The sequence below is a fragment of the Synechococcus sp. MU1643 genome, assembly GCF_020514095.1.
Taxonomy (GTDB): domain Bacteria; phylum Cyanobacteriota; class Cyanobacteriia; order PCC-6307; family Cyanobiaceae; genus Parasynechococcus.
Genome location: NZ_VTKY01000005.1, coordinates 54,167 through 107,226 on the forward strand (window position 1 = coordinate 54,167; position 53,060 = coordinate 107,226).

67 protein-coding genes and 3 tRNA genes (2 of these 70 running past the window's edge) are annotated in these 53,060 nt (G+C 60.8%); 50 read left to right on the forward strand and 20 right to left on the reverse strand.

Annotated elements, in window-relative coordinates; translation table 11 throughout:
* Positions 1-420: the 5' portion of a class 1 C-phycoerythrin subunit alpha gene (gene cpeA / locus FZX09_RS08790; protein WP_006851808.1), read on the reverse strand. 75 nt of this gene lie to the left of the window's left edge; the window shows 420 of its 495 coding nt (coding positions 1-420); its start codon is at positions 418-420; the stop codon falls past the left edge of the window.
* A 61-nt stretch (positions 421-481) separates the two neighbouring features.
* On the reverse strand, positions 482-1,036 hold the full coding sequence (gene cpeB / locus FZX09_RS08795) for a class 1 C-phycoerythrin subunit beta (protein ID WP_006850931.1): 555 nt from the start codon (positions 1,034-1,036) through the stop codon (positions 482-484).
* A 310-nt stretch (positions 1,037-1,346) separates the two neighbouring features.
* On the opposite strand from cpeB, the gene FZX09_RS08800 reads away from it, so the two are divergent.
* The 10 genes from FZX09_RS08800 to FZX09_RS08845 all read left to right on the forward strand — a co-directional run bounded on the left by FZX09_RS08800 (position 1,347) and on the right by FZX09_RS08845 (position 7,510).
* The gene (locus tag FZX09_RS08800) at positions 1,347-1,580 is read left to right on the forward strand and encodes a hypothetical protein (RefSeq protein WP_226402071.1); all 234 of its coding nucleotides are present in this window, start codon (positions 1,347-1,349) and stop codon (positions 1,578-1,580) included.
* A 63-nt stretch (positions 1,581-1,643) separates the two neighbouring features.
* Positions 1,644-2,255 carry a phycobiliprotein lyase gene (locus tag FZX09_RS08805; protein ID WP_226402073.1) on the forward strand — a complete coding sequence of 204 codons (612 nt, stop codon included), beginning with the start codon at positions 1,644-1,646 and terminating at the stop codon, positions 2,253-2,255.
* A 5-nt stretch (positions 2,256-2,260) separates the two neighbouring features.
* Positions 2,261-2,968 carry a 15,16-dihydrobiliverdin:ferredoxin oxidoreductase gene (locus FZX09_RS08810; protein WP_226402075.1) on the forward strand — a complete coding sequence of 236 codons (708 nt, stop codon included), beginning with the start codon at positions 2,261-2,263 and terminating at the stop codon, positions 2,966-2,968.
* Positions 2,965-3,780 (forward strand): phycoerythrobilin:ferredoxin oxidoreductase, encoded by an 816-nt coding sequence (locus FZX09_RS08815; protein ID WP_226402077.1) that lies wholly within the window; start codon positions 2,965-2,967, stop codon positions 3,778-3,780. The genes FZX09_RS08810 and FZX09_RS08815 overlap by 4 nt, the downstream gene beginning before the upstream one ends.
* Positions 3,781-3,916: 136 nt before the next feature.
* On the forward strand, positions 3,917-4,435 hold the full coding sequence (locus FZX09_RS08820) for a phycocyanin subunit beta (RefSeq protein ID WP_226402079.1): 519 nt from the start codon (positions 3,917-3,919) through the stop codon (positions 4,433-4,435).
* Between the two features lie 37 nt (positions 4,436-4,472).
* Positions 4,473-4,961 carry a phycocyanin subunit alpha gene (gene cpcA / locus FZX09_RS08825; RefSeq protein ID WP_115080337.1) on the forward strand — a complete coding sequence of 163 codons (489 nt, stop codon included), beginning with the start codon at positions 4,473-4,475 and terminating at the stop codon, positions 4,959-4,961.
* A 74-nt stretch (positions 4,962-5,035) separates the two neighbouring features.
* Positions 5,036-5,629, forward strand: a complete 594-nt coding sequence (locus FZX09_RS08830; protein WP_226402081.1) for a chromophore lyase CpcT/CpeT — start codon at positions 5,036-5,038, stop codon at positions 5,627-5,629.
* Positions 5,629-6,402: a HEAT repeat domain-containing protein gene (locus FZX09_RS08835; protein ID WP_226402083.1), complete on the forward strand. Its 774-nt coding sequence runs from the start codon at positions 5,629-5,631 to the stop codon at positions 6,400-6,402. Before FZX09_RS08830 ends, FZX09_RS08835 begins: the two co-directional genes overlap by 1 nt.
* The gene (locus tag FZX09_RS08840) at positions 6,402-7,034 is read left to right on the forward strand and encodes a HEAT repeat domain-containing protein (protein ID WP_226402085.1); all 633 of its coding nucleotides are present in this window, start codon (positions 6,402-6,404) and stop codon (positions 7,032-7,034) included. The genes FZX09_RS08835 and FZX09_RS08840 overlap by 1 nt, the downstream gene beginning before the upstream one ends.
* Positions 7,031-7,510: a low molecular weight protein-tyrosine-phosphatase gene (locus tag FZX09_RS08845; RefSeq protein ID WP_226402087.1), complete on the forward strand. Its 480-nt coding sequence runs from the start codon at positions 7,031-7,033 to the stop codon at positions 7,508-7,510. Before FZX09_RS08840 ends, FZX09_RS08845 begins: the two co-directional genes overlap by 4 nt.
* On the opposite strand, the gene FZX09_RS08850 is transcribed toward FZX09_RS08845, so the two are convergent.
* Complete coding sequence (locus FZX09_RS08850; RefSeq protein ID WP_226402209.1) at positions 7,494-8,996, reverse strand: bifunctional pantoate--beta-alanine ligase/(d)CMP kinase; 1,503 nt, start codon at positions 8,994-8,996, stop codon at positions 7,494-7,496. The two genes, FZX09_RS08845 and FZX09_RS08850, sit on opposite strands and share 17 nt — an antisense overlap.
* 11 nt (positions 8,997-9,007) lie before the next feature.
* The gene (locus tag FZX09_RS08855; RefSeq protein ID WP_226402089.1) at positions 9,008-9,547 is read right to left on the reverse strand and encodes a septal ring lytic transglycosylase RlpA family protein; all 540 of its coding nucleotides are present in this window, start codon (positions 9,545-9,547) and stop codon (positions 9,008-9,010) included.
* 317 nt (positions 9,548-9,864) lie between these two features.
* Between FZX09_RS08855 and purM the strand changes: the two genes are divergently transcribed.
* Entirely contained in the window at positions 9,865-10,902 is a 1,038-nt protein-coding gene (purM, locus tag FZX09_RS08860; protein WP_226402091.1) for a phosphoribosylformylglycinamidine cyclo-ligase, read from the forward strand.
* A gap of 118 nt (positions 10,903-11,020) precedes the next feature.
* On the forward strand, positions 11,021-11,653 hold the full coding sequence (locus FZX09_RS08865; protein WP_226402093.1) for a histidine phosphotransferase: 633 nt from the start codon (positions 11,021-11,023) through the stop codon (positions 11,651-11,653).
* Positions 11,654-11,662: 9 nt separating this feature from the next.
* On the opposite strand, the gene FZX09_RS08870 is transcribed toward FZX09_RS08865, so the two are convergent.
* Positions 11,663-12,625 (reverse strand): aldo/keto reductase, encoded by a 963-nt coding sequence (locus FZX09_RS08870; protein ID WP_226402095.1) that lies wholly within the window; start codon positions 12,623-12,625, stop codon positions 11,663-11,665.
* A 52-nt stretch (positions 12,626-12,677) separates the two neighbouring features.
* Here FZX09_RS08870 and FZX09_RS08875 point away from each other — a divergent pair, with 52 nt between their 5' ends.
* Together FZX09_RS08875 and FZX09_RS08880 are read left to right on the forward strand one after the other, a co-directional pair.
* Positions 12,678-12,836 (forward strand): hypothetical protein, encoded by a 159-nt coding sequence (locus FZX09_RS08875; protein WP_226402097.1) that lies wholly within the window; start codon positions 12,678-12,680, stop codon positions 12,834-12,836.
* Positions 12,836-13,309, forward strand: a complete 474-nt coding sequence (locus tag FZX09_RS08880) for a hypothetical protein (protein ID WP_226402099.1) — start codon at positions 12,836-12,838, stop codon at positions 13,307-13,309. Before FZX09_RS08875 ends, FZX09_RS08880 begins: the two co-directional genes overlap by 1 nt.
* A gap of 11 nt (positions 13,310-13,320) precedes the next feature.
* Here FZX09_RS08880 and FZX09_RS08885 read toward each other — a convergent pair.
* A tRNA-Cys gene (locus FZX09_RS08885) sits at positions 13,321-13,391 on the reverse strand.
* A 54-nt stretch (positions 13,392-13,445) separates the two neighbouring features.
* On the opposite strand from FZX09_RS08885, the gene FZX09_RS08890 reads away from it, so the two are divergent.
* Both FZX09_RS08890 and FZX09_RS08895 read left to right on the forward strand, forming a co-directional pair.
* Positions 13,446-14,666 (forward strand): lipid-A-disaccharide synthase-related protein, encoded by a 1,221-nt coding sequence (locus FZX09_RS08890; RefSeq protein WP_226402211.1) that lies wholly within the window; start codon positions 13,446-13,448, stop codon positions 14,664-14,666.
* Positions 14,667-14,685: 19 nt separating this feature from the next.
* The gene (locus tag FZX09_RS08895) at positions 14,686-14,943 is read left to right on the forward strand and encodes a hypothetical protein (protein ID WP_226402101.1); all 258 of its coding nucleotides are present in this window, start codon (positions 14,686-14,688) and stop codon (positions 14,941-14,943) included.
* Between the two features lie 9 nt (positions 14,944-14,952).
* Here FZX09_RS08895 and FZX09_RS08900 read toward each other — a convergent pair whose 3' ends face one another.
* Entirely contained in the window at positions 14,953-15,597 is a 645-nt protein-coding gene (locus FZX09_RS08900; protein ID WP_226402213.1) for a ribonuclease D, read from the reverse strand.
* 115 nt (positions 15,598-15,712) lie between these two features.
* On the opposite strand from FZX09_RS08900, the gene FZX09_RS08905 reads away from it, so the two are divergent.
* The 3 genes from FZX09_RS08905 to FZX09_RS08915 are packed head-to-tail and all read left to right on the forward strand — an operon-like array spanning position 15,713 to position 17,550.
* Positions 15,713-16,096, forward strand: coding sequence for a helix-turn-helix transcriptional regulator (locus FZX09_RS08905; protein ID WP_226402103.1), 384 nt, complete (start codon positions 15,713-15,715; stop codon positions 16,094-16,096).
* A 50-nt stretch (positions 16,097-16,146) separates the two neighbouring features.
* On the forward strand, positions 16,147-16,701 hold the full coding sequence (locus FZX09_RS08910) for a cofactor assembly of complex C subunit B (protein WP_226402105.1): 555 nt from the start codon (positions 16,147-16,149) through the stop codon (positions 16,699-16,701).
* Positions 16,702-16,704: 3 nt separating this feature from the next.
* The gene (locus FZX09_RS08915; RefSeq protein WP_226402107.1) at positions 16,705-17,550 is read left to right on the forward strand and encodes an N-acetylmuramoyl-L-alanine amidase; all 846 of its coding nucleotides are present in this window, start codon (positions 16,705-16,707) and stop codon (positions 17,548-17,550) included.
* Here FZX09_RS08915 and hemF read toward each other — a convergent pair.
* Entirely contained in the window at positions 17,547-18,635 is a 1,089-nt protein-coding gene (gene hemF / locus FZX09_RS08920) for an oxygen-dependent coproporphyrinogen oxidase (RefSeq protein ID WP_226402109.1), read from the reverse strand. The two genes, FZX09_RS08915 and hemF, sit on opposite strands and share 4 nt — an antisense overlap.
* Positions 18,636-18,750: 115 nt before the next feature.
* Here hemF and FZX09_RS08925 point away from each other — a divergent pair, with 115 nt between their 5' ends.
* The 8 genes from FZX09_RS08925 to FZX09_RS08960 all read left to right on the forward strand — a co-directional run bounded on the left by FZX09_RS08925 (position 18,751) and on the right by FZX09_RS08960 (position 29,158).
* Positions 18,751-19,827: an Mrp/NBP35 family ATP-binding protein gene (locus FZX09_RS08925; protein ID WP_226402111.1), complete on the forward strand. Its 1,077-nt coding sequence runs from the start codon at positions 18,751-18,753 to the stop codon at positions 19,825-19,827.
* Between the two features lie 2 nt (positions 19,828-19,829).
* Complete coding sequence (rodA, locus tag FZX09_RS08930; protein ID WP_226402112.1) at positions 19,830-21,068, forward strand: rod shape-determining protein RodA; 1,239 nt, start codon at positions 19,830-19,832, stop codon at positions 21,066-21,068.
* Positions 21,065-22,414: a sensor histidine kinase KdpD gene (locus FZX09_RS08935; RefSeq protein WP_226402113.1), complete on the forward strand. Its 1,350-nt coding sequence runs from the start codon at positions 21,065-21,067 to the stop codon at positions 22,412-22,414. Before rodA ends, FZX09_RS08935 begins: the two co-directional genes overlap by 4 nt.
* 102 nt (positions 22,415-22,516) lie before the next feature.
* Positions 22,517-22,948, forward strand: coding sequence for a photosystem I reaction center subunit II PsaD (locus tag FZX09_RS08940; RefSeq protein ID WP_226402114.1), 432 nt, complete (start codon positions 22,517-22,519; stop codon positions 22,946-22,948).
* A gap of 65 nt (positions 22,949-23,013) precedes the next feature.
* The gene (locus FZX09_RS08945) at positions 23,014-24,531 is read left to right on the forward strand and encodes an anthranilate synthase component I family protein (RefSeq protein WP_226402115.1); all 1,518 of its coding nucleotides are present in this window, start codon (positions 23,014-23,016) and stop codon (positions 24,529-24,531) included.
* Entirely contained in the window at positions 24,528-25,670 is a 1,143-nt protein-coding gene (gene gshA / locus FZX09_RS08950) for a glutamate--cysteine ligase (RefSeq protein WP_226402215.1), read from the forward strand. The genes FZX09_RS08945 and gshA overlap by 4 nt, the downstream gene beginning before the upstream one ends.
* 32 nt (positions 25,671-25,702) lie before the next feature.
* Positions 25,703-28,696: a phosphoenolpyruvate carboxylase gene (gene ppc, locus FZX09_RS08955; RefSeq protein WP_226402116.1), complete on the forward strand. Its 2,994-nt coding sequence runs from the start codon at positions 25,703-25,705 to the stop codon at positions 28,694-28,696.
* A 6-nt stretch (positions 28,697-28,702) separates the two neighbouring features.
* Positions 28,703-29,158, forward strand: coding sequence for an N-acetyltransferase (locus FZX09_RS08960; RefSeq protein WP_226402117.1), 456 nt, complete (start codon positions 28,703-28,705; stop codon positions 29,156-29,158).
* A 17-nt stretch (positions 29,159-29,175) separates the two neighbouring features.
* On the opposite strand, the gene FZX09_RS08965 is transcribed toward FZX09_RS08960, so the two are convergent.
* Positions 29,176-29,249 (reverse strand) — tRNA-Arg (locus FZX09_RS08965).
* A gap of 103 nt (positions 29,250-29,352) precedes the next feature.
* Between FZX09_RS08965 and recF the strand changes: the two genes are divergently transcribed.
* Both recF and speD read left to right on the forward strand, forming a co-directional pair.
* Positions 29,353-30,447, forward strand: a complete 1,095-nt coding sequence (gene recF, locus FZX09_RS08970) for a DNA replication/repair protein RecF (RefSeq protein ID WP_255599805.1) — start codon at positions 29,353-29,355, stop codon at positions 30,445-30,447.
* Positions 30,448-30,478: 31 nt separating this feature from the next.
* Positions 30,479-30,946, forward strand: coding sequence for an adenosylmethionine decarboxylase (gene speD, locus FZX09_RS08975; protein WP_226402118.1), 468 nt, complete (start codon positions 30,479-30,481; stop codon positions 30,944-30,946).
* A gap of 16 nt (positions 30,947-30,962) precedes the next feature.
* Here the strand turns inward: speD and larE are convergent, their stop codons facing one another.
* Positions 30,963-31,790 (reverse strand): ATP-dependent sacrificial sulfur transferase LarE, encoded by an 828-nt coding sequence (gene larE, locus FZX09_RS08980; protein WP_226402119.1) that lies wholly within the window; start codon positions 31,788-31,790, stop codon positions 30,963-30,965.
* Between the two features lie 53 nt (positions 31,791-31,843).
* On the opposite strand from larE, the gene FZX09_RS08985 reads away from it, so the two are divergent.
* Positions 31,844-32,992, forward strand: coding sequence for a cob(I)yrinic acid a,c-diamide adenosyltransferase (locus tag FZX09_RS08985; protein WP_226402120.1), 1,149 nt, complete (start codon positions 31,844-31,846; stop codon positions 32,990-32,992).
* 9 nt (positions 32,993-33,001) lie between these two features.
* Here FZX09_RS08985 and moeB read toward each other — a convergent pair whose 3' ends face one another.
* Positions 33,002-34,138 (reverse strand): molybdopterin-synthase adenylyltransferase MoeB, encoded by a 1,137-nt coding sequence (moeB, locus tag FZX09_RS08990; protein WP_226402122.1) that lies wholly within the window; start codon positions 34,136-34,138, stop codon positions 33,002-33,004.
* On the reverse strand, positions 34,131-34,649 hold the full coding sequence (locus FZX09_RS08995; protein WP_226402124.1) for a M67 family metallopeptidase: 519 nt from the start codon (positions 34,647-34,649) through the stop codon (positions 34,131-34,133). Before FZX09_RS08995 ends, moeB begins: the two co-directional genes overlap by 8 nt.
* Between FZX09_RS08995 and FZX09_RS09000 the strand changes: the two genes are divergently transcribed.
* On the forward strand, positions 34,648-35,034 hold the full coding sequence (locus tag FZX09_RS09000; protein WP_226402126.1) for a CAAD domain-containing protein: 387 nt from the start codon (positions 34,648-34,650) through the stop codon (positions 35,032-35,034). The genes FZX09_RS08995 and FZX09_RS09000 overlap by 2 nt on opposite strands.
* A 3-nt stretch (positions 35,035-35,037) precedes the next feature.
* On the opposite strand, the gene FZX09_RS09005 is transcribed toward FZX09_RS09000, so the two are convergent.
* Positions 35,038-35,925: a fructosamine kinase family protein gene (locus tag FZX09_RS09005; RefSeq protein ID WP_226402128.1), complete on the reverse strand. Its 888-nt coding sequence runs from the start codon at positions 35,923-35,925 to the stop codon at positions 35,038-35,040.
* A gap of 50 nt (positions 35,926-35,975) precedes the next feature.
* Here FZX09_RS09005 and crtD point away from each other — a divergent pair, with 50 nt between their 5' ends.
* Positions 35,976-37,478: a C-3',4' desaturase CrtD gene (crtD, locus tag FZX09_RS09010; protein WP_226402130.1), complete on the forward strand. Its 1,503-nt coding sequence runs from the start codon at positions 35,976-35,978 to the stop codon at positions 37,476-37,478.
* Here the strand turns inward: crtD and FZX09_RS09015 are convergent.
* Positions 37,462-38,343 carry a prephenate/arogenate dehydrogenase gene (locus FZX09_RS09015; protein WP_226402219.1) on the reverse strand — a complete coding sequence of 294 codons (882 nt, stop codon included), beginning with the start codon at positions 38,341-38,343 and terminating at the stop codon, positions 37,462-37,464. The genes crtD and FZX09_RS09015 overlap by 17 nt on opposite strands.
* An 83-nt stretch (positions 38,344-38,426) precedes the next feature.
* On the opposite strand from FZX09_RS09015, the gene FZX09_RS09020 reads away from it, so the two are divergent.
* The 3 genes from FZX09_RS09020 to FZX09_RS09030 all read left to right on the forward strand — a co-directional run bounded on the left by FZX09_RS09020 (position 38,427) and on the right by FZX09_RS09030 (position 40,571).
* The gene (locus FZX09_RS09020; protein ID WP_226402132.1) at positions 38,427-39,872 is read left to right on the forward strand and encodes a helicase; all 1,446 of its coding nucleotides are present in this window, start codon (positions 38,427-38,429) and stop codon (positions 39,870-39,872) included.
* 35 nt (positions 39,873-39,907) lie between these two features.
* A complete protein-coding gene (locus FZX09_RS09025; RefSeq protein WP_226402134.1) occupies positions 39,908-40,156 on the forward strand; it encodes a DUF2839 domain-containing protein in 249 nt (82 codons plus the stop codon).
* 70 nt (positions 40,157-40,226) lie between these two features.
* Positions 40,227-40,571 (forward strand): DUF1815 family protein, encoded by a 345-nt coding sequence (locus FZX09_RS09030; RefSeq protein ID WP_226402135.1) that lies wholly within the window; start codon positions 40,227-40,229, stop codon positions 40,569-40,571.
* Positions 40,572-40,573: 2 nt separating this feature from the next.
* Here FZX09_RS09030 and recA read toward each other — a convergent pair whose 3' ends face one another.
* From recA to FZX09_RS09060, 6 genes are all read right to left on the reverse strand, one after another.
* Positions 40,574-41,695: a recombinase RecA gene (recA, locus tag FZX09_RS09035; protein WP_226402136.1), complete on the reverse strand. Its 1,122-nt coding sequence runs from the start codon at positions 41,693-41,695 to the stop codon at positions 40,574-40,576.
* A gap of 86 nt (positions 41,696-41,781) precedes the next feature.
* Positions 41,782-42,531, reverse strand: coding sequence for an HAD family hydrolase (locus FZX09_RS09040; RefSeq protein ID WP_226402137.1), 750 nt, complete (start codon positions 42,529-42,531; stop codon positions 41,782-41,784).
* A 9-nt stretch (positions 42,532-42,540) separates the two neighbouring features.
* A tRNA-Gln gene (locus tag FZX09_RS09045) sits at positions 42,541-42,612 on the reverse strand.
* A gap of 90 nt (positions 42,613-42,702) precedes the next feature.
* Positions 42,703-44,343: an AAA family ATPase gene (locus FZX09_RS09050; protein WP_226402138.1), complete on the reverse strand. Its 1,641-nt coding sequence runs from the start codon at positions 44,341-44,343 to the stop codon at positions 42,703-42,705.
* A 22-nt stretch (positions 44,344-44,365) separates the two neighbouring features.
* Positions 44,366-45,397: an LdpA C-terminal domain-containing domain gene (locus FZX09_RS09055; RefSeq protein WP_226402139.1), complete on the reverse strand. Its 1,032-nt coding sequence runs from the start codon at positions 45,395-45,397 to the stop codon at positions 44,366-44,368.
* Positions 45,364-45,825, reverse strand: coding sequence for an NAD(P)H-quinone oxidoreductase subunit N (locus FZX09_RS09060; protein ID WP_226402140.1), 462 nt, complete (start codon positions 45,823-45,825; stop codon positions 45,364-45,366). Before FZX09_RS09060 ends, FZX09_RS09055 begins: the two co-directional genes overlap by 34 nt.
* 380 nt (positions 45,826-46,205) lie before the next feature.
* Between FZX09_RS09060 and rplC the strand changes: the two genes are divergently transcribed.
* The 15 genes in view from rplC to rplF are tightly spaced (at most 40 nt apart) and all read left to right on the forward strand, a layout consistent with a single transcriptional unit that may run on beyond the window.
* Positions 46,206-46,862: a 50S ribosomal protein L3 gene (gene rplC, locus FZX09_RS09065; RefSeq protein ID WP_226402221.1), complete on the forward strand. Its 657-nt coding sequence runs from the start codon at positions 46,206-46,208 to the stop codon at positions 46,860-46,862.
* On the forward strand, positions 46,862-47,497 hold the full coding sequence (rplD, locus tag FZX09_RS09070) for a 50S ribosomal protein L4 (protein ID WP_226402141.1): 636 nt from the start codon (positions 46,862-46,864) through the stop codon (positions 47,495-47,497). Before rplC ends, rplD begins: the two co-directional genes overlap by 1 nt.
* The gene (locus tag FZX09_RS09075) at positions 47,490-47,792 is read left to right on the forward strand and encodes a 50S ribosomal protein L23 (protein WP_006850625.1); all 303 of its coding nucleotides are present in this window, start codon (positions 47,490-47,492) and stop codon (positions 47,790-47,792) included. Before rplD ends, FZX09_RS09075 begins: the two co-directional genes overlap by 8 nt.
* Before the next feature lie 15 nt (positions 47,793-47,807).
* On the forward strand, positions 47,808-48,671 hold the full coding sequence (gene rplB / locus FZX09_RS09080) for a 50S ribosomal protein L2 (RefSeq protein WP_006851794.1): 864 nt from the start codon (positions 47,808-47,810) through the stop codon (positions 48,669-48,671).
* A 35-nt stretch (positions 48,672-48,706) separates the two neighbouring features.
* The gene (gene rpsS, locus FZX09_RS09085) at positions 48,707-48,982 is read left to right on the forward strand and encodes a 30S ribosomal protein S19 (RefSeq protein ID WP_006849645.1); all 276 of its coding nucleotides are present in this window, start codon (positions 48,707-48,709) and stop codon (positions 48,980-48,982) included.
* Positions 48,983-48,985: 3 nt separating this feature from the next.
* The gene (gene rplV / locus FZX09_RS09090; RefSeq protein ID WP_226402142.1) at positions 48,986-49,351 is read left to right on the forward strand and encodes a 50S ribosomal protein L22; all 366 of its coding nucleotides are present in this window, start codon (positions 48,986-48,988) and stop codon (positions 49,349-49,351) included.
* A 20-nt stretch (positions 49,352-49,371) separates the two neighbouring features.
* Positions 49,372-50,100 (forward strand): 30S ribosomal protein S3, encoded by a 729-nt coding sequence (rpsC, locus tag FZX09_RS09095; protein ID WP_226402143.1) that lies wholly within the window; start codon positions 49,372-49,374, stop codon positions 50,098-50,100.
* Between the two features lie 16 nt (positions 50,101-50,116).
* Positions 50,117-50,593, forward strand: coding sequence for a 50S ribosomal protein L16 (gene rplP / locus FZX09_RS09100; RefSeq protein ID WP_006851743.1), 477 nt, complete (start codon positions 50,117-50,119; stop codon positions 50,591-50,593).
* A 2-nt stretch (positions 50,594-50,595) separates the two neighbouring features.
* Positions 50,596-50,805 (forward strand): 50S ribosomal protein L29, encoded by a 210-nt coding sequence (gene rpmC / locus FZX09_RS09105; protein WP_006850073.1) that lies wholly within the window; start codon positions 50,596-50,598, stop codon positions 50,803-50,805.
* A gap of 17 nt (positions 50,806-50,822) precedes the next feature.
* A complete protein-coding gene (gene rpsQ / locus FZX09_RS09110; protein WP_006850241.1) occupies positions 50,823-51,119 on the forward strand; it encodes a 30S ribosomal protein S17 in 297 nt (98 codons plus the stop codon).
* Positions 51,116-51,481 (forward strand): 50S ribosomal protein L14, encoded by a 366-nt coding sequence (gene rplN / locus FZX09_RS09115; RefSeq protein WP_006851211.1) that lies wholly within the window; start codon positions 51,116-51,118, stop codon positions 51,479-51,481. Before rpsQ ends, rplN begins: the two co-directional genes overlap by 4 nt.
* Positions 51,482-51,483: 2 nt before the next feature.
* A complete protein-coding gene (gene rplX, locus FZX09_RS09120) occupies positions 51,484-51,840 on the forward strand; it encodes a 50S ribosomal protein L24 (RefSeq protein ID WP_226402145.1) in 357 nt (118 codons plus the stop codon).
* Between the two features lie 40 nt (positions 51,841-51,880).
* Positions 51,881-52,420 (forward strand): 50S ribosomal protein L5, encoded by a 540-nt coding sequence (gene rplE, locus FZX09_RS09125; RefSeq protein ID WP_011363383.1) that lies wholly within the window; start codon positions 51,881-51,883, stop codon positions 52,418-52,420.
* A 19-nt stretch (positions 52,421-52,439) separates the two neighbouring features.
* A complete protein-coding gene (gene rpsH, locus FZX09_RS09130; RefSeq protein ID WP_006850769.1) occupies positions 52,440-52,841 on the forward strand; it encodes a 30S ribosomal protein S8 in 402 nt (133 codons plus the stop codon).
* A 14-nt stretch (positions 52,842-52,855) separates the two neighbouring features.
* Positions 52,856-53,060, forward strand: partial view of a 50S ribosomal protein L6 gene (gene rplF / locus FZX09_RS09135; protein WP_226402146.1) — the 5' end (the start) only. The gene runs 335 nt beyond the window's last position; only the first 205 of its 540 coding nucleotides appear in the window; the start codon lies at positions 52,856-52,858; the stop codon falls past the right edge of the window.

Consider the following 53,060-nt stretch of genomic DNA (forward strand, 5'->3'; position numbering starts at 1 on the left):
AGCACATGCACGATCGCGAGTGTAAGTCAGAGCTTCGATGTAGGCGTTGGTGGGAAGACCCAAGGTGCGATACACCTCACGTGCTCCTGCAATACCCCACTCATCGAGAGGACCAGTACCACCAACGATGAGGCAGTAGTTGATCAAGCGCAGGTAGTGACCGAGGTCGCGGTAGCACTTGTCGACCTTCACTTGGCTATCACCGGCTTCACCGGGTTGCCGCAGATAGGCGTACTTGTTGAAGCAAGCATCACCTGCTTCGCGGGTGACATTGTCCAGACCGGCGGCCAGCTTTTCGGCAGCTTCCAGACGAGCAGCTGCACGCTGGATGTTGCCCTGAACAGCCTCAAGATCGTTCTGGGAAGGGAAGCGACCGGCTGCGTCAGCTGCGGTCACAACAGTGGTGACGACGGATTTCATTTGAGATCCTTAGGTAAGAGGTGCTGAGAAGGTAAGGAGAGAAGACTTGATCGTCCGCAGATCAGCTGATTGCGCCAATCACACGATCGAAGTAAGAACCTGCTTCAGCCACCAGTGCAGAGCAGTCGCCCTGAGTGGTTTCCATCTTGCGGTACTTAGCACCACCGCTGGCAGGAGAGTTGGTCTGACCAATCAGAGCCGTAGCAGCGGATTTCATGATCGCGACCGCACGGGCAGCAGACTGGGTAGGAACACCTAAAGCGATATAGGTTTCCTTGAGGCCATTCAAGCAACGGTCATCCAGCACGGAAGCGTCGCCAGCAAGCAGTGCATAGCTGATGTAGCGAAGCACAATCTCACCATCGCGAAGGCAAGCAGCCATCCGACGGGTGGGATAGCAGTTGCCGCCAGCCTGGATCAGACCTGTGTTTTCGCAGATCATGCCTGTGACTGCATCGGAGACGATGCAGTAGGCGTTGGAAGTAATGGCATTCACAGCGTCCAAACGCTTGTTGCCATCTTGCACGTAGGAGCGGAGGCTAGCGAGATCGCTACCACCAACAGGTGCAGTTTTGGCGTCAGCGCTGACGACTGTGCGGGAGAATGCGTCGAGCATTGGGGGCCAGACAGTTTTGGGGATGCAGTGCTTCGGGAACCGCCGGGTGAATCAGGACTTAAAAGCCCGGAGACCCAAGGGTGGTGGAAGCGCTGACACAGGCTAAACTCAGTTATCAGCAGGGTTCGTCAAACAGACCCCTTTACGCAAAAGTTTGTCACCTTGGGCCAAATACCCCGGTTAGCGCCCTAGGAGTTAGGCCGATCTGAGGGCAATTTCTACTTAATTGACGTAACCCTGAGCAAAGGTTCACAAAAGCCTTGGGTAGGCATCGAGCAGGCTTAGAATCTCTTGGCTCAATCAGAAGTTCATGGACAACGCAGCGTCCGATTTACCTACCCTCGAGGAGTTGCAAGAGTCCATCGATGAATTAGCCGCCTACAGGGAAAGACTTTTTCAAGATGTAGTTGGTTTGGGCAAAAAACTGCGCTTATCTCAGAAGAAAATTGACGCCACTGTTGCAGCACATCCAGAGCTTCAAAGACTCGACGAAGTGATGTCACAGCTTGTTGCACAGAGGAATGCACAGCAGAGTCAGTCTTGAAGAGGCAAAATAATACTTTTCCGGTTCGCCTGTATTAATTAATTTTCTTCAAAGCGCAAATCAATGTTGCAGACACTCTCCCCGCCGATGACAATGGCAGATTTCTTTGAAGCAAGCCGCGGTACTTGGCTAAACAGGCGCGCTGTTCATCACCACGACTATCAAGATGACGAAGCTGCGGATTCCAATCTAGTAATTGAACCATTTAAAGCAGATGACCCAGTCGTCACCAAAATCTGTAATTCTTTGAATATTAAGACCGAATATAGCTCAGGTGGAGCCCGATTTTGGTGGGAAAGCAACATCAAGAAAGGCGTCCGCAACGATGATTACGCTGCAGTAGTCATCGACGTTCCTGACCATAGAGACCCCCGCAAGGGATTTCTACTTAGAGATGTTGGATATGTTGAAAAGCAATCTGTTTTAAGCACTTACAACTTCGCAGACGATGGCGTCGTGACGATCACGACGCGATATGACACCAATATTGGTATTGAACGCTGCTGGTTTGTGACCGATCAAATCAGAATGAGAGTGAGTTCTGTTCAGTGCTTGGATGGTGTCGCAATGACCACATACTGCACCGAGTTTCGGTGCCCTACTGATGCTGAAATTTCAGATATCACCCAGCGGGCACAACACTTGGCCATGGCGTCTTCAACAGATAACGACTGATCACCATGTTTGATCCATTTCTTGAGGAGTTGCTTTCAGGAATCAAAGCCCGGGGCGCAGTACCCATTGAGGTTCCTCATGGACTTGAGCACAATCAATCATCCAAACGCTCCAGCACAATCAAGAGCTGGCTGTGGGACGTGCCTGGCTTTCGGAGGTGGCGCGTTACCCGGTTGGATGCTGGCGACAGCTTGCAGGTCCTGAATTCCGTTGCCTATCCCGAATACACCTACGACCATCCATTAATGGGAGTTGATCTGCTCTGGTTCGGTGCCAAGCAGAAGTTGGTTGCTGTTCTTGATTTCCAACCACTTGTCCAAGACAAAAACTACTTGGAGCGCTACTTCGATGGACTGAAGACACTCAACGCTCAATTTCCGGATCTCAACGGTGAGGAGACCATGCGTTCCTTCGATCCAAATCAATACTTTTCCTCATGGCTGCTGTTCTGCCGGGGCGGAGCAGAACAGGCGACATCATCGCTACCCCCTGCTTTCAGCGCTTTTCTAAAAACCTACTGGGATTTACACGACGAGGCTGTGAAAACCCCTTCTTCCATTAACCCAACAGAAGTGGAAAAACTTCAGAAAAATTATGATATCTACAGTGCAGAGAGAGATCCAGCACATGGTCTATTCACCAGCCATTTCGGAAGTGAATGGTCTGATCGTTTCCTGCACGAATTTCTCTTCCCCGCCAGCCAGCCGACATGACCTTCCCTCTCCGTAAGACGAGTCTTGATCCTGTCCAGATCCCCGGATGGCGCTGGCAGCCTTTTCTCGACACCGCCGTTGCGGCGCTGAGCTCTCTGCAGCCGAATCCTTATCCAATTGCGGAACGATTTCTACAGAAAGAGGGCAGCACAGGATCCAAAGCGAAACCTGTGCCGGTCAGCACTGCAACTTGGGCGTGTTCGACAGAAAAGCTTCGCCAAGTGCGTTGTGCCTGCGTTGAGGCTGGTGCGGCTGCATCGGTGCTCAACTTCGTGATCAATCCCAGCAGTCGTTTTGATATTCCTTTCTTCGGAGCCGATCTGGTAACGCTGCCCAACGGGCACCTGCTCGCTCTGGATTTGCAGCCTGTCGACAAGACAGATCCCGATCACACGGACCCGGTTTGGCAACGGCTGATGCCGTTGTTTGAGCGCTGGCGCGCCGAACTGCCCGATGGGGGGCCCATTCCTGACGAGGCACAGCCATATTTTTCACCTGCCTTTCTCTGGACCAGGATCCCGCTTGGGGCGGAAGGCGATGCGCTGATTGACCGCGTGATCCGTCCGGCTTTTGCGGACTACCTACAGCTCTACCTAGCGCTGGTGGAGGAGGCGCAGCCCGTTAACAATGAGCGTGCTGCACACCTGCTCTCGGGCCAGAAGCGATACACGGCCTACCGCGCCAAGAAAGATCCAGCCCGCGGAATGTTGACGCGGTTTTACGGCAGTGAATGGACCGAGTCTTACATCCACGGCGTGCTGTTTGACCTCGAAGAAGCCACCGCCACTTCCTTGTCGCCGCAAGGGAGTTAAGCATTATGAACAGCTTTCGGGTGGCTCCCGAGCTGTTGGCCAGAATCGCGGGCGACGGGATGAAGGCAATAGCCTTCGACCATCCCTTTCAAGTCTGAGATTCCCGCTCCAGACGTAGTTCACAGGAACAACAACCATGTTCGACGCCTTCACCAAGGTTGTCGCCCAGGCCGATGCCCGGGGACAATTCATCAGCACCAGCGAGATCGACGCCCTCGCTGCCATGGTTTCCGACAGCAACAAGCGTCTGGATGCCGTTAACCGCATCTCCAGCAACGCCTCCAGCATCGTTGCTTCGGCCGCTCGTCAGCTGTTTGCCCAACAGCCTTCTTTGATTTCCCCTGGCGGTAACGCTTACACCTCCCGTCGGATGGCTGCTTGCCTGCGCGACATGGAAATCATCCTGCGTTACGTCACCTACTCCGCTTTCACAGGTGATTCTTCCGTGATGGAAGACCGCTGCCTGAATGGCCTGCGCGAGACCTACTTGGCCCTTGGCACTCCCGGTGCTTCGGTTGCTGCTGGAGTCAACCTGATGAAGGAAACCGCTCTGGCACTCGTCAACGACAAAGCTGGCATCTCAGCTGGTGACTGCGCCTCCCTGAGCAGCGAAATCGGCACCTACTTCGACAAAGCCGCAGCTTCCGTCGCCTGATCGACGCGTTGATTCGACGTCTTACTTCTCCTAACCAATGAAAACCCCTCTCACCGAAGCTGTTGCAGCAGCTGATTCTCAGGGACGTTTCCTGAGCAACACCGAGGTTCAAGCTGCCTCCGGTCGTTTCAATCGCGCCAAGGCCAGCCTAGAAGCTGCCAAAGCTCTGACCAGCAAGGCTGATTCCCTGGTGAACGGAGCGGCTCAAGCCGTTTATACCAAGTTCCCCTACACCACCCAGATGGCTGGGCCGAACTACTCAGCCACCCCCGAAGGCAAAGCCAAGTGCTCCCGTGACGTGGGCTACTACCTGCGCATGATCACCTACTGCCTGGTCGCTGGTGGTACCGGCCCCATGGACGACTACCTGATCGCCGGTCTGGACGAGATCAACCGCACTTTCGAGCTCTCCCCCTCCTGGTATGTGGAAGCTCTGAAGCACATCAAGGCCAACCACGGCCTCAGCGGCGACGCTGCTACGGAAGCCAACAGCTACATCGACTACGCCATCAACGCCCTGATCTGATCAGTTGACGTTGCGTTCCCAGCCCCCCTCGGGGGGCTTTTTTTATTGTTCTTTTTCGGCCCCATCAGAGCGCTGTGATCACCCCCAACGTTCGGCGTTTTCTCAACCTGCTCTGCGGGGAATACAGCAACCAGCAGCAAGCCTTCGACAACCCTCCGCTTTATGCCCACATCTTTCTGAGGTATCGCCCGCTCATACAGCTACGTCCGGGGTCGATCCTGCTAGAGCAGACCTATGCCGTTGATCCGAAGCATCCTTACCGGTTGCGCATGATCCGCGCTGAAGGACAGGCCTCCGGCGCCATCAAGCTTTGGAATCACATCTTCCGAGACCCGGAACGCTTCTCCGGAGCCACGTTTGATCCGCAACTACGCCTTGCCATTCAGGACAGTGACCTGATCAGCGTGGATCAGTGCCACTACCAAGTGCTCGAACAGCCAGACGGATACCACGGTGCCATGGAACCCGGCTGCAAGTGCATCGTGCAACGGAATGGCCAAGACACCGTGCTGGTGAGCAGCTTTCACTTGGAGGGAGACTCCCTCTCGACCCTTGATCGCGGCCATGACCCGGAAACGAATGAGCGCTGCTGGGGCTCGGTGGCAGGCCCATTCCGGTTCAAGCGAACCCAAAGCTGGACGGCCGACATGGCATCAGCCTGGGTGTGATGGAACCGCTGAGTGAAACGCAGGTGATCAAGGACCTCCGCCAGACGGAGGACCCTTCGGCGCAGTACTACGCCGCCTGGTGGCTGGGGAAGATGCGCTGCCAGCACCCTGAGGCCATCCCTCTTCTGCTCAGAGCTCTCGCGGCACTGGATGCCACGCCGATTGATCCAGAGCAACGCGGTGTCGCACTCAACGCGATCCGTGCTCTAGGTCTGCTCAGGGACACGAGAGCAGAAAAACCTCTTCTTGCGCTGCTGCACTCCAACGACTACACCGTGCGGGAGGAGGTGGTCCGCACGCTTGGTGCCATGGGCAGCTGTGAGGCTGTTGAGGGCATCCGCGCTTTGCTGGCCAGTGGATTGGAGGGAGCAGGAGCTGAGCAGCCCTCATCCCCCTTGCTCAACGAACCCTGTGAAGCGCTGCTGGAAGCCCTCGGTGACATTGGTGATGGCAGCAGCAGCAACCTCGCCGTAATTCAGCCGTTCACAGAACACCCTCGGCCGTTGATCCGTTCAGCGGCCTGCCGAGCGCTGCTCCAGCTGACTGGTCTTGATCAGTGGGGTTTGGAACTGAAAAAGCTGCTGAACCATCCAGAACCGTTAGTGCGCCGGGGCGCGCTGCTCGACCTCGGCGCTACCGGCTGGATCGCCGCCGTTGCCTCGATCCGCTCGGCTGCCGTGGAACCCAGCCTCAAGCTGGTTGCACTCCGGGCATTGGCGGAACGTAACGACGAACCCAATGACGTCCTCCATGCAATGGATGGGCTGCTCTGATGACAACCACAGCCTTGGACAAGGCGCTTCAAACGCTCGAGCGGGCCACAAGTACCCCTGAGCTGGTCAAAGCAACGCAAGCCCTTTGTGAACTCAACGACCTTCAAGCCGCCAAGCCGCTTGTGAAGGTGCTGGGGTTCAACAATCCAGCAGTGGCAGCCGTGGCGACACAGGGGCTGATTCAACTGGGACGGGACATCGTTCCAACGCTGTTGGTGAGCCTGGATGCCCGCAATTACGGCGCACGGGCATGGGTGGTGAGGGTAATCGCCGCCTTGCGGGATCCACGGGGTCTTGACCTCCTCGAGCATGCCCTTCAGACCGACATCGCTCCGAGCGTGCGGCGCTCAGCAACCCGCGGCTTGGCGGACTTGGAGCTCAGTGAAGAGGCAGAGCAAGATCAGCTTGAGCGTTGTTTCAAGGGACTGCTCAAAGCAGTGCAAGACGACGAGTGGGTGGTGCGTTACGCAGCGGCCTACGGACTCGAGCAGCGCTTAAACAGCCCGGCTGTATTAGCGCACCTGGCCGAACAAGGCCGAGCCGCCCTGAACCAGCTCGCGTCCGATGCGGAGGGTGCCAGGGTGGTACAGCTGCGGGCTCTGAAAGCCCTCCAACGCCTCAGTGCCGGATGACCCAGAAACTGTTGTTCGTCTGCCTCGGCAATATCTGCCGCTCACCAGCGGCCGAAGGCGTCTTCCTGCATCTGCTTCAAGAGCGTGGCCTCAGTGATCAGTTCGTGGTGGATTCCGCCGGAACAGGCGGATGGCATGTGGGTAATCCGGCGGACCGACGCATGCAGGCTGCAGCCAACCGTCGCGGCATTGAGCTGCCTAGCCGCGCACGACAGATCAGCCTCGACGATTTCTCGAGTTTCGATCTGGTGCTGACCATGGACGACGACAATCTCACGGCCGTCCAAGGACTGGCTCGCGAAGCAGGGCCTCGAGCAACGGCCAGCATCAAGCCAATGCTCAGCTATGCACGGGGATTCTCCGAAACGGAGGTGCCTGATCCCTATTACGGGGGCGAGGCGGGCTTCGAGCATGTGCTCGATCTGCTGGAGGACGCCTGCGCCAACCTGGTCGACGAACTCAGCCCGCCGGCGTAGGCCAGGCTTCTTCGGCCACCCGAGAGCGGAACTGCCCCACCAGGGCATCGATCACAGCCTCAATGCTCATGCCATCGGTCACGAGCTCCACCGCATCCCCCGCCTGCACCAGAGGAGCCTCCTCACGCGTGCTGTCGAGGTGATCCCGTTCGGCGATCTGTGCTTCGAGCTCAGATCGCTCAGGCACCGGGAAGCCCCGCTGCTCCAGATCAAGAGCCCGGCGCCGGGCCCGCTCACCCACCGTCGCCGTAAGGAACACCTTCAGATCAGCATCCGGGAAAACAGCGGTGCCAATGTCGCGGCCCTCTGCCACCAAGCCACCCTTTGCACCCATTGCTTTCTGTTGAGCGGTCAGCGCTTGCCTGACGCAACGGTGCGCGGCCACAGCCGAAACCGAGGCTGTGACGTCCGGCGAGCGAATCGCGTCGCTCACGTCCTGCCCGTTCACCAACACCTGCTGGCCGCCACCAGGCAGCGACCGCAGCTGAAGGTCGAGATCCTTCAACAGCGGTGCTATGGACGCAGCATCCTGGGGGGCCACACCGTTCTGTTGCACCAACCAGGTCACCGACCGGTACATCGCGCCGGTGTCGAGGTAGACCAGCCCCATCTGCTCAGCAAAGGCCCGGGTGACGGTGCTTTTGCCAGCACCGGCAGGGCCATCAATTGCAACAAGAGGCTGGCGGGTCATCAGAAAGACGTGATCGATCAATCGGGTCCTGCCGCAACGCACCGCCGCTGCCAACAGTGAGATGGCCGTTTCAGACCCACAGGGCTGAAGTGTGTACGGGTCGACCCTCTCTACATACTCCACCTCAAGGCCTGCTTCACCGAGGCTCTGGCGCACTGAGGTTTCGGGATCGGTGGGATCGGCACAGCACAACGCCGACGGCAGAGCAGTGGCTTGAGCCCTATCAGCAAAGGAGAGGTACTGGTTGCGGGAGCTCAAGGCAAGACCATCAAGTTCACGAACGGTGGGAACGGCCCGGACTGCTACGTCCATATCGAGATCGGCCACCAGCCGGCGCAGGATCACCAGCTGCTGCCAGTCCTTTTCACCCAGCCAAAGGCAAGACGGCTCCACCAGCTGCAGCAGCCGAGCCACGACCGTGACCACACCATCGAAGTGACCTGGACGGGAGGCTCCACAAAGCTGGGTCTGCAGGTCTGCCGGTGCTGAGCGCGATACCGCTGACTGGACCCCACTTGGATAGATGGCATCGATACTCGGGGCCCAGAGGGCATGAGCGCCAGAGCGTTCGGCTAAAACCCGATCCGCTTCGAGCGTTCGCGGGTAGCGATCAAAATCTTCAGCTGGCCCGAATTGGAGTGGGTTGACGAACACACTCACCAGTACAGGCCCATGTGCCGCAGCGAGGCGAATTAGTTCACCGTGGCCCTGATGAAGCCCCCCCATGGTGGGCACAAATTGCAGGGGTCCACTGAGGTTGACCCGGAAGCTCTCCAGCTCGGGCTGGGTGGACAGAACAATGCAGCTCAGCGCAGCACCTCAAGCTTGACCTGGGCGATTCCAGAGGCAATCAAACCCAGATCAGAGGCAGCGCCATGGCCAAGGTCGATCACTCGGTGATCAATGAAAGGTCCGCGGTCGTTGATACGAATCACGGCCGTACGCCCATTCCAGAGGTTGGTTACGCGCACATTCGTTCCAAAAGGAAGCGTGCGGTGAGCCGCCGTCATCGTGCCGGGCTTGTAGACCTCACCATTAGCGGTGCGGTTGCCATAAAAACCGGGGCCATACCAACTGGCCTCGCCAGTGATGACCTTCACAACTTCAGGCAAGACCTTCAACTTCGGTTTGGGAAGTTCGGCAGCTGGAGGTGCAACGACCGGCTTGCCCTCCGCAGGGAAGAGCGTTGCCTGGAGCTCGGAAGCCTGTGGCTCAGCGATCAGATCAAGGACGTCAATGGGCTCTGTTCCGTTGACCGAGAGGAAATCGCTGGCCACCACCGGTAAGAGTGCCGCACTCCCTGTGATTGCTCCGGAGAGCGTGGTAATCGTCAAAAGGACTCGCATACAGAGCGGCGTGACCAAGACATGGAGCAGAACTCGCAACTCCAGAGACGCAACGAGCCCTAATAGAAGTTAAATGAAAAACAAAAAAATCTGCTCTTGAAAGAAAACTGGCCTCCATTGACCTGACCGGCACTGACACACAAACCCGCTGCTACGCGCAATCCCTGCACCGGCTGGCAGATCAACGCCAGAACGCAAGCTCCCGTACATAAGCCACAAGTAAACATCGGATAAGCACAACCAATCAGATGCTGTGACGACAAGCCAAGGAGCACAGGCTCCGCGGCATTGCAGGATCAGTGCATCGGATTCGTTCCATGGATTACAAGAGCGCTGGAGTTGATGTCGAAGCAGGGCGCGAGTTCGTGCAGCGCATCAAGGGGTCTGTGGAAGCCACTCACCGTCCGGAGGTCATCGGTGGCCTTGGCGGTTTTGGCGGACTGATGCGTCTTCCAGCCGGATTGCGCAAGCCTTTGCTGGTGTCGGGCACCGATGGCGTCGGGACCAAACTGGAGCTAGCCCAGGAGCACGACAGCCATCACGGTGTGGGCATCGACCTGGTGGCGATGTGCGTCAACGACGTGATCACGTCGGGAGCCGCGCCGCTTTTTTTTCTGGATTACATGGCCACCGGCGCCCTAGCGCCATCGGCAATGGCCGAAGTTGTTGAGGGAATCGCCGATGGCTGCAGGCAAAGCGGCTGCGCCCTGCTCGGCGGCGAAACGGCCGAGATGCCAGGATTTTATCCCCAGGGGCGCTACGACCTCGCCGGTTTTTGTGTGGCCGTCGTCGAAGAAGACAAGCTCATTGACGGCCAACGAATCCAGCCTGGCGACAGCGTGATCGGTGTGGCCAGCAGCGGCGTGCACAGCAACGGCTTCAGCCTGGTGCGCAAGGTACTGGAACAGGCCAACGCAAATGCAAACACTGTGTATGGCGCCTACCAGCGCCCCCTGATCGGCGACTTGCTGGCGCCAACAACCCTGTATCCCGACCTGGTGCAGCACCTGCTGCATAGCGGATGCGAGCTCCACGGCATGGCCCACATCACCGGCGGGGGGCTTCCGGAAAACCTTCCGCGCTGCCTGCCGGAGGGCTGCTCTGCGCGCATCGATGCCTCTAGCTGGACGAGGCCACCCCTCTTCCGTTGGCTGCAGGAGGCCGGCGAGATTCCCGAACGGGACCTTTGGCACACGTTCAACCTCGGCATCGGCTTCTGCCTGGTGGTACCGGCGGGGAGCGAAGCCGCTGTGATCGAGCACTGCCGAAGCAAGAACCATCAGGCCTGGGTGATTGGCAACGTGACCTCCAACACCCCAGGCTGCGCCGCTGTTCTCGAAGGTGTGCCCGCCTGATTGCGTCAGTTTCAGACGGGTTTACTGCAGCTGACCGCTGGCCCAGAAGGGATCGAATAGACTGCCAGGATGCACATCGGAGCTTTTTCCGATAGCGGCGCCAATACATCTTTTTTCAATGCCTTTTGATAAGCCCCAGCGCATTACGCGCCGTCGATCGTCTGCAGGTCCAGTTCCTCCAAGACGCCCATTGCCATCAGGCCAAGACAGGCAACAGGGCTACAGGCAGGGCGCACGACCAACATTTCTCACCCTCCGTGATCACGGCAAGGTCTTCGTGGCCGATATGCCCCACCTGTCAGATGGGCAGCTGGCTCACATTTGCAAGGAAGCCCAGGAGGTTTTGGAAAGCCTCGAACGGCGGATTCAAGACATGGAGCAGGAGCTCAGTCATGGTCCTCAGGAGCGCGACACCCTGATCAAGGCTTCCACCAAACGTGACGTCACACGCCGGTTCATCCGCGCCATTCAGGACGAGCAGGAGCATCGCCAGAACAACCCTGCTTTGAGGAGCGCTGCAGGCGAATCGCTCCCGCGCACCTTTTTGGAAGTCGCGCGGCATCGGCTGCCCGGGGCAACCTTTGATTCCTTGTTGCAGGAAGCCCTCGCCGCCTGCGCCCAACAACAGGACACTCCCCCTGCCCCCACTCGCTTGGAACCCTCACAGGACAAAGTCATTCCGATTCGCAATGACGGTGACAGCCTCCCGGTGGTTGTGAGCCCAGCCCCTGAATCCGCCTCAGAGGCCTAAGCACAACACTCAGCGACTCTGAAAGGGATTGGCTGGCATCCGCTCACTGCAACGGAGCCGGGCTTCATCCAACCGCTGACGCTCCTCAAGTGACATCGACCACTGCAGTGCAGCGGCAACATCCCTGGCCTGCTCTGGAGTTCGCAGCCCCGGGATCGGAGTTGTACCACGAGATCTGCACCAGTTCAACGCAACTTGAACCATCGATGCCCCGCGTTCGATCGCGATGGCCTGGATCTCACTACGCAACTCAAGACTGGCCGGAAGCAGGCGCCGAAACAAACGGCCTCTCAACCAAGTGGCAGGACGACTCTCCTCACCCCCGGGCGCACAACCCAGCACGCCGAAAGCCAGAGGGCTGTAGGCCAACACCTCCACATCAAGGTCGCTGCTGACAGCGATCAACTCGCGCAGCTGATCATCCGCAGGCGCCAAAAGCGAACACTGCACCTGAACGCTGCGCAGGGAAACGCCGCGTTCCAACAGACGGCGATGGATCAACACCAGGCGTTGAGGGCCCAGGTTGGACAGCCCCAACTCGTCCACCCGTCCAGCCAGAACAAGCTCAGCCAAACCATCGAGAAGGCCTTTCTCCTGCCAGGGCGCGTAACGCGCCGTACTCCAGTGCAATTGCACGCGCCGCAGCTGCCCCTTGAGCCGCGATCGACTGGCCTCGAAGGCAGCATCAAAGCCCCGACGTCCCCATCGCCAGGGGAATGGGGCCAACTTCGTGGCCACCGTCAACTGGGATCGGCGCAGGGCTGGCAACTCGGCCATGAAGTCGCCAAGCAGCGTTTCACTGCGTCCACTCAGGCTCCCCGTTCCATAAGAATCCGCGGTGTCGATCAAGTTGAGCCCAGAGCTGAGGGCCTGTCGAAACGTGGCACGAAGTCGAGCGTCGTCCCGCTGGGAGTCGTATCCCCAAACCGCCTTGTTACCCCAGGCCCAGGTACCGAAACCGATGCCTTTCAACGGGGCGATGCTGCTTCAAGCCATGATCGCAGTCGACCCGTCCCGCTGCGTGATGACCGCATCCCCCACACAGGAACCTGCGACATCGACCGATCAGGCCGTGGAGGGATCGACCGCAGACGAAGAACGCATCCTCTGCAACCACTGCCGCAGAACTGCCAGCAACGGCATTCGATGCCTGGGCATGTGCGTTGCCGATAGTGATTATTGATGATCCACCTGTGGTTGGCGTCACTGCTGTTGGCCGTTCCGGCGACGGGCATTCCATCGCCAGCCTTTGGGCGTCTGGAGCACAGGCCTGCGCATTGCCGCATCGTCGTCGGGGGTCGTCCTTTGGCCTGCGAACGCCTGCAGATCAACGCCAACGGAAGCCGCGGCCTGCGGCTTCGTTTCATCGGAAACGATCAAGCAACTGGCGGCAGCTACCAGTTGAGCTTCGTCAGCCTTAATGGGGACGAAGGCAGCCCGCTCAGCTGCGACAACTCCGGCTGCCGCTTGGATTCACGCCGCTGGAATGGGACACTGCTCAGCACGTCATGGGTCCGCTTTGACGCCAGGGGACTCCCCACGGGCCTACCGGCAACCCGCACCGCCCAAGGTCGCTGCCGGATTGATGAGGACACCATCAGCTGCGAGAGTCACTCACGCAACGTTGCCGGCATAAGCGCGGAGGCTCAATTGTGATGAGGATTCAAAGGCGGCACCCAGATTCGAACTGGGGATAAAGGATTTGCAATCCTCTGCCTTACCACTTGGCCATGCCGCCGCCCGGGAACAGCTGTCCCCATCGGGGGATCGTATCAGCCATGCCCCTGGCTCTCTGCTGTTTCTCTGCAATGGCCATGGGGAAGATCTGATCACCTTGCGGATCATCCAGGCCGTCCATCGGCGCGCACCTCAACGGCCCCTGACCGTGCTTCCTCTGGTGGGCGCCGGCCGGGTGTTTGATACAGCAGTTCAGCAGGGATGGTTAACACGCTTGGGGCCAAAAGCGGCCCTACCCAGCGGTGGCTTCAGCAACCAAAGCCTAAAAGGTCTACTGGCAGACGTCAGGGCTGGGCTCCCGAGCCTGAGCTGGAGCCAATGGCGGTTGGTGCGCCGCCTGGGGGATGAGCGCCAATCCATCGTTGCCGTCGGCGATTTGCTGCCACTTCTGATGGCCTGGAGCAGTGGCGCTCCCTTCGGCTTCATCGGCACTCCCAAAAGCGACTACACCTGGCTAAGCGGTCCCGGACGGGCCAAAAGCGACTGTTACCACCGGCTCAAAGGCAGTGAGTGGGATCCCTGGGAATGGCGCTTGATGCGCTCGCGGCGCTGTCAACTGGTGGCCATGCGTGATCGGCTCACGGCCCGTGGCTTGCAACGCAAGGGCGTGGGCGCTCTGGCGCCGGGCAATCCGATGATGGATGGCCTTGAAATCCAACCGCTGCCATCAGCCCTGGAACGCTGCCGCCGGGTGCTCTTGCTCTGCGGAAGTCGCATGCCGGAAGCCCAGCGCAACCTGCGGCGCTTGGTACGCAGCGCCATGGCGCTGCCCGGGCGTGTACCGATGGCACTGCTCGTGGCCGTGGGCGCCCAACCCGATGCAGAGGCCCTGAGCGACAGTCTTGAACAACTGGGTTTTCGACGCAGCCTTCCGCCTTCAGACCAACTGGGTGCTGAAGCCTGCTGGGTAAAGGGAGCCTGCCTGGTGCTGATCGGGCGAGGTTGCTTTGACCGATGGGCCGGCTGGGCAGAAGCCGGCATCGCCACCGCCGGAACGGCAACGGAACAATTGGTGGGCCTGGGCATTCCTGCCCTGTCCCTGCCGGGACCAGGGCCGCAGTTCAAGCCGGGCTTCGCCCGCCGTCAGAGCCGCCTGCTGGGGGGAGCCGTTCGTCCGTGCCCTGACGAATCCGAGCTCACCAAACGGCTCGAATACCTCCTGGCTGACCCGGCACTCCGCTCCCAGCTGGGACGGATCGGTACGCAGCGGATGGGGCCAGCAGGGGGAAGCGATCAGCTGGCACGACTGATCCTGGATCGCTTCAACGGATACTGAAGGTCCCCGGTTGGTTGCGATGGCCGCGATTCAGGACCCCACCCTCGTCAAACTTTGTGCCCAGTTGGCCAGTCGGCTGAGCATCAGCCTTGCCAGTGCCCGGCGCCAGGTGGAACAGGCCGCAGCCCGTGAAGGTCACCGCGATGTGGAAGGACGGCGAGCGATGGCTGAATCCATGCTGGCCGCCCTCGACAAGGACAACGGAGGCCACGCCCGTCAGCTGGACGCGTTGCTCGAGAACAGCGAAGGCGACGGCAACTTCATGCTGGAAGACTGAGCTCCAGGCTCAGTGCTCAAAGATCTGGTGAAAACGCAGTCGATCCAACTCAGCAACCACCGGAACACATTGAAAGCAGCGCTGCGCCAGATCCCAACGCCCTTCCCGCCGCAACATCTGCTCCAAGCGCTCTCGGGCTGATAGAAGGTAGCGGACGTCGTTGGCGGCATAGGCCAGCTGGACATCCGTGAGTTCGTCCACCCGGCCCCAGTCACTGCTCTGGGCACCCTTGTCCAGCTCAACACCGACCAATTCCATCACCAGATCCTTAAGGCCATGGCGGGGGGTGTAAGTGCGGCCGAGCCGACTGCCGACCTTGGTGCAGAACACGGGATTCACTGCAATCCCCAAACCGGCCGCAAGCGCTGCCACATCGAAACGGGCGAAGTGAAACACCTTCTCAACGGTGGACGCCTCAAACAGGCGCTTGAGGTTGGGTGCCTCGGTCTGGCCTAGGCCAATGCGGACGCAGGCCACGCGGTCCTCGGCGTCGGCGATCTGAACCAGGCAAAGCCGATCACGCCCATGGATCAGCCCCATCGCTTCAGTGTCAACGGCAAGCCGCGGGGACTGCAGGTAGCGCTCCGTCCAAGCTGCATCGAGATCGCGATCAAAGACGGCGAATTCCGCTGGGGATGACGACTTCTCAGCCATGACTTCAGGAAGGGATGGGGCCAGTGTGGCCAATCGCCTCCAAAGCAAGTCTCAATACTCTCCTCTTGAATCTCGAAATGAGATCGTTTTTGATTGGTGAAGTTATCCCGCGCCTGTGTTCTCTCGCAGAAAGCCTTCGCGCACCTGTCTGGCAGACATCGAGCAGTACTTCCATCAGCCGCCACCGCAATTCCTCGACCTGGAACTGGCTGTCTGCTGGATCCTCGAGTGCTTGCTCAAAGACGACAACTACCCATCCGCACTTCTGCAGAAACTGATCCGGGAGGAGCCACAACTGCGGCTTTCTGAAACCGTCCTGCAACAGGCCCTGGAGTTCCTTGAGCAACAGGGCTCGATCAGCAGTTACACCCAACGCTGCCCGAGTCGCGGGCGGCCCCGGCGCATGCTGCATCTTGAATCCGATGCACGCAGCGAAGCCGAACGACTGATGCAGCCCTGGCGCAGCTGGCTGGACTCCCACCGGTTCGCTTTGAACTAAGCAATGCAGCCTGCGCAAGGCTTAAAAAGGGTTGCCACCACCTGAATGCCATGCCTGCAGGATTCCAATCCACCCTCCTGCTGACTGTTCTGCTGGCGATTGGTCTGGTGTTCTTTCTGCGTGCAGCCAGCAAAGACCGAACCACAGTGGTGGACGTGATGTCCCCCCAACCCCCCATCACCGTGCTCGATGGGCTCAGTACCTGGCTGGAAGACCGCGGTTGGAGCCAAGATGGCGGCGATGCAGAGCGGCAGGTGCTCCGCTTCAAGGGGAAAGTGGCCTCCAGCCAATCCCTAGCCGTGTTGCTGTCAGGACTGGCGGCCATTGGCTCCGCCTGCTTCAGTTTGGTCCTGCGGCAGCTGGCACCTCAACTGCACTGGTGGCCTCTTCTGCTGATCGGCTTGGGCCCTTTGGCAGGCGCCCTCTACACGCGACGAGCAGCTCGCACAGAAGCCCTGGAGCTGCAATTGCTACCGGCCCCCGAGGGAAAGGGCAGCGCCATTCGCCTACGGGCCCATCGGGACGAATTGATCGCCATCGAACTGGAACTGGCTGAGACCCTGCAACTCGCCAGTGATGGGTCCCTGCTCTCCTCCCCGATCTGAACCATGCGTCTGCCGGCCTGGATGCAACGCCGTCGCTTTGCCTCAGGGCTTGCCATCACAGGCCTGTCGCTGGCAACCCTCGCGATGACCAAAGCTGCGGAACAACACAACTGGCTTGGCACACCCGAGGCCAGCAACGAACCAGCAGAGCAACCCGCACCGGAACAGCCAGACCCCTGTCCCTCGCCTGCCACGCCAGACCCCCTGCTGGGTCCACGCACGAAGAAACCCGGGAGCTGGGTCGGCCGTAGCCCTGTTCAAACCAACCTGCCGATCGTCGTTATGGCAGGGCACGCCGACTCCCAGGGCACCGCCAGTCCAGGAACCCCGGGATATGCCGTGGATCAGCAGAAGCGACCGCCGATGCAACCGGGCATTCGCGATGAGCTGTTCTGGAACCGCCAGGTTCAGGCCGCTGTGGTGAGCCAAGGCCAAGCCCGTGGCTTGAACATCCGCGCCTACACCCCTCCTTCCATCAGCATCGCGAACGACGACGACCCCAGCACCAACTGGTCGAAAGCCAAAGTGTTTTCGGAGCGTGGTGAATACGTTCTGGAGATCCATTTCGATGCCTATCAGCCCCATGGCTTCGGCTCCGGTCTGATTCCTGTGCTCGCGAATGTGCGTGAACTGAACCTCGTCGATGAAAGCCTGGCCGAGGCATTTGGGCGCTACCCACGATTTTTCCGAGGAGGCCTTGGCGGTCCGCGTCGCGGCATCGGAATTCTTGAAATCGCCATGCTTAAGCCCCCCCTCGAGACGAACCTGAGAGATCCGAGCTCAAGGGAGCACACGGTGAACTGCCTGGCCGAGCGCGTGGTGAATGCACTCGTCCAAGGCGTCAGTTAGTTGATCGCGCCATGGGGGCGGCAACGCTCATCAAGCGAGTCATCACCGAGCCAATCCTGAGGCTTGGTGAACAGTTCGGTTAGCAGGGACTCCCGTGATCCAGCCTCAGCGGTGTAGCCGTACTCCCAACGCGCCAGCGGGGGAAGAGACATCAAGATCGACTCTGTCCGTCCATTGGTCTGCAGGCCAAAAATCGTGCCGCGGTCCCAAACCAGGTTGAACTCCACATAACGACCCCGGCGATAGAGCTGAAAGTCCCTCTCGCGATCGCCATAGGCCATCGGATGACGCTTCTCCACGATGGGGGCATAGGCCGGAAGGAAGGCTCTGCCGTTGGCCTGCCCCAAGGAGAACAGCTGCTCCCAACTCAACGGGCGTGCTCCCAAACGGGCTGACACCTGAGCCGCAGGACCGGAGGGATCCTGGCCCTTGTAGATCGTGCCGTTGGCATCTTGGTAGTCGTAAAAGATGCCGCCCACGCCGCGGGTTTCATCGCGGTGCTTCAAATAGAAGTACTCATCGCACCAGGGCTTGAATACCTTGTGCAGATCCGGGTGAACCGAATCACAGGCCGCCTGATGGGTGCGATGGAAGTGACGTGCGTCGTCGAGGAAGGGGTAGTAGGGGGTCAGGTCAGCACCCCCGCCAAACCACCACACAGGGCCAGCCTCGAAATAGCGGTAGTTGAGGTGAACCGTCGGGATGTAGGGATTGCGCGGATGCAGCACCATCGAGGTTCCCGTGGCGAACCATGGATGCCCCTTCGCTTCCGGACGCTGCTTGAGAATCGACGGGGGCAGTTCTTCTCCCTGAACCTCAGAGAAATTCACGCCGCCTTGTTCGAAGACGCGGCCCTCACGCATCACCCGGGAGCGCCCCCCACCCCCTTCAGGCCTGACCCAACTTTCTTCAACGAAGCGACCTTCACCATCAAGCGCTTCAAGGCCCGCACAGATTTCGTCCTGCAGCCCCATCACCATCGCCCGGGCCCGCTCTCTGGAATCGCTGGGGGGCAGTTCAAGGGGAGCCTTGCTGACACCCACGTCCTGGCGTCCGAGGACGCGGCGAATCAGGGAGCGAACCATGTGTCAGAGACTGGAGACATCGAAACCTAACCAGGTCACCCCAGACCTGGACAAGCATCCGTCAGGGACTGTCACGGGCGGCGCCCCTAGGATCCAGCTTGCCTTGATGAAACGGATGACCCCGGTCGAGCAGGCCAACCAAGCCCTCCAGCAAGTCAAAGATGCCGGCAGTGGCAAAACGGCCCTGGAGCTCGGCTGGATTGAACAGATCCGCATCACCCCGCCGCGGGCAGTGTTTCGCCTCAGCCTTCCAGGCTTCGCCCAAAGCCAGCGTGACCGCATCGTGGTCGAGGCACGGGGCGCTCTGATGGGGCTCGATGGCATTGAGGACGTGCAGATCGAGATCGGTCAACCGCCAAGCGAGGGAGGTATTGGCCACGCCGGCCATGGTCAGCCGGCTGAACGCCAGTCGATTCCCGGTGTCCGCCAGGTGATTGCGGTGAGCAGCGGCAAGGGCGGTGTCGGCAAAAGCACCGTCGCCGTCAATCTGGCCTGCGCTCTCGCCCAGTCCGGCCTGCGGGTGGGACTCCTTGACGCCGATATTTACGGGCCAAACGCACCCACCATGCTGGGCGTCGCAGACCAAACGCCGGAGGTGCAGGGCAGCGGCGATCAGCAGCGGATCGTCCCGATCGAGACCTGCGGCATCGCCATGGTGTCAATGGGTCTGCTGATCGACGATCACCAACCTGTGATCTGGCGAGGCCCGATGCTCAACGGCATCATTCGGCAGTTCCTGTATCAGGCCGAATGGGGCGAGAGGGACGTTCTCATCGTTGACCTGCCACCCGGCACCGGTGATGCACAACTCTCCCTGGCCCAAGCAGTGCCGATGGCCGGTGTTGTGATCGTGACCACCCCACAACAGGTGTCGCTGCAGGATGCGCGTCGGGGTCTCTCCATGTTCCGGCAGATGGGCATTCCCATCCTCGGCGTGGTGGAAAACATGAGCGCCTTCATACCCCCAGACCGTCCTGACTGCAGCTACGCCCTCTTCGGCAGTGGCGGCGGCGCCCAACTCGCCGCGGACTACGACGTTCCCCTCTTGGCTCAGATCCCCATGGAAATGCCTGTGCAGGAAGGCGGTGACACGGGGCGACCGATCGTGATCAACCGCAGCGACTCCGCCAGCGCCGCCGAGTTCAAGGGCCTCGCTGAAGCTGTGCTCAAGGCCGTCACCCAGCCCGTCTGACGATGTTCAGCCGACGTGACCGCCGCAGATCGCACCGGGAGTGGGTGCTCTGGGGTGTTCCGCTCGGCATGATCACCATCTCAGGGGTGCTGATCGCCAGCACCCAACGCCAGGCAGACTATGCCGACTGGTATCACCACTGGATCACCGCGGCATTCGGAGTGCTGCTGGCGCTGGGACTGGAGCGGCTGCCCCTGCAGCGTCTCCGACCTCTTTTGATGACCGTCTACGCCCTCACAGTAATCAGCCTTGTGGCGGTGCGCGTGATTGGAACCACAGCGCTGGGCGCCCAACGCTGGATCAGCATTGGCGGGGTTCATGTTCAGCCATCGGAATTCGCCAAGATCGCGGCGATCCTGCTCGTGGCAGCGGTGTTGTCGCGACACCCGGTGGAACGACCGATTGATCTGATACGCCCGCTCGGGGTGATTGCGGTGCCTTGGCTGCTGGTGTTCATCCAGCCTGATCTCGGCACATCGCTCGTGTTCGGCGCCCTGATGCTCACGATGCTCTATTGGTCGGGGATGCCGATCGAATGGGTGATTCTGTTGTTATCACCCCTGATGACAGCCCTGCTCTCAGGCCTTCTCCCCTGGGCCATGGGCCTCTGGATCCCGCTGATGGTGGTTCTTGCATACCGCTCCCTGCCCTGGAAACGGCTGGCGGCGACAGCCACCCTGGCTGTTCACGGCGCCATGGCGGCTGTGACGCCATGGCTCTGGATGAATGGTCTGAAGGATTATCAACGGGACCGTTTGGTGCTGTTCCTCGACCCCAGTCAGGATCCATTGGGCGGGGGCTATCACCTGCTCCAGAGCACCGTGGGCATTGGTTCAGGCGGCGTCTTGGGCACAGGTCTTCTTCAAGGACAACTGACCAAACTTCGTTTCATCCCTGAACAGCACACCGATTTCATCTTCAGCGCCCTGGGCGAGGAAACCGGATTTGTTGGCTGTCTTCTGGTGGTTCTTGGCTTCGCCGCCTTGATGGCACGGTTGCTCCAGATCGCGCGCAATGCCCGCACCGACTTCGAATCACTCGTGGTGATCGGGATCGGCACGATGCTGATGTTCCAGGTGGTGGTCAACATCTTCATGACCATCGGCCTGGGCCCCGTCACAGGAATCCCCCTGCCCTTCCTCAGTTATGGGCGCTCAGCCATGGTGGTGAACTTCATCGCGCTCGGCCTCTGCCTTTCGGTGGTCCGGCAAAGCCGTCGCTCCTTCGCGCAACTCCGTTGACCGGGCCATCCTTCACCGACCTGCGGCAACGACTGGCGCAGGACGTGCCCCAAGGCCGCTGCGATGAGATTGGTGTCCGGCGGCTTTGGTGGGCTGCTCTGGAAACCCTGCAACAGAATCTGCTCGAGCAGGGCATTGAAGGCGGGATCTGGCTGGCTGCACCCCTGCCGGCTCTCTACGAACCGGAGTTGCTCAAACATCTGCAGGGATGGGTGTGGGCTCCAGATCAACTGGACCAACTGAGTCCGCATCCAACGGCACTGCCGGGGCGGTCCAGCAGCGATGAGCACGGCCCCCTGCGGGGTTTTCAACGCTTGTCCCTGCGCCCCGATGACGGGGATGACCCCCTGCTGCTGGTGATCACGCCCGAGGTCCAGGTGGCCCTTGCCCTGCATGGACCAGTCCAGAAGCGTCAGCTGCTGATGCGTTGCGACCCAGCAACGCTCAGTGATGTTCTGGTTCAGCTGGGGCGGCGGCTGGAGCACCAGTCACCAGCCCAGGCCGAGCAGCTGCGCAAGGCACTCGAATCAATCGGCTCCCTCCAGAGCAATGGAGCCTGGTCAGAACAGTTCTGGCCGCGGCTCACCGAGCGGCTCACCGGCACAGCCCCCGGGCTGATGCTGCAACCCATCCAGGCTGAGCGCCCACCGGAAGCTCCCAGCCATGGAGATCTGAATTTGCTGGAAGCGATCACCCATGAGGTGCGAACACCTCTGGCAACGATCAGAACACTGATCCGGTCTTTGCTGCGGCGAAAGGATCTGGCCGATGTCGTTGTGAATCGCTTGCGGCAGATCGATGTGGAATGCAGCGAGCAGATCGACCGATTTGGCCTGATCTTCCATGCCGCTGAACTGCAACGGGAACCCAATGAAGCCAATCTGGCCCGCACGGATTTGCAGGCCATGCTGAGCGCCCTTGCGCCCAGCTGGACGGAGCAGCTGGATCGTCGCGGGATCGCCCTGGAACTAGATCTCACCGCTGACCTCCCGGCCATCCTCAGTGACTCCCGGCGACTGGAACCGATGCTCGGAGGTCTGATCGACCGCAGCACCAGGGGACTCCCCTCCGGCAGTCAGCTCACCCTTCACCTCCAGGCAGCGGGTCCGCGGGTGAAGCTTCAACTGCATGTGGAGCATCCCGACAGGAGCCAGACCGCGGAGGCCGGCCCGGCTCCCCAGCGCGAGGACGTGGGGACCGTCCTGAGCTGGGATCCCAGCACCGGAAGCCTGCAATTAAGCCAGGATGCGACCCGGCAGATGATGGCCAGCCTGGGGGGCCGCTATCAGCCCAGGCGAGACCGCGACATCACCATTTTCTTCCCGGTGCACATCCCCGGAGAGTGATTGGTTTGTTGACGGGTGTGAAGCTTGCTTTCGGAGGTCAAAACAGGCACCAATGACGGTGCTACTTTCCAGCCATAACGGCTCTTGTGGATTTTTTCAGCCATGGCAGCAACGGCGTTGAACGGTCAACTTCCCCAGCACATCGCCAGTACGGGCGGCCTTCTTAATTCAGCGGAGACCGAAGAGAAATACGCGATCACCTGGACCAGCAAGACTGAGCAGGCTTTTGAGCTCCCCACAGGTGGCGCCGCTCTGATGAATTCAGGCGAAAACCTGATGTATTTCGCTCGCAAGGAACAGTGCCTCGCCCTCGGCACCCAGCTGCGCACGAAGTTCAAGCCCCGGATCGAGGACTACAAGATCTACCGCATTTTCCCCGGTGGTGACACTGAGTTCCTGCATCCCAAGGATGGTGTGTTCTCCGAGAAGGTGAACGAAGGTCGCACCATGGTGGGCCACAACCCCCGTCGCATTGGCCAAAACGTCAACCCCGCCAATATCAAGTTCAGCGGCCGCAACACCTTCGACGCCTGATTCCTTATCGCAGCCGAGACCCCGGAGATCATGATCTCCGGGGTCTCGGCTGCGATGATCAGGTCATGTTCAGTCCCGATCGCGACGCCTTTCATCAGGCAGTTTGTAGTGGTGCCAACCTGATTCCTCTGGCTCAGAGCTGGCCCGCAGATCTTGAAACACCCCTCACCACCTGGATCAAGGCGGGTGACGGAAGACCTCCAGGCGTGCTGCTGGAGTCTGTCGAGGGTGGTGAAACCCTGGGCCGTTGGAGTGTGATCGCCTGTGATCCTCTCTGGACGGCGTCAGCTCGGAACGATCGTCTGACGCGCACCTGGCGCGACGGTCGTGAAGAGACGTTGAACGGCAATCCATTCGAATCCCTGCGCGACTGCCTCGCGCCTTACTCCTGCGTCAACCTGCCGGGCCTCCCTCCGCTTGGACAGCTATATGGCGTTTGGGGCTACGAACTGATCCAGTGGATCGAACCCACCGTCGCTGTTCACCCTCGGGCTGCTGCCGATCCCCCGGATGGGATCTGGATGTTGATGGACGCGATCCTGATCTTTGATCAGGTGAAACGACAGATCACCGCCGTCGCCTTCGGCGACCTCTCTAACGGAGCGGATGAGGAGCAGGCCTGGCAAACCGCTATCGGACGGATCGAGGCCCTGCGCCAGCGGATGGACGCACCTCTGCCAGCCGTCAAACCACTGACCTGGGACGCGAAAAGCACAGAGCTTCCCGCTGTGTGCTCCAACCGCAGCCGCGATGAATTCAAAGCAGCCGTCGACACCGCCAAGGAACACATCGCAGCCGGCGATGTGTTCCAACTGGTGATCAGTCAGCGCCTGGAAACCGAGGTGCCTCAATCATCCCTGGAGCTGTATCGCAGTTTGCGGATGGTGAATCCATCCCCGTACATGGCGTTCTTCGACTTTGGGGACTGGCAACTGATTGGCTCCAGTCCAGAGGTGATGGTTCAGGCCGAACCGGCTGCTGATGGCATCCACGCCAGCCTGCGGCCCATCGCCGGAACTCGGCCCCGCGGCGCCACGCCCCTAGAGGATCGCGAGCTGGAAGCTGACCTGCTGGCCGATCCCAAGGAACGGGCTGAGCACGTGATGCTTGTTGATCTGGGCCGGAATGACCTCGGCAGGGTCTGTCAGCCCGGAAGCGTGGCGGTGCAAGACCTGATGGTGATCGAGCGCTACTCCCACGTGATGCACATCGTCAGCCAAGTCGAAGGACGCCTTGGCCCGAAGCACGATGTGTGGGATCTGCTGATGGCGGCTTTTCCCGCCGGCACCGTCAGCGGAGCACCGAAAATCCGTGCGATGCAACTCATCCATGATCTTGAGCCCGATGCGCGTGGCCCCTATTCCGGGGTCTACGGATCCGTTGATCTGGCAGGGGCCCTCAACACGGCGATCACGATCCGCACCATGGTGGTGCAACCACGCGATGGCGGAGGATGCCGGGTGAAAGTGCAGGCCGGGGCAGGCGTTGTTGCCGATTCACAGCCGACGGCAGAGTTTGAGGAAACCCTGAACAAAGCCCGGGGAATGCTGACTGCACTCGCTTGCCTGAATCCACCGGAATGACAGCGCAACCCCTTCTGCTGAAAGGCTTCGAGGTTGAACTGTTCACCGGTCAAACCAACGGAGCCAACGTGGGCGTCGCTCCCGACGTGGCCAGGGAACTGCCTGGCTTCGTGACAGAACCGGACTGTCGCAATCTCGAATACATCACCGACCCGATCCGGGATTACGCCGAACTGCCCGAGGCGCTGCTTTCTCCCCGGCGGACGCTGCGGCGGTGGCTGCAGGAACGGGAGCTAACGCTTCTCCCCGGCAGCACCATGAGCCTGGGTAACAGCAGCCGATTCGAACGCTCCGACCCCGACAACGCCTATCACGCGCTGATTGAACAGCTGTATGGCACCAGGGTCGTGACAGCCAGCATTCACATCAACCTCGGAATCACAGATCTCGACTGGTTGTTTGCAGCGGTCCGGCTCGTGCGCTGCGAAGCAGCTCTGCTGCTCGCCCTGAGTGCCAGTTCCCCCTTTTTGGATGGGCGCAGCACCAACCACCACTCCCAGCGATGGCACCAATTCCCCATAACGCCGCCTGCAGTTCCTCTCTTTAGGGATCACGGGCACTACATCCAGTGGGTGGAGGAGCAACTGGCCACGGGTGCCATGCGCAACGAGCGTCACCTGTGGACGTCCGTTCGGCCGAATGGTCCGCAGCGCCCCTACGACCTCAACCGGTTGGAGTTACGGATCTGTGATCTGGTCACCAATCCCCATGAGCTGCTGGCGATCACCTGTCTGCTGGAGCTGAGGCTGCTGGCCCTCAAGAACAACATCGAAAGCCTCGATCCGCTCTGCAGCAGCTCCCTGTCCGCTGACGAACTGGTCCAACTGGCCGACAGCAATGACGCCGCCGTCGCCCGATCCAGCCTGAACGCTGAACTCCGGCATTGGCAAGATGGCCGTGCCATCACTTGCAAGGACTGGCTGCTGGAGCTGATTGATCAGATGGCTCCCCTGGCCGAATCGCTCCAGCTCAGCGCCTGCTTGAGGCCCTTGCATGGCCTGCTGGCCGATGGGAATCAGGCCATGCGCTGGGAAACGGCGCTTGGCCAAGGCCAATCCATCGAAGACCTTCTTCAAGCAGGCATCAAGCGGATGGAGGAGGAGGAACGGATCTCCACCGGGGAAGCCTGTTTGGGATGATCATGTCGAGTTCGTCGCAGCGTGGAGACTTCATGCCCGAGTCCACCACCCCTGACTCCGAGCAAGAGACTGCACGCTTGAGCGGTGGCGGATCCGGCGCAGGGCAGCTTCTTCAGCACCGTCTTGATCTGATTGAAGACCTCTGGAAGTCGGTGCTGCGCAGTGAGTGCCCACCGGATCAGAGCGAACGTCTGCTGAGGCTCAAACAACTCAGTGACCCCGTTTCTCTGGAAGGGAGGGACGGCGACAGCACGAGCGAGGCGATCGTCGAGCTGATAAAGGCCATGGACCTTTCGGAGGCCATCTCAGCGGCCCGTGCCTTTTCTCTGTATTTCCAGCTCATCAACATCCTTGAGCAACGGATCGAGGAAGACAGCTACCTCGACAGCCTCAGGCCCAATCCCAGTGCTGAGACGGCCCAACGGGATGCCTTTGATCCCTTTGCTCCGCCCCTCGCCAACCAAACCGATCCAGCCACCTTTGGAGAGGTGTTCGAGCGGCTGCGTCGGATGAACGTCCCCCCCGCACAGGTGGAGCACCTGCTGCGGGAGCTGGATATCCGTCTGGTGTTCACCGCCCATCCCACGGAGATCGTTCGGCACACAGTGCGTCACAAGCAACGACGTGTGGCCAACTTGCTCCAGCAACTTCAATCAGACACCCCTCTCGCGCATCAGCTGCGCGAGGACTGTCGCGACCAACTGGAAGAGGAAATCCGACTGTGGTGGCGAACCGATGAACTCCACCAGTTCAAACCCACCGTGATCGATGAGGTGGATTCGACCCTGCACTACTTCCAGCAGGTGTTGTTTGAAGCGATGCCGAAACTGCGTAAGAGGCTGATCACTGCCCTGCATCGCCACTACCCCGATGTCCAGGTCCCCCAGGCGTCGTTCTGCACTTTCGGCTCCTGGGTGGGCTCGGACCGGGATGGCAATCCCTCGGTGACACCCGACATCACCTGGCGCACAGCCTGTTACCAGCGTCAGCTGATGCTGGAGCTGTACATCCACTCCGTCCACTCACTCCGTCAGCAGCTGAGCATCTCCATGCAGTGGAGCCAGGTGGCACCATCACTGCTCGAGTCGCTGGAGATGGATCGACTCCGGTTCCCAGAGATCTACGAGCGAAGAGCAGCCCGATACCGACTGGAGCCCTACCGGCTGAAGCTCTGCTACGTGCTCGAAAAACTTGAGCGGACACTCGCCCGCAACAATCAGCTGTCGGAGGCGGGCTGGCAGATGCCCTGTGAAGCCCTGGCCGATCCCCAGGACGGACTCGGCGGAGCCGATGTTCTCCACTACACCTCGGTGGATCAGTTCCGCAGTGACTTGGAGTTGGTCCGCAACAGCCTCGTCAGCACCGAATTGAGCTGCGAACAGCTCGACACGCTGCTGCACCAGGTGCACATCTTTGGGTTCTCTCTGGCCAGCCTCGATATCCGTCAGGAGAGCACCCGCCACAGCGATGCGATCGATGAACTCACCCGCAACCTGGAACTGCCCCAGGCCTACGGGGACATGGACGAAACGCAGCGGATGGCATGGCTCCTCGAGGAACTGCAGACCCGCAGGCCCCTGATTCCGCCAGCCGCCAGTTGGTCGGAGCCAACAGCAGAAACGTTGGCGGTGTTCCGAATGCTGCAGCGCCTCCAGGAGGAGTTCGGTCCGCGGATCTGCAACTCCTATGTGATTTCGATGAGCCACACGGCATCGGATCTCTTGGAGGTTCTGCTGCTGGCGAAAGAGGCAGGCCTGGTAGACCCGCCGAACAAACGGGCCTCCCTACTGGTGGTGCCGCTATTCGAAACCGTGGAGGATCTCCAACGGGCCCCTGCGGTGATGGAAGGGTTATTTAAAACGCCGCTCTACCGCGAACTCCTACCGGTTGCAGGCCAACAGAAACAGCCTCTGCAAGAGCTCATGCTGGGCTACTCAGACAGCAACAAGGATTCTGGCTTTCTCTCCAGCAACTGGGAGATTCACCAGGCTCAGATCGCACTTCAGGCGCTCGCCAGCCGCCAGGATGTGGCGCTTCGCCTCTTCCACGGCCGCGGTGGGTCTGTCAGTCGAGGCGGAGGGCCGGCTTACCAGGCGATCCTGGCCCAACCCAGCGGCACCCTGCAGGGCCGGATCAAAATCACCGAACAGGGTGAAGTACTGAACTCCAAGTACAGCCTGCCCGAGTTGGCGCTTTACAACCTGGAGACCGTAACCACGGCCGTGGTTCAGAACAGCCTGGTAACCAACCAGCTGGATGCGACACCAAGTTGGAATCAGCTGATGAGTCGCCTCGGTACCCGTTCAAGGGAGCATTACCGGGCGTTGGTTCACGACAATCCCGATCTGGTGGCGTTTTTCCAGCAGGTCACGCCGATCGAGGAAATCAGCAAACTGCAGATCTCCAGCCGACCGGCCCGACGCAAAACAGGTGCCAAAGACCTGTCCAGTCTGCGGGCGATTCCCTGGGTCTTCGGTTGGACCCAGAGTCGATTCCTGCTGCCGAGCTGGTTTGGCTTCGGCACGGCGCTGTCGGAAGAAGTGGGCAGTGATTCCGAACAACTCGACCTGCTGCGGCGCCTCCATCAACGTTGGCCGTTCTTCCGGATGCTCATTTCCAAAGTGGAAATGACCCTCTCCAAGGTGGATCTCGATCTGGCCCATCACTACATGAACAGCCTGGGGCACCCCGAACAACGGGAGGCTTTTGAAGCGATCTTCCAGGTGATCGCCAAGGAATACGAACTCACCCGCAAACTGGTCCTGGGAATCACAGGACAGAACCGGCTGCTGGGCGCTGATCAAGGGCTGCAGTTGTCTGTTGATCTGCGCAACCGCACCATCGTGCCTCTGGGCTTTCTCCAGGTTGCACTTTTGAAGCGGCTGCGGGATCAGAACCGACAACCCCCCATGAGTGAGACACCAGGCGCCCCCGAGGACACCCGCACCTACAGCCGCAGTGAACTGCTGAGGGGAGCCTTGCTCACCCTCAACGGCATTGCAGCCGGCATGCGCAACACCGGTTGATCCACTGTGCTGTCGTTCCTTCAACAACCCTCGATTCCACCCTTGCCTGAGGGAACGCGACTCGAAACATCGACCCCTCCCACCTCCGAGCAACTCAACACCCTGCTGATGTCCTGCGGGGAATCAACCCACCCTGAGGAACGCTGGGAGCTCACCCTTCAGCGCAGCCTTTGGCAAATCAGCATCCTGGATGAGGCGAATGGAGAACTGATCGGTTTTGTGCGGGCCACCAGTGATCTGGCCCTGAACGCCAATCTTTGGAACCTTGCCGCAAAACCAGGGCCGAACCAAGGGGCCCTTTTTGCCGTTCTTGTGCACCGTGCCCTGCAGATCCTGCGCCGGGATCTGCCAGGCTGCAGCCTTTCGATCTCGGCCCCTGCAGATGCATTGGAGGCTCTCAAACAGCAGGGTTTCCTTATTGATCCCAACGGCATCCGCGCCATGGGACTCAACCTGAGCTGAGACGTAAGGATCAAACACGAGCATGGAGGGACTCGAACCCCCGACCCTCAGAACCGGAATCTGATGCTCTATCCAACTGAGCTACATGCCCACTGATCGGCGTTAAGCCGCAGTGATATCGAGCGGCAACCGTCCCGATACAGGTACCTTACTCACTGGTCGCCCCAGCACCCATCCGGCTCCACAGGCTCCAACTGCAGGGCTTCCGGAACCACACCGTTCTGCAGCTGGAACTCACGCAGCCACGTCTGCTGGTGATCGGACCAAATGGCATAGGCAAGTCCAACCTCCTCGAGGCAGTTGAGCTGCTGGGCAGCCTGCGCTCTCATCGCTGCAGCAATGATCGAGACCTGATTCATTGGGACACACCCCAGGCCCTGATCCGGGCCGAGGTGGGAGATGGGGATCGCCTGGAACTGGAACTGCGGCGCCAGGGAGGCCGTCAGGCCAGACGAAACGGAAAGCTTCTGGATCGCCAGCTCGACCTGATTGGACCACTGCGCTGCATCGGCTTCAGCGCCCTCGATCTTGATCTGGTCCGTGGCGAACCCGCCCTACGCCGCCAGTGGCTGGACCGAGTGGTGCTGCAGCTTGAACCGGTGTATGCCGATCTGATGGCACGGCTGAACCGGTTGTTGCGACAGCGCAGCCAGCTCTGGCGCCAAAGGCAGATCTCCAGTGCCGAACGCCACGCACTGCTCGACGCGTTTGACGTTCAGATGGCGCTGGTAAGCACCAGGATTCACCGGCGGCGGCAACGGGCCCTGCATCGACTGGAACCGATCTCCCAGCGCTGGCAGACCCATCTCAGCGGGGGCACTGAAGCCTTGGAACTGCATTACAAACCTGGCAGCCGACTCGATGGTGAGGATGCCGAAGCACCCTGGCGACTCTCCATCGAGGAGCAACTGCGCGAACAGCGGGAGGAAGAGGAACGGCTGGGCAGCTGCCGTGTGGGCCCGCACCGGGACGAGATCGCCCTGCTGCTGGGGGGTAGCCCAGCACGACGGTTTGGTTCAGCCGGCCAGCAGCGGTCGCTGGTGCTGGGCCTGAAGCTTGCCGAACTGGAGCTGGTGACCCAGCTGTGTGGGGAGCCACCACTACTGCTTCTCGATGACGTGCTTGCCGAACTGGATCCCACCCGGCAGCAGCTTCTGCTTGAGGCCGTGGGCGAATCGCATCAATGCCTGGTGAGCGCCACCCACCTCGAAGGCTTTGGCGGCGGATGGCAGCAGCAGGCCCAAATTCTTGGAGCAAGAGAACTGAGACCCGACCTGCAGATCGGATAAGGTGGCGAACTTGTTTTTCTCTCATCGCCTGATGGAGCAGACCCTCTCTGAACTGCATCCCAACCCGGGATGGGGTGCATCTGAGATTCATGCCACCGACATGGTTGGCAAACACTGCATTCTTGAGCTCTACGACTGCGATCCCAGCCGGCTCGACGACGAAGCATTCATCCGCACAACGATCACCTCAGCAGCCAAGGGCGCTGGTGCGACGCTGCTGAACCTGATCACCCATCAATTTCAACCCCAGGGCGTCACGGGCCTGGCCCTGCTGGCGGAATCCCACATTTCCATCCACACCTGGCCGGAATCCGGCTATGCCGCTGTTGACGTGTTCACTTGTGGGGACCACACCATGCCGGAGCAGGCCTGCGCCATTCTCTGCCGTGAGCTTCAAGCGAAACGGCACGCGCTGAAAAGCTTTCTGCGAGAAACGCCTGCGGCCATTGCCACCGGAGTGAGAGAACCTGTGGAAACGCCAAGTCAGCTCCCCAGCTGAACAGGGCTACGCCAGATCAGCGGCGGTTCAACTTGCCGCTGACCAGACCTTCTAGATCCAGGTTGACGGAGGTGAAACCAAGGGAGCGAAAGGCCTCGACCAAAGGTTCGCTCTCCGTAAGCGCGAGCACAGCACGAATCTGGTCACTGGGCACCTCTATCCGTGCGGCGAGACCATGGGATCTCACACGGACGGTGCTGAACCCCCTGGAGATCAACCAAGCTTCCGCCTGGCCCACCCGCTTCAACCGCTCGGCGCTGATGCTTTCGCCATAGGGAAAGCGAGAGGCCAAGCAGGGCTGCGCCGGCTTGTCCCACCAGGGGAAACCAAGGGCACGAGACAAAGCACGGATCGCTGCTTTGTCGATCAACAGTTCAGCCAGGGGGGAACGAACCCCTGCCTGTCGGGCCGCGTCAATGCCGGGACGGTGATCGCCGAGGTCATCGAGGTTGACCCCATCAATCACCAAGGCATCACCCGCCGCCGCAGCAATGGGCTGAAGGTGGTGGTGCAGTTCACGCTTGCAGGCAAAGCAGCGATCCACGGGGTTGCTGCTGTAGTCGGGGTCGTTCAACTCGGCCGTCGGACACTCCCGATGCGGAATACCGAGCCATGAGGCCTGATCACGGGCTTCCCGCAACAGATGCGGCGCCAGGGCCGGGGAGACCCCCGTTACTGCCAGAGCGGCATCGCCCTTGGCTTCATAGGCCATCGCCGCCACAAGGGTGCTATCGACACCGCCGGAATAGGCCACGCATAGGGAAGACTGCGAAGCCATCCAGTGCCGCAGGTCCGCCAGCAGCTGCTGCTCTCGATCGGCCAAAGGCTCCTGCAACCGAAACATCAGCGGGGAAAACCAGTTGAGCTAGGTAGGCTCCAACGGTAAGAGCTGTCCCCATGCCTCGAAGCATCGGCATTGTCACCGCAGCGGACAGCCGCGAGCGCAGCCACGGACAGCTGCACATCTATGACGGCGAGGGCAAGGGCAAAAGCCAGGCGGCCCTCGGCGTAGTGCTGCGCACCATTGGACTCGGCATCTGCGAGCAAAGGCAGACCAGGGTGCTGCTGCTGCGCTTCCTCAAAGGCCCAGGACGGGCCTACGACGAGGATGCGGCAATCGAGGCCTTGCAACAGGGTTTCCCCCATCTGATCGACCACCTGCGCACCGGACGAGCCGATCACTTCACCGCCGACGAGGCCACCCGATTCGACCGGGACGAAGCCCAGCGGGGCTGGGTGATTGCCAAGGGGGCAATCGCTAGCGCCCTCTATTCAGTGGTAGTTCTGGACGAACTGAATCCTGTACTGGACCTCGGCCTGCTGGATCTTGAGGATGTGGTCAGCACCCTCAGCAACCGGCCAGAGGGGATGGAAATCATCGTCACCGGTCGGGCCGCACCTGCCCCACTGGTGCGTGTAGCCGACCTCCACTCCGAGATGCGGGCCCATCGCCGTCCGGGCATGAATGACAACCGGGTGGTGCCTCTCAATGTGAGCAGCGGCATCGAGATCTACACCGGTGAAGGCAAAGGCAAATCAACCAGTGCACTGGGGAAAGGGCTGCAGGCCATCGGCCGGGGCATCAGCCAAGACAAGAGCCATCGGGTCTTGATCCTGCAGTGGCTTAAAGGCGGAAGCGGCTACACCGAAGATGCGGCTATCGCCGCTCTACGCGAGAGCTATCCCCACCTGGTGGACCACCTCCGCTCCGGCCGCGATGCCATCGTTTGGCGCGGCCAGCAGGAGCCGATTGATTACGTGGAAGCCGAGCGGGCCTGGGAGATCGCACGGGCTGCCATCTCCAGCGGTCTCTACAAAACCGTGATCCTCGATGAGTTGAACCCCACGGTGGATCTGGAGCTGCTGCCCGTCGAACCGATCCTGCAAACCCTGCTGCGCAAACCTGCGGAAACTGAGGTGATCATTACGGGGCGGTGCAAAAACCCGCCCGCCTACTTCGATCTGGCCAGCATCCATTCAGAGATGGTGTGCCACAAGCACTACGCCGAACAGGGCGTCGACCTGAAACGAGGGGTGGATTACTAACCCTCGGGTTCAGTAGCGGGGAATTACAGGATCCACCTGCTGCGACCAAGCATCAATTCCACCGGTCACATTCGTGGCCGCGATTCCCTGCTGACCCAACAGCTCAACAGCACGCGCAGAGCGCCCCCCGAGCTTGCAGTGCACCAAAAGGCGCCGTCCCTCAGCCAAAGCACGAACGCGATCGATCGCCTCTCCACTCTCCAGCGAGGCCAACGGAACCAAGTGACTTCCTTCAATCGAAGCCACCTCTGCCTCAGCAAGATTGCGCACATCGACAAGCGCAATCTTGTCTGGAGCTGAATCGAGTAAGGCCTTCAGTTCCGTGACAGTGATGGCTTCCATCTCCGATGACGCCGGACGGCAAAACTGGCGGTAGTCAATCAGGCTCTCAACCTTCGGTCGGTCTGGATCAACGCGGAGGGTGAGTTCCCGAAATCGCATCGCCAAGGCATCAACCACCAGAAGTCGACCATCCAGGCAGTCACCGATGCCGGTGATCAATTTGATCGCTTCGGTGGCCTGGAGCAGACCGATCAGCCCAGGCATCACACCCATCACACCAGCCTCCGAGCAGGATGGAACAGCGTCCGGCGGAGGTGGTTCCGGCAGCAGGTCGCGGTAGTTGGGGCTCGTCGGCGTGCTGTTGAACACGCTGACCTGGCCGTCAAAGCGCTGCACGGAGCCATAGACGAGGGGTTTCCCAAGCAACACACAGGCGTCGTTGATCAGATACCGGCTGGGAAAGTTGTCAGTGCCATCACAGACCAAGTCGTAGGCACCGATGAGGTCCAGGGCATTGCCCACAGTCAGCATGTGTTCATGCACCTCCACCTGGCAGTGGGGATTGAGATCGTGGATCCGCGCGGCGGCCGAGCGGGCCTTGGAACCACCAACCCCGCTGGAGCTGTGGATCACCTGCCGCTGGAGATTGGAGAGCTCCACCACATCTCCATCCACGATTCCGATGCGACCCACACCTGCCGCGGCCAGGTACAGCAGCAGAGGAGATCCCAGTCCCCCGCTGCCAACACAGAGCACAGAAGCAGACTTCAGCCGGAGCTGACCGGCAGGACCAACCTCGGGAAGGATCAGATGGCGGGCGTAGCGCCCCCGCTCATCAGCACTCAGCATCGGTTGGTCATGCATGGTTTTGAGTGTCCCAGAGCTGAATCGGGATTTCATCCACGCTGCGGTCACCATGCAGCCACCAGGCCCGCAGGCCAAGCGAGGCAGAGAGAATCAGCATCAAACTTTCAGCCTCCCCCCAGCGCCGATCGTGGGGCGAGGGAACGGGCTCGGACGCCGGATGGGAGTGGGCTACACCAAGACAACATTGATGGCGATCCCGGGCCCATCGCTGGGCTGCTAACTGCTCCCTGGGATCCACCAGAAACCGTCTACGACGATCGTGGACAGGCCGCTGACCGGATGCCCCTCGTCCCCAGACATTGCAACAGGGCCAGATCGTGATCAGCCTCAAACAGCCTGCATTTGTCCGTTGTCCCAGCAGCAAGGCACAACCTTCTTCGGGGTGAGGCGCCAACAACATGCGGCGCAAATCCGTGTGGCATCGGTAATCAATTTGCAGGACGGATGGCGTAGACCGCGCTGCACCGATACGCTCAGCTGAAATTGTGAAGGATTTAGTCGTTCTCATGAGTGACGCCCCCACTGAAGTAAAGGATGCCGCCACAACTGTGACGACACCCGTCGACGCTCCTACTCAGGACGACACCACCTCCTTTGCTGAGCGCTATAGCGACGTTCTCGGCAAGGTGAACGAAACCCTCGATGGGGTCGACTGGAGCCAGATGGGCCGCATCGGCAAGATCGTCGGCATCTTTGCGGCCGTGATCATTGCTCAGATCCTGATCAAGGGAATCCTCGACACGATCAATCTGCTGCCAATCGTTCCGGGGCTGCTCGAACTGCTCGGCGTGGTGGTGGTGGGCCAATGGAGCTGGAAAAACTTGACCACGAGCGAAAAGCGCAATGCTCTGGTCCAGCGTGTTCAAACCCTCCGGAAGGAGTACCTGGGCTGATGCTCAAAGCCGCCGAGCCAGTTCTCTGAGACTGGCTCGGCATTGGCTCAAGTAACTCCCCCCAAACAAATTGGCGTGGTTGAGCAGGTGGTAGAGGTTGTAGATCTCCACTCGACCGTAAGCGCCTGGAGCCTCGGGTAGCACCTCCCGATATCCCGATCGGAAGTCTTCTCCGAAGCCCCCGAACAGCCGGGTCATGGCCACATCAACTTCCCGATCAGCCCACCAGCTGGCGGGATCAAAAATGCTCCCCCGTCCATCGCTCAGACAGGCAGCATTCCCACCCCAGAGATCGCCGTGAACCAAGGCCGGACGCGGTTGATGCTCGTTCAGATGCTCTGCGAGGCATAGCAACAACGGATTGAGGTCCGTTGAAACCTGCTTCAACCCATAAAGGGCTTCCATTTGCGGGCGCAGCCTGAGCTCTACGAAGGCCGATCCCCAGTCATCGCACCACCCCCCCGGTTGAGGTCCAGCGCCGATGAAGCCGTCACGATGCCAGCCGAAACGACCTGGGCTGGATGCGATCGACGATTGATGCAGCAGTGCCAAACCCCGGCCGAGGGCCGTTTGGTCGCTGCCAGCGCAATCCAACCAAGGCAACAGCAGCACCGCACCATGGGGCAGTGCTGCCAGAGCGATGGGCTGCGGCACAACCAGGAAGGAGGCATCGGCTTGGGCATGCAAAGCCTCAAGGGCCTCCGCCTCCACCTCAAACAAGGGCAACGCGCTAGCGCCACCGCTTTTGGCAAACAACACCTGACCATCAAGCAGGTGCAGTTTCCAGGCCTGATGAATGCAACCACCACCGACGGGGGAGACATCCGTGATGACAGCCCCCGCCAACGGGCCGTCTTCCGCGGTGAGATCCCGGCGCAGTTCGCTGTTCATCCTCAGCAAGCCCCCTGTCTTGCCAGCATGGCCCGATTCTCCAGAGCGTCGTGAGCGATTCCAGCGTGATCGTGGTGGGCGGTGGGATCGCTGGCTTAACCGCAGCGGCACTGCTTGCCCGCGATGGCGTCGACGTCACGTTGCTGGAAGCGCATCAACAACCGGGGGGATGTGCCGGAACGTTCCGGCGTGGTCCATGGGTGTTCGATGTTGGGGCGACCCAGGTCGCCGGGTTGGAGCCCGGTGGCAGTCATGCGCGACTGCTCAAGCATCTGGACATGCCTCTGCCCACGGCCGAGCTTCTGAACCCAGGTTGTGTGGTCGACCTGGGAGATGGCTCCCCTCCTATTTCGCTCTGGCATGACCCGGAAGCCTGGGCCGCCGAACGTGAGCGTCAATTCCCTGGCAGCCAACGCTTCTGGAGTCTTTGCCATCAGTTGCATTCCAGCAACTGGCAGTTCGCCAACCAGGACCCCGTGGTAACACCGCGCTCCCTCTGGGATCTCGGCACATTGCTGCGGGCCCTGCGTCCGGCAACGCTGGCATCGGGACTGTTCACAGGTCTAACCATCGCCGATCTGTTGCAGCTATGTGGGTGCGGTGACGATCAACGGCTGCGGCGCTTTCTCGACCTCCAGCTAAAGCTGTACTCCCAGGAGCCGGCCGATCGCACGGCGGCGCTGTACGGCGCAACCGTCCTGCAAATGGCCCAAGCACCGCTCGGGCTCTGGCATCTGGAGGGATCGATGCAGGTGCTGAGCAATCAGCTGGTGGCCACCATTGAACGTGACGGCGGAACGGTGCTGATGAAGCATCGGGTCACCAAGCTGCAGCCCAGCTCATTCGGTTGGCAGGTGAATGTGAGGTCCGGTAAGGGCGCGGAACAACAACTCAGCAGCCGCGATGTGGTCTGCAGCCTGCCCCCCCAGTGCCTGCTGGAGCTGATCAAACCGGATCAGCTGCCCAAGGGCTACCGCAAACGACTGCAGACCCTGCATGAACCGAGTGGTGCACTGGTGCTCTACGGAGCGGTGCGGCGTGATGCACTGCCGAATCCCTGCCCAGGTCATCTCCAGCGGGGCTGCGCATCCCCGGGATCCCTTTTCGTCTCTGTCAGCCGCGAGGGAGATGGCCGTGCGCCAAAGGGGCAGGCCACCTTGATTGCCAGCGTGTTCACCCCAATAGGCGACTGGTGCCACTTGCCGGAGCCGGAGTACCAACAGCGCAAAACAGAGACGCTGAACCTGATCCAAGCCGAACTAAAATGCTGGCTGTCACTTGAAGACGACGCCTGGTTGCACGCTGAACTGGCAACACCACGGGGCTTCGCCGGTTGGACAGGCCGTCCCAATGGCATGGTCGGAGGCCTTGGACAGCATCCAAGCCGGTTCGGCCCCTTCGGCTTGGCAGGACGAACGCCCATACCTGGTCTTTGGCTCTGCGGCGACAGCATCCATCCGGGAGAAGGCACAGCAGGGGTGAGCCTGTCAGCCCTGAATGCTTGCCGTCAGCTCAGAGCTGAACGGGGACAACCCCTCAGCTTTCAGAGCTGACCTCCCCCGGTGCCCTCAAAAAATCCGGGCGCAGGGTCTGCGTTCGGCGCAGTTCCAACTCAAGCTGAGACCAGTTTTTCTGGAGAACAGCATCTTCGAGCTGCTCCAGGCTCCAGCGGTAGGCCGCCAAGCCGCGCAACACCGCCTCCCGGTTGGTGGAGGCCATCGCCACCCCCAGCTGGGGGTTCCCTCCACCCACGCGACTGGTGTCGGCAAAGCCACTGGACGCCAACACCATGGCTAGCTGCCGGATCTCCGGATCCCGTTCATCGCCCACCGACCGCAGCAGTGCAGCACTGACCAACACCGGCATGTGGGAAATCAGAGCAACCGCCTGGTCGTGCTGGGAGGCGGTGGACGTCAGCCAATGACCGCCCACGCTGACTGCCAGATCACGAACCTGGGCCAGGGCAGTGGAGTCTGTTTCTTGATCCGGAGTTGCGATCCAAGGGCGGCCGCGGAACAGATCCGTCACCCCAGCCTCAACGCCCGCCTCAGCTGTGCCTGCCATGGGGTGACTGGCTACAAAGCGGGGATGCCGCTGGCGCCAAGCCTCCAACACCGGCTCTTTGACCGAACCGACATCGGTGACCACCGCTGCTTCAGGTAGGGCGGCAACGAGCTCATCCGGTGGGTTCAATAGCAAGGGAATTGGCAACGCCAGGATCACCAGATCGCAATCCGAGAGGCTGGTGGGATCGGTCGACACCGCTCCCACCAGCCCTCGGGCCATGGCGCGATCAGCCGTGGCCTGACGATGCACGAGGCCCTGCACAGTCCAGCCCCGTGCCTGGAGATCCAAACCAAGGGATCCCCCAATCAATCCAAGGCCAACAATCCCCACACGTCCCGGTTGCACCGCCATCCCTCCCGCAGGGTCGTGAAGCCATGTTGATGGATGGATTGCCATGAACCAATCGCCGGGGGGACCCTGCTTAGGGTTTGAGGATGTTGGAAGCCCAGGCCCACCATCAGATCAAAACCCTGCTTCGCCAGGAGGAATCGGACTGGCCCCACCACCTGACCCTGAGCCGGCTTGTAGCAAGAAGCCTGAGGCGTCGCGATACGACTCTCGTTCAGCTCCCCCCCAGCAGCAGCGAACGATGGTGGCTCGGTCTGCTGGTGCCGCTGTGCCTGGCTCCCGAAGCAGGAGCGCTGGTGCTGACGCCCCCCCAGCGCCGGCGCCTGCTGCAGTTGGAATTGCCCCGTCTCCGCAACCAGGGCCTGAGGCTTCCCTGCTGGCAGGGGCCAAAGCCTCCGGAGGGTCCACAGCTCTGGCTGATGGATGTTGGCGAGCTGATTCAGGCCCATCGGGACGGGCACTTGGGCCAACGGCAACTGCTGATCCCTGAGATGGATCAATTGAGCCGGAGGATGCGCAACGCTCTCAGCTTGGAGATCGAGCATCAGCACTGGGATGAGCTACGCCAGGCCTGTCCCCAGGCTGAATCCGGATTGCTGGAGCTGCATGACCGCATGAGCCGGCAGCTGTTCGCTGATGCCACGAGGCCCGGTTGCGCTGTGCGACTCGAAGGCTCAGCCGGGCAGGCCCTACGTGACCTGCTTCAGCTATTGCCAGCCAGCCCTGAGCCATGGGACACCCTCCGAAGCATCAACCCGGCGGAGTGGAGTCAATGGGCTGAACTGGATCACCGGCTGCTCCAGTGGTGCTGGAAGCTGGCCCCCCTCGAACCACTCCAACTGCTGAGGGGGGTGCTGCTGGATCACCCCTGCCTGATGTTCAGCAGCAATGGAGACGACGCCAGGCTGGATCTGGAATTCGAACAGGCCGGAGTAGTCCCTGACGTGCGGGCAACACTGCGTGAACGGGAGCTGAATGAACCGCTCCCCCTCTATGCCCCGCGTCGCCAACCGCTGCCGAACACACGGATCTACGCCCAACATCTCCTGGAGGAGAGCAGACGGCTCATCCTTGGCCAGGCGGGGCTCACCATCGTTTTGATCAATGACGACCAGCTGCGTCGGCAGCTGACCAGCTCCCTGGCTGCGGAATTCGGACGCCGTGTAGTGCAGGAGTCGACAGCACCCGAAAGCAATGGCGTGGTGACCTGCAGCTGGGACTGGTGGCTGGAGCATCAGGAGCAGCTGCCACCCCCAGCACAGCTAATTATCGGCATGCTCCCCATCGCCAGCCTGGACAATCCGCTCACCTCGGCTCGGGTGGAACGGTTGAAGCAGCAGGGAGACGACTGGTTCCGCACCCTTCTGCTGCCGGAAGCCCTGAGCCTGATCCCTGGCGCCATTGCACCGCTGCGCCGCAGTGGTGGTCGCCTGGCCATCCTCGATGGCCGCCTCCGAGGGCGCAGCTGGGGTGATCAGGTGCTGCATCGACTGGAACCTTTGATTCCATTGCAGCGACTGCTGCCGGAGTGAACAACGCCTAACCTCCCTTCAACGTTCAGAAGTGCATGGGAGAAGCACGCCGCCGGGCTGCCCAGGGCTTATCCCCCCGTCAGCCCAAGGCCAGCACCAAATCTGTTGACACCTCCCCACGCGTGGTGTCTTGGCTTCCGCTGACCCGCAACCAGACGCAGCAGTTCATGGCGGTGACGACCCGCGGCGCCTGGATCGGCATTGGAGGGATGGTGGTGCTCTGGATCACGGTGCGCTTCATCGGCCCAGCGGCCGGTTGGTGGACGCTTGCGGACACCCCCTGAGCAATCAGCTCAACCCAACCAACGAAAACAAAAGAAAACCTTTAGTCTGTGTCTCAATGGAGACTCAGTCATGTTTCCGCGTTTAGCCGAGCACTACAGATCGGTCGTTGAAGACCTGGTGATGAGCCTGCAGGCCCTCACCAGCAGCCTGCAATGCGCCGGCCTAACAGCCACCTGTTACTCCTGTGGCGACGGTTGCGATGGCCATGGGGCCTCGTTTGTGGCAGACATTGGCGATGGCCACATGGTGCGCTTTCTTGTCTCCGACTTCGGCATCAGCTGGGTGGAGTCCCGCAACGGCCGAGAACTGGTGAAGCTAGAAGGGGCTGAAGCCATCCAGGAACTGCAGCGGATGGCAGATCTGGCCCAAGAGGGCCAAATCCGCACCATGCAGCCCTTGGCCCAAGCCGCCTGATATCAGGCGGCCTCTGAAGCCTTCGCCGGAGCCGACTTATCGGCAGCAGCCGTTTTGGCAGCGGCGGCGAGAGGTCGCATCGAATTCGCCTTCACCTCAGATCCTTCGGTCAGTTTCTGACGCACCAGTGTTTCGATGGTGGCCGTTGCGTCAGGGTTCTCTTCCATCCAAGCAATGGTGTTGTCACGACCCTGACCGATGTTATCGCCCTCATAGCTGTACCAAGCGCCCTTGCGAACAACAATGCCCGTCTCCTCAGCGAGATCAAGCAGACAACCCAAGGTGCTGATGCCGCGGCCAAAGAGAATGTCGAATTCGGCAATGCGGAAGGGTGGCGCCACCTTGTTTTTCGCCACTTTCACCTTCGCCCTGATACCGAATTCCTCAGTTCCCTTCTTGAGCGTCTGAATTCGACGGATGTCGAGGCGAACCGAGGCATAGAACTTGAGCGCGTTGCCTCCAGTGGTGGTCTCTGGGTTGCCGTAGGTGACACCAATCTTGAGACGCAACTGGTTGAGGAAGATGACGGTGCAACCCGACTTGCCGATGTTGCCTGTGATCTTCCGCATCGCCTGACTCATCAGACGCGCTTGGGCGCCAACCGCCAGGTCTCCCATCTCACCTTCGATCTCAGCACGGGGGGTGAGGGCAGCCACCGAGTCGACGACGACGAGGTCCACCGCCGCGGATCGCACCAACTGGTCAACAATCTCCAGCGCCATCTCACCGGTGTCTGGTTGGGAAACCAGCAGGTTCTCGACATCAACGCCCAAAGATGCGGCATAGACGGGATCCAGGGCATGCTCCGCATCCACAAAGGCCGCAACACCACCACGCTGTTGCACTTCAGCAATCGCGTGCAGGGTGAGCGTGGTTTTACCGGAACTTTCCGGGCCATAAACCTCCACCACACGACCCTTCGGGTAACCACCACCCAAAGCGAGATCTAGGGTCAGCGCACCGGTGGAAATCGTCTCCACCCGCATGCGGGAGGCATCCCCCAGCCGCATGATCGATCCCTTGCCGAAGTTGCGTTCGATCTGACCCAAAACCAGATTCAGTGCCTTGTCCCTCTCGCCTGAGGAACGGGGATCAGAAGCGCCGGATTTCATATCTGCAGGCATGAGAAGGACCTGAAACTAAGGAACGAGAGATCCAATGCCACAGAAGCGCCGAATCGTCTCAAGTAGTACAAGCGTACCGTAACGAATCAGGGCCATTGCGCCAGGGGGGCCAGAAAGCGATCCGAATGGAGCAACGCAATTCCAGGCGGAAGACCGCTCTGGTCCTTCGGGTGAAGATAGCCCCAACTCACCAGAAAACAGGGCAGTTGATCCAACCCTGGTGTTGAGCGCACCGCCTCAAGCGTCGCCCGGCGGTCTTCTACGAAGCCGCACAGGCTTCGCTGCCGCTGGAGCTGGAGCAGAACCTGAGGCTTAGCGCCAGCCTCACGACCATCCAGACGCCAAGGATCCAGGCCAAGGCTGTTCAGCAGCTCAGCGGTGAAGGCCTGTGTTTTTGTCGTCAGAACAGCCCACTCCACCCCCTCTGCTTCCAACTGCTTCAGCCGCTCCACTAGGCCGGGGAAAGGTCGATGCAACGCCAACCACGCGGAACGGTTCTGCCGCACCGCTTCGTCTCTGGAGGCATCGAGTGCCGCCTGCAGCTGCTCCGGCTGCCATCCACGCCGTTGCAGTGCCAAGGCCTGCGCTTCCCCATAGGACTGCAGCCAAACCTGAAGGTTCAGCGCCGGCAGTTCCGCGGCCAGGAGCACCATTTCCCAACCATGGTGCACCCACGGCCGCAGCTGACGGAAGGCGTCAGGCACCTGATCAGGGGAGAAGCCCTCTGGAGCAGCCTCAAGACGACGACAGGCGTGCCAAGCACTCCACCAGTACTCGGCCATTCCATCGACGATGACCCCGTCGAAATCGAAGACCAGCAGTGGGCGAAGGTTCATGGACAAAAACTGGGCCGCTAGGATTCGAACCTAGGAATGGCGAGACCAAAACCCGCTGCCTTACCGCTTGGCGACGGCCCACTGAACCGGAAAAGACCGCAACTTGCGGTTCACCGGAGTACTAATAGTTACTCATAGCAGCCAACCGTTCGTCAATCCACCAACGAACGATCAAGGAGGAAAAACCCTCAAGCGGGACAGTTCAGCCTCGCCGAAGACATCGCTGCGTAGCCGGTAACGCCGCACAAGATCGGCTTGCATCCGCAGAACACGCTCAGTTCGCGGCAGCAACTCCACCGGCCGGCCTTGAGGCATCACCACCTGTTCCACTGCAAGACGGCATTCCTCGAGAGCAGCCAATTCATCGTCCTGAGACACCCGGTCCGGTGAGGTGACCTCTGCGGCCGATTCGGTGGCCTGACGGCGCAGAAGACGGGCCATGGCACGGGTCACCTGGGGCAGGGTGTCGGATTTAATCACCAGAATCGGGATCCCCAGATCCCTGGCCTGACGGCGCAGGGACGGTTGACGGCTGAGGCCGAGCCGAACGCTCAACACCACATCGGCATCACTCAAATCATCCACAACCTGCGCCTTCCAGCCGTGGGAACGGATGGCCTCCCCCACAACACGAGGAGGGACCCCGCAACAGAGAACCTGCAGGTGCTCGGCGCTGGTCTCCGGAGAGGATTGTTCGACTGCTGCACTTACCTTGCGGACACTGACAGCAGGCATTGGCACGGGAACTGAGACGGCTTGTTCCGTAAACGGACGTTGGGACGGAGGGCGCAGCAAACCCGAAGACTGCGGCGGGTCCACCAGCTGAACGCCCCCCTCAGGCGTCAGCTCGCGCTCCTGAACCCTGGGTTTCAGACCCCGAAGCAGTTGGTCCACGGTGGCGGCAACGTCAGTGTGTATGGCCCAGCGCTGCCGGCTATGCATTTCAACTGCAACCGGAAAAGTCGGTTCGGCGGCGCGCTCCAACACCGTTTTCTGACTGCGACGCCGCCGGGCCTCCTCATCCCCGAGGGTGACCGTCTGAATTCCTCCCACCAGATCGCTGAGGGTGGGGTTCTTGATCAGGTTGGCCAAAGCATTGCCGTGAGCTGTGGCGACAAGCACCACGCCACGTTCAGCGATGGTGCGCGCGGCCTGTGCTTCCAGCTCTGTGCCGATCTCATCGATCACGATGACTTCTGGCATGTGATTTTCTACCGCCTCGATCATGGTTTGGTGCTGCAGCTCAGGCCTGGCCACCTGCATGCGGCGGGCCCGACCGATCGCGGGGTGGGGTATGTCGCCATCACCGGCGATCTCATTGCTCGTGTCGATCACAACAACGCGCCGCTCCAGCTCATCTGAAAGGACCCGGGCGATCTCACGCAACGCCGTTGTCTTGCCAACACCCGGGCGCCCCATCAACAGCAGGGATTGCCCTCCATCCAGGAGGTCCCGCACCATGGCAACGGTGCCGAACACGGCTCGCCCCACCCGGCAGGTCAGACCGACCACCTCGCCCTGACGGTTGCGGATCGCACTAATCCGGTGAAGCGTTCGTTCGATTCCCGCCCGGTTATCGCCACCGAACTGACCAAGCCTGGCCACCACGGCCGCCAGATCCTGCCGAGACAAGGGCGTGGAGCCCAGCTCAAGGGCACGGCCTGAATAACGCGCTTCCGGAACCCGACCGAGATCGAGCACCACCTCAAGCAACTGCTGTCGCGCCTCTTCAGGCTGCAACTGCTCCTGCACGGCGTCCGGGAGGAGCTCAAGAAGGCGATCCAGATCGTCGGTGACCCGTTGCGTGCCCATGGGATCTGCGCGTTTCAGCCTTCTAGCAAGAGCGCTGCAACCATGGCGTAACCAATGGACGCGCGAGAGAGAGGGCACGCTCCCAACCCTCGGGCCATTGCCACAAGGCAAGCCCACGGGTTTGCGCCTCATCCAGCACAGGCATCAGCAAGCGACGAGCCACACCACCAAAGGCGATGCCAGCCGGCCGCTCCGTCGGGTGCAGGAACTCCAGCGTTGCGGCATTGGTGCCACCGGCAAGCTGAAGCGGACCCGGCGGCGCCAGACCACGCATGGCACGCCAGAGCTGAACCGCAGCTCGCGCGGTGCCAGCGCCCACATCGCCGCTCATCGGACGCCCATCCAGCTGCCAGAGGGGTCTGTAACCGGCTTGGCGCAGGCGGGAGTAGCGACGCCAAAGCAAACCAGCAAACTGATCGGCCTTCACGGCGTGGCCCTCCAAGCCCGAGCTCACGGCCAAGCGCCGCAGGGGAACGTTGTACTGCTGAAGGCTTTGGATCAGCGTCGAGAAGCCCTCGTCATGCCCAGACGCCGTGTGAATCTCCACAGCATCGGGCTGGATCGATTTCAGCAAGGAGATCACCTGCTCGGGTGCCAGTCGGTGGTCGCGTTCCTCAATCAAGCCATGGGGGCAAGCCGGCAAGCAGCGGCCGCAGCCATAGCAACGCTGCTGGTCGATCCCAGCAGCGGGCGGAATCGCCGCCGCCGGACAAATCCTTTCGCAGGGCCGCGGGCAGTCCGCGGGGCAGTGGTCAGGATCGAACCAGGCCTTGCGGAAGTGAGCATCGATGCCATCGCTGAGACTGACCATTAGCCAGGGGCGACGCCCTGTTTGCGACTCAGCCCAGTCCAGCCCGCGACGCGCTGCAAGGGCGACCGCTGGATCTGCAGCCACATCAACGCAATGAACACCAACAGCAGCAAAAACAGCGGTCAGATCGGCTATGGCAGGCACATCCTGGTTGCTTGCTCCACAGATGAGCTTGACCCAGCGGCCCTGATCGAGGGCCTCGTCAGGCGTCAGGCCTTCAGATATGAGGTCATCGGTTCCCACTTCAGGCTGCGAGCACCACCCATCTCCACGATGATGCGTAGACGTGGTTCGCGCTTGCAAAGATCGCAGAGGGAAAGAAGTTCGGAGCGCGACAGCACCTGGCCTTCCAGCAGCCAGAGGGCCACAGGAGCATCACCTTCAAACAGGTCGCCGAGCTGGGGAGCCACCTCCTGCACTTCTCCCACAGCAGCACCACGACCAACACTTTGGTGACCGAGATGGGGAGGACGGATGCCGTGCTTCTGGGTGAGGAACACCTCCGGATCACCAAGGCCGCGGGCTGATGTCATGCGGGTGCTGTAACCGGCACCGCGCAGACGTCTTAATAGACGCGTTTCTGCACCGCCTTCGAGCGGAGCCTGAACCGCCAGACAGCCATTGGCTTCGAGATCACGGCGAAATGCCTGACCGGTGAGAAGCAGAGGCATGGCAGCTACAGGGATTAAAAGGATTCTGGCAGCAGGCAGAAGGATCAGGGGAGGGGGAAGGTCGGTGTTGTAAGTTCGATGTTTGTTCTGTGTTTCTGTGCCCGTCCGCTAGCCGGGCCTCCAGTCGGCAGAACAGATTCGGCGATTGCGCCGAATCTCCAGGCCAGTACGGAAGCTTTCTTCGGAAATCTCCGTCGGGAAACTGCAACAGCACATCGTGCAGATGCAAGTCCCAGCCTCGCTGCATCGTTCGCTAGCCCATTCGAATCAACTCCTTCGGGAGTTCCGCTTCGAACCACGTCTGCGTCCAATCGATCAGCACCTGACCCCATGCGGCTTTCCGCCTGGTGGTTGTCCACGCTGGCGCTTCCTCCCCATCCATGTCCATCGGCATCCTCGGGAAGAAGCTGGGTATGTCCCAGTTCTTCGACGAGCAGGGCAGAGCTGTTCCGGTCACCTTGATCGAAGCCGGCCCCTGCCGCATCACCCAACTCAAAAACGACGACACTGACGGTTATTCCGCAGTGCAGATCGGCTTTGGCGAAACCCGCGAAAAGCTGATCAACAAGCCCGCCCAGGGTCACCTGAACAAATCCGGTGAGGGGCTTCTGCGTCATCTGCGCGAATACCGCGTCGACAGCGTTGAAGGTCTCGAACTCGGTGGAGACATTACCGTCGGCGATTTCGAAGCCGGCCAGAAGGTGGACGTCAGTGGTGACACTGTCGGCCGCGGCTTCGCTGGCTACCAGAAGCGCCACGGCTTCAGCCGGGGTCCGATGACCCACGGCTCGAAGAATCACCGCGAGCCCGGTTCGACCGGTGCCGGCACGACCCCGGGCCGCATCTATCCCGGTAAGCGGATGGCCGGTCGCTACGGCGGCAAGAAAATCACCACCCGTGGCCTGACCATCCTCAAGGTGGACAGCGAGCACAACCTGCTGGTGGTGAAGGGATCCGTGCCCGGCAAGCCTGGTGCGCTGCTCAACATCCGCCCAGCCTTGCGCGTGGGCGCCAAGCCCGCCAAAGGAGGTAAGTGATGGCCAATTGTGTCGTTCGTGATTGGCAGGGCAAGGAAGCCGGCAAGGCAACCCTGGACCTGAAGGTGGCCAAAGAGACCACCGCCGTTGATCTCATGCATCGGGCTGTTCTGCGTCAGCAGGCCCATGCACGACAAGGAACCGCCAGCACCCTCACCCGTTCAGAAGTGCGTGGTGGTGGTCGCAAGCCCTACAAGCAGAAAGGAACTGGTCGGGCCCGTCAGGGCTCCATCCGGACTCCCCTGAAGCCCGGCGGCGGCATCATCTTTGGACCCAAACCCCGCACGTACAACCTTGCGATGAACCGCAAGGAGCGTCGTCTGGCCCTGCGCACTGCGCTGATGGCCCGCATTGACGATGTGACCGTCGTGAAGGACTTCGCTACTGCGCTGGAGGCCCCCAAGACCCGTGAAATCACGGATGCTCTGGGACGCCTCGGTGTCGCGGCCGGCTCCAAGGTGCTCATCGTTCTGACGAACCCCTCCGATGTTGTGCGCCGTTCCGTGCGCAACCTGGAGAAAGTCAAGTTGATCTCTGCAGATCAGCTGAACGTCTTCGACCTGCTCCACGCCAATGCTCTGGTGCTTGGCGAGGAAGCTCTCGCAACCATCCAGGAGGTCTACGGCGATGACTGAACGTTTCCAAGGACGCCTGGCGGATGTGATCCGCCGTCCCCTGATCACCGAGAAGGCCACCCGCGCCCTCGAAATCAACCAGTACACCTTCGAGGTAGACCACCGCGCCGCGAAGCCCGACATCAAGGCCGCCATTGAGCAGCTCTTCGATGTGAAGGTCACCGGCATCAGCACCATGAATCCCCCGCGACGCTCCCGTCGCATGGGTCGCTTCGCCGGCAAACGTGCCCAAGTGAAGAAAGCCGTGGTGCGCCTGGCGGAGGGCAACTCGATCCAACTCTTCCCTGAGTCCTGAGGGGTCTGAATCGTCATGGCAATCCGTAATTTCCGCCCCTACACCCCCGGTACCCGCACCCGGGTGGTCACTGATTTCAGTGAGATCACCAGCCGCAAGCCGGAGCGGACCCTGGTGGTGGCTAAACACCGCCGAAAGGGTCGCAACAACCGCGGTGTGATCACCTGCCGCCACCGTGGTGGTGGCCACAAGCGCCTCTACCGCGTGGTTGATTTCCGTCGCAATAAGCACGGTGTCCCCGCCAAGGTGGCCGCAATTCACTACGACCCGCACCGCAACGCGCGTCTGGCACTGCTCTTCTACGCCGATGGCGAGAAGCGCTACATCCTGGCTCCCGCAGGAGTTCAGGTGGGTCAGACCGTGGTCTCCGGCCCTGATGCCCCGATCGAGAACGGCAATGCCATGCCGTTGTCCTCGGTGCCCCTTGGTTCGGCTGTTCACTGCGTTGAGCTCTACGCCGGTCGTGGCGGCCAGATGGTCCGGACCGCCGGTGCCAGCGCCCAGGTGATGGCAAAAGAAGGCGACTACGTCGCTCTGAAGCTGCCCTCCACCGAGGTGCGCCTGGTTCGCCGCGAGTGCTACGCCACCCTCGGCGAGGTCGGCAACTCCGAAATGCGCAACACCAGCCTGGGCAAGGCCGGTCGTCGCCGCTGGCTCGGACGTCGTCCTCAGGTTCGAGGCAGTGTGATGAACCCCTGCGATCACCCCCACGGTGGTGGTGAGGGTCGTGCACCGATCGGCCGTTCCGGCCCGGTGACCCCCTGGGGCAAACCCGCCCTGGGTCTCAAGACCCGCAAGCGGAACAAACCCAGCAACCAATACGTTCTCCGGAAGCGTCGCAAGACCTCCAAGCGGAGCCGTGGCGGACGCGATTCCTGATGCAATCCATCACTTTGCCGCTTGCTTAAACCGTTATGGGACGTTCACTCAAAAAAGGTCCGTTTATTGCCGACAGCCTGCTTCGCAAGGTTGAAAAGCAGAACGACAACGACGACAAGTCTGTGATCAAGACCTGGTCACGGGCTTCCACAATCCTGCCGATGATGATCGGCCACACGATCGCGGTTCACAACGGCCGCACCCATGTGCCGGTGTTTATCACCGAGCAAATGGTGGGTCACAAGCTGGGAGAGTTCGCTCCCACCCGCACCTTCAAGGGCCACATCAGAGACAAGAAAGGAGGCCGCTAATCCATGACATCGTCAACCCCAACGGCACCCACTGCCCAGGCTCACGGCCGCTTCATCCGAGGCTCCGTGTCAAAGGTGCGCCGTGTGCTCGACCAAATCCGTGGCCGCACCTACCGCGACGCGCTGATCATGCTCGAGTTCATGCCCTACCGCTCCACCGGCCCGATCACCAAGGTGCTCCGGTCTGCGGTGGCCAACGCTGAGCACAACCTCGGTCTTGACCCCTCTTCTCTGGTGATCTTGAGCGCCAGCGCTGACATGGGCCCCTCCATGAAGCGCTATCGCCCCCGCGCCCAAGGCCGGGCTTTCCAGATCAAGAAACAGACCTGCCACATCAGCATTGCTGTGGCGGCTCAGACCGATTCCTGACCCCCGAGGACTCTGACCCAATGGGACACAAAATCAACCCAACCGGTCTGCGCCTGGGGATCACCCAGGAACACCGGTCACGCTGGTACGCCTCCAGCAAAAACTATCCGGCCCTCCTTCAGGAGGATGACCGGATTCGCAAGTTCATCCACAAGAAGTACGGCTCCGCCGGCATCAGCGATGTGCTGATCGCCCGTAAGGCCGACCAACTTGAAGTTGAACTCAAGACCGCACGCCCTGGTGTGCTGGTCGGCCGTCAAGGCAGCGGCATCGAAGACCTTCGTTCTGGCATTCAGAAGACCGTCGGCGACTCCAGTCGTCAGGTGCGGATCAATGTTGTCGAGGTCGAACGCGTCGACGGTGATGCATTCCTGCTTGCCGAGTACATCGCCCAGCAGCTGGAGAAGCGTGTGGCCTTCCGCCGCACGATCCGCATGGCTGTGCAGCGCGCTCAGCGTGCCGGCGTTCTGGGTCTGAAGATCCAGGTGTCCGGTCGCCTGAACGGTGCTGAGATTGCTCGGACGGAATGGACCCGTGAGGGTCGGGTGCCTCTGCATACCCTGCGTGCCGACATCGACTACGCCACCAAGGTGGCCAGCACGACCTACGGCGTGCTCGGCATCAAGGTGTGGGTGTTCAAGGGCGAGGTGCTGAGCGAACAGGCTCAGCCCATGCCGGTGGGAGCCGCCCCCCGGCGCCGGGCCAGCCGTCGGCCCCAACAGTTCGAAGACCGCTCCAACGAGGGTTGAACAGGAGGCCTGAACCATGCTGAGTCCAAAACGCGTCAAATTCCGTAAGCAGCAGCGAGGCCGCATGCGCGGCGTCGCCACCCGGGGCAACACCATTGCCTTCGGACAGTTCGCGCTGCAGGCACAGGAATGTGGCTGGATCACCTCGCGCCAGATCGAGGCCAGCCGTCGTGCCATGACCCGCTACGTCAAGCGTGGCGGAAAAATCTGGATCCGGATCTTCCCCGACAAGCCAGTCACTATGCGCGCTGCCGAAACCCGGATGGGTTCCGGTAAGGGCAACCCAGAATTCTGGGTTGCGGTGATCAAGCCCGGCCGGATCCTGTTCGAGATGGGCGGTGATGAAATCACCCCCGAAATCGCCAAGGAAGCTATGCGCCTCGCGCAATACAAGCTTCCCGTGAAGACCAAGTTCATCCAGCTGGATGAGCAGGAGAAGTCAGCTGGTGCCAAGGCTCCGGCAGCTTCTGAAGCCGTCACCGTGGAGTCCTGACCATGGCCCGTCCTAACGCCGCCGATGTGCGCAGCCTGTCCGATTCGGACATCAACGAACAGATCGATGGCCTGCGCCGCGAACTGTTCCAACTCCGTTTCGAGCAGGCCACGCGCCAGCTCGCTAATACGCACCGTTTCAAAGAGGTCCGCATCAAGCTGGCCCAGCTGCTGACGGTGCAGTCGGAGCGCCAGCGCTCCACCGCCTCCTGATCCCCCACTCCGTAACCATGGCAGTCAAGGAAAGGATCGGCACCGTCGTCAGCGACAAGATGGAAAAAACGGTGGTGGTCGCGGTGGAAAGCCGCTTCCCACACCCCATCTATCAAAAGACGGTCAGCCGTACCACCCGTTACAAGGCTCACGACGAAGACAACACTTGTCGCGTCGGTGACCGCGTTCGCATCACTGAAACCCGTCCGATGAGCCGCCAGAAGCGGTGGGCCATCGCCGAGGTTCTCAGCCACAGCCCCAAGGCTGCAGCTGAGGAAGCCAACAAGGCTGAAGCTCAGGAGGTGAAGCAGTGATCCAGCAGGAGTCCTACCTCACCGTTGCCGACAACAGCGGCGCCAAGCGCATCCAGTGCATTCGCGTCCTCGGCACCAACCGTCGCTATGCCCACGTGGGCGACGTAATCGTTGCCGCCGTCAAGGATGCCGCCCCCAACATGGGCGTCAAAAAGTCCGACGTGGTGAAGGCCGTTGTGGTGCGCACCAAAGCCACCATGCGTCGTGAAACCGGAAACTCGATCCGGTTCGACGACAACGCCGCCGTCATCATCAACGACGACAAAAACCCGAAAGGTACCCGCGTCTTCGGACCGGTTGCCCGTGAGCTGCGTGAGCGCAGCTTCACCAAAATCGTGTCCCTCGCTCCGGAGGTGATCTGACTATGGCGACTGCAACCACCAAGGCCAAGTCCACCGAGCGCATCAAAATGCGCATCCGCAAGGGAGACACCGTTCAGGTGATCGCCGGCAAGGACAAGGGCAAGACCGGTGCCGTTCTGCGCACCCTGCCCAACGAGAACCGCGTCGTCGTGGAGGGCGTGAACATGCGCACCCGCCACGAAAAGCCCACCCAAGAGGGCGAGACAGGCCGCATCGTGACGGAGGAAGCTTCCCTGCATGCCTCCAACGTGATGTTGTATTCCACCGATAAAAAGGTGGCAAGCCGCGTTGAAATCGTCGTCGAGAAGGACGGCACCAAGAAGCGCCGGCTCAAGAAAACCGGTGAAGTCATCGACTGATCCCGACTTCTGACCACGCCCAGAAGCACCCCAACCCGTTATGTCACTCAAGAAGCGCTACCGGGAGACCATCCAGCCCAAGCTGCAGAAGGATCTCTCCCTCACCAACATCCATGAAGTCCCCAAGGTGCTGAAAGTCACCGTTAACCGGGGTCTCGGCGAAGCCGCCGCCAATGCCAAGTCTCTTGAGGCTTCGGTGAATGAGCTGGCGCAGATCACCGGCCAAAAGGTCGTTGTGACCCGTGCCAAAAAAGCCATCGCTGGCTTCAAGATTCGGCAGGGCATGCCGATCGGCTGTGCCGTCACCCTCCGTGGTGATCGGATGTATGCCTTCCTCGAGCGCCTGATCAACCTGGCGCTGCCCCGCATTCGCGACTTCCGCGGGGTCAGCCCCAAGAGTTTCGATGGCCGCGGCAATTACACCCTTGGGGTGCGCGAACAGATCATTTTCCCTGAGATCTCCTTCGACAAGATCGATGCGATCCGGGGCATGGACATCACCATCGTGACCACTGCCCGTTCGGACGAAGAGGGCCGGGCCCTCCTCCGCGAGATGGGAATGCCGTTCCAGAGCAACTGAGCCCTCCCCGTCGACACCTATGGCCAACCACGACCCCATTTCCGACATGCTCACCCGCATTCGCAATGCGAGTGAGAAACGTCACGAAACCACCAAGATCCCCGCTTCGCGGATGACCCGCAGCATCGCCAAGGTGCTGCAACAGGAGGGCTTCATCTCCGAGATCAGCGAGCAGGGTGAAGGCGTTCGCACCGAACTGGTGCTCGCCCTCAAGTACAGCGGCAAGCACAGGCTGCCCACCATCCGCTCCATGCAGCGGGTCAGCAAGCCCGGTCTCCGCATATACAAGAACACTCGCGGCCTGCCCAAAGTCCTCGGCGGACTGGGTGTGGCGATCATCTCCACCTCCAAGGGTGTGATGAGCGACCGCGACGCCCGCCGTGAGGGCGTCGGTGGCGAAGTGCTCTGTTACGTCTACTGATCCGGAGCTGAACCATGTCACGAATCGGCAAAAACCCCGTTCCCGTCCCTGAAAAGGTCACCGTTTCCCTCGACGGCCTCACCGTCAAGGTGAAAGGGCCCAAAGGCGAGCTGGAGCGCACCCTTCCTGATGGCGTCAGCGTCAGCCAGGACAACAACACCATCGTGGTCTCCCCCACGAGCACCAAGCGCATCTCCCGTGAGCGCCACGGCCTGAGCC

Bases quoted from the DNA above. Each gene is read 5' to 3' on its own strand.
- cpeB (WP_006850931.1), bottom strand. From the start codon at position 1,036: ATGCTCGACGCATTCTCCCGCACAGTCGTCAGCGCTGACGCCAAAACT.
- FZX09_RS08800 (WP_226402071.1), top strand. From the start codon at position 1,347: ATGGACAACGCAGCGTCCGATTTACCTACCCTCGAGGAGTTGCAAGAG.
- FZX09_RS08805 (WP_226402073.1), top strand. From the start codon at position 1,644: ATGTTGCAGACACTCTCCCCGCCGATGACAATGGCAGATTTCTTTGAA.
- FZX09_RS08810 (WP_226402075.1), top strand. From the start codon at position 2,261: ATGTTTGATCCATTTCTTGAGGAGTTGCTTTCAGGAATCAAAGCCCGG.
- FZX09_RS08815 (WP_226402077.1), top strand. From the start codon at position 2,965: ATGACCTTCCCTCTCCGTAAGACGAGTCTTGATCCTGTCCAGATCCCC.
- FZX09_RS08820 (WP_226402079.1), top strand. From the start codon at position 3,917: ATGTTCGACGCCTTCACCAAGGTTGTCGCCCAGGCCGATGCCCGGGGA.
- cpcA (WP_115080337.1), top strand. From the start codon at position 4,473: ATGAAAACCCCTCTCACCGAAGCTGTTGCAGCAGCTGATTCTCAGGGA.
- FZX09_RS08835 (WP_226402083.1), top strand. From the start codon at position 5,629: ATGGAACCGCTGAGTGAAACGCAGGTGATCAAGGACCTCCGCCAGACG.
- FZX09_RS08840 (WP_226402085.1), top strand. From the start codon at position 6,402: ATGACAACCACAGCCTTGGACAAGGCGCTTCAAACGCTCGAGCGGGCC.
- FZX09_RS08845 (WP_226402087.1), top strand. From the start codon at position 7,031: ATGACCCAGAAACTGTTGTTCGTCTGCCTCGGCAATATCTGCCGCTCA.
- FZX09_RS08855 (WP_226402089.1), bottom strand. From the start codon at position 9,547: ATGCGAGTCCTTTTGACGATTACCACGCTCTCCGGAGCAATCACAGGG.
- purM (WP_226402091.1), top strand. From the start codon at position 9,865: ATGGATTACAAGAGCGCTGGAGTTGATGTCGAAGCAGGGCGCGAGTTC.
- FZX09_RS08865 (WP_226402093.1), top strand. From the start codon at position 11,021: ATGCCTTTTGATAAGCCCCAGCGCATTACGCGCCGTCGATCGTCTGCA.
- FZX09_RS08875 (WP_226402097.1), top strand. From the start codon at position 12,678: ATGACCGCATCCCCCACACAGGAACCTGCGACATCGACCGATCAGGCC.
- FZX09_RS08880 (WP_226402099.1), top strand. From the start codon at position 12,836: ATGATCCACCTGTGGTTGGCGTCACTGCTGTTGGCCGTTCCGGCGACG.
- FZX09_RS08895 (WP_226402101.1), top strand. From the start codon at position 14,686: ATGGCCGCGATTCAGGACCCCACCCTCGTCAAACTTTGTGCCCAGTTG.
- FZX09_RS08900 (WP_226402213.1), bottom strand. From the start codon at position 15,597: ATGGCTGAGAAGTCGTCATCCCCAGCGGAATTCGCCGTCTTTGATCGC.
- FZX09_RS08910 (WP_226402105.1), top strand. From the start codon at position 16,147: ATGCCTGCAGGATTCCAATCCACCCTCCTGCTGACTGTTCTGCTGGCG.
- FZX09_RS08915 (WP_226402107.1), top strand. From the start codon at position 16,705: ATGCGTCTGCCGGCCTGGATGCAACGCCGTCGCTTTGCCTCAGGGCTT.
- hemF (WP_226402109.1), bottom strand. From the start codon at position 18,635: ATGGTTCGCTCCCTGATTCGCCGCGTCCTCGGACGCCAGGACGTGGGT.
- FZX09_RS08925 (WP_226402111.1), top strand. From the start codon at position 18,751: ATGACCCCGGTCGAGCAGGCCAACCAAGCCCTCCAGCAAGTCAAAGAT.
- rodA (WP_226402112.1), top strand. From the start codon at position 19,830: ATGTTCAGCCGACGTGACCGCCGCAGATCGCACCGGGAGTGGGTGCTC.
- FZX09_RS08940 (WP_226402114.1), top strand. From the start codon at position 22,517: ATGGCAGCAACGGCGTTGAACGGTCAACTTCCCCAGCACATCGCCAGT.
- FZX09_RS08945 (WP_226402115.1), top strand. From the start codon at position 23,014: ATGTTCAGTCCCGATCGCGACGCCTTTCATCAGGCAGTTTGTAGTGGT.
- gshA (WP_226402215.1), top strand. From the start codon at position 24,528: ATGACAGCGCAACCCCTTCTGCTGAAAGGCTTCGAGGTTGAACTGTTC.
- ppc (WP_226402116.1), top strand. From the start codon at position 25,703: ATGCCCGAGTCCACCACCCCTGACTCCGAGCAAGAGACTGCACGCTTG.
- speD (WP_226402118.1), top strand. From the start codon at position 30,479: ATGGAGCAGACCCTCTCTGAACTGCATCCCAACCCGGGATGGGGTGCA.
- larE (WP_226402119.1), bottom strand. From the start codon at position 31,790: ATGTTTCGGTTGCAGGAGCCTTTGGCCGATCGAGAGCAGCAGCTGCTG.
- FZX09_RS08985 (WP_226402120.1), top strand. From the start codon at position 31,844: ATGCCTCGAAGCATCGGCATTGTCACCGCAGCGGACAGCCGCGAGCGC.
- moeB (WP_226402122.1), bottom strand. From the start codon at position 34,138: ATGCATGACCAACCGATGCTGAGTGCTGATGAGCGGGGGCGCTACGCC.
- FZX09_RS09000 (WP_226402126.1), top strand. From the start codon at position 34,648: ATGAGTGACGCCCCCACTGAAGTAAAGGATGCCGCCACAACTGTGACG.
- FZX09_RS08995 (WP_226402124.1), bottom strand. From the start codon at position 34,649: ATGAGAACGACTAAATCCTTCACAATTTCAGCTGAGCGTATCGGTGCA.
- FZX09_RS09005 (WP_226402128.1), bottom strand. From the start codon at position 35,925: ATGAACAGCGAACTGCGCCGGGATCTCACCGCGGAAGACGGCCCGTTG.
- FZX09_RS09015 (WP_226402219.1), bottom strand. From the start codon at position 38,343: ATGGCGGTGCAACCGGGACGTGTGGGGATTGTTGGCCTTGGATTGATT.
- FZX09_RS09020 (WP_226402132.1), top strand. From the start codon at position 38,427: ATGTTGGAAGCCCAGGCCCACCATCAGATCAAAACCCTGCTTCGCCAG.
- FZX09_RS09025 (WP_226402134.1), top strand. From the start codon at position 39,908: ATGGGAGAAGCACGCCGCCGGGCTGCCCAGGGCTTATCCCCCCGTCAG.
- FZX09_RS09030 (WP_226402135.1), top strand. From the start codon at position 40,227: ATGTTTCCGCGTTTAGCCGAGCACTACAGATCGGTCGTTGAAGACCTG.
- recA (WP_226402136.1), bottom strand. From the start codon at position 41,695: ATGCCTGCAGATATGAAATCCGGCGCTTCTGATCCCCGTTCCTCAGGC.
- FZX09_RS09040 (WP_226402137.1), bottom strand. From the start codon at position 42,531: ATGAACCTTCGCCCACTGCTGGTCTTCGATTTCGACGGGGTCATCGTC.
- FZX09_RS09050 (WP_226402138.1), bottom strand. From the start codon at position 44,343: ATGGGCACGCAACGGGTCACCGACGATCTGGATCGCCTTCTTGAGCTC.
- FZX09_RS09060 (WP_226402140.1), bottom strand. From the start codon at position 45,825: ATGCCTCTGCTTCTCACCGGTCAGGCATTTCGCCGTGATCTCGAAGCC.
- rplC (WP_226402221.1), top strand. From the start codon at position 46,206: ATGTCCATCGGCATCCTCGGGAAGAAGCTGGGTATGTCCCAGTTCTTC.
- rplD (WP_226402141.1), top strand. From the start codon at position 46,862: ATGGCCAATTGTGTCGTTCGTGATTGGCAGGGCAAGGAAGCCGGCAAG.
- FZX09_RS09075 (WP_006850625.1), top strand. From the start codon at position 47,490: ATGACTGAACGTTTCCAAGGACGCCTGGCGGATGTGATCCGCCGTCCC.
- rplB (WP_006851794.1), top strand. From the start codon at position 47,808: ATGGCAATCCGTAATTTCCGCCCCTACACCCCCGGTACCCGCACCCGG.
- rpsS (WP_006849645.1), top strand. From the start codon at position 48,707: ATGGGACGTTCACTCAAAAAAGGTCCGTTTATTGCCGACAGCCTGCTT.
- rplV (WP_226402142.1), top strand. From the start codon at position 48,986: ATGACATCGTCAACCCCAACGGCACCCACTGCCCAGGCTCACGGCCGC.
- rpsC (WP_226402143.1), top strand. From the start codon at position 49,372: ATGGGACACAAAATCAACCCAACCGGTCTGCGCCTGGGGATCACCCAG.
- rplP (WP_006851743.1), top strand. From the start codon at position 50,117: ATGCTGAGTCCAAAACGCGTCAAATTCCGTAAGCAGCAGCGAGGCCGC.
- rpmC (WP_006850073.1), top strand. From the start codon at position 50,596: ATGGCCCGTCCTAACGCCGCCGATGTGCGCAGCCTGTCCGATTCGGAC.
- rpsQ (WP_006850241.1), top strand. From the start codon at position 50,823: ATGGCAGTCAAGGAAAGGATCGGCACCGTCGTCAGCGACAAGATGGAA.
- rplX (WP_226402145.1), top strand. From the start codon at position 51,484: ATGGCGACTGCAACCACCAAGGCCAAGTCCACCGAGCGCATCAAAATG.
- rplE (WP_011363383.1), top strand. From the start codon at position 51,881: ATGTCACTCAAGAAGCGCTACCGGGAGACCATCCAGCCCAAGCTGCAG.
- rpsH (WP_006850769.1), top strand. From the start codon at position 52,440: ATGGCCAACCACGACCCCATTTCCGACATGCTCACCCGCATTCGCAAT.